This is a genomic window from Candidatus Merdisoma sp. HCP28S3_D10, from assembly GCF_052065835.1.
Taxonomy (GTDB): Bacteria; Bacillota; Clostridia; order Lachnospirales; family Lachnospiraceae; genus Laedolimicola.
This window is the reverse complement of the sequence record NZ_JBQHTG010000004.1, coordinates 57372-115042: the sequence shown is the minus strand read 5'-3', so window position 1 is coordinate 115042 and position 57671 is coordinate 57372. Positions and strand designations below refer to the sequence as shown.

Below are 57671 nucleotides of genomic sequence, written 5' to 3'. Positions count from 1 at the left end.
ACCATCGCGGACAGGCTCCGGGAAAATGAGAACGTGCATGAAGTAATGATTGTGCAGCCGTAAAAAGAAGTGAGGGGTTTGGAAACATGGATTTTAAAAACGCAAACGAATTGTTGATACTTTGCGAAGAACAGAATATGCGTATCTCCGATGTCATGCGGCGAAGAGAGATGGAAGAGGGAGAAGTAAGCGGGGAAGCTGCGGATCTCCGAATGAAAAAGGCTTATCATATCATGCGGGAGTCGGTCCGTGGACCGCTGGACAAGCCGGGACGCTCCATGGGCGGCCTTCTGGGCGGGGAAGCGAAGACGCTCCGGGACTGGCAGCAGGGCGGCGGAAGAAGTCTCTGTGGTCCGGTTCTCGGAAAAGCCATTGCCTATGCCATGGCTGTCCTGGAAACCAACGCTTCCATGGGACTGATCGTGGCGGCGCCTACGGCGGGCTCCTCCGGTATCGTGCCGGGCGTCCTGCTGGCTTTAGAGGAGGAGTTTGGTTTTTCAGAGGAAGCGATGATACAGGCACTCTATAACGCGGGAGCAGTGGGCTACCTGGCTATGCGGAACGCTACGGTGGCAGGCGCTGTGGGCGGCTGTCAGGCCGAGGTGGGCGTGGCCTCCGCCATGGCGGCGTCGGCTGCCACAGAGCTTCTGGGCGGTTCTCCAAAGGCCTGTCTGGATGCTGCGGCTACCGTTCTGATGAATCTGCTGGGACTGGTCTGCGATCCGGTGGGCGGCCTGGTGGAATATCCCTGTCAGAACCGCAACGCCGCAGGCGCAGCCAACGCCCTGACCGCTGCGGAAATGGCTCTGGCAGGCGTGCCCCAGCTGATTCCGCTGGACGAAATGATCGCGGTGATGTACAACGTGGGCAGACGGCTTCCGGCAGAGCTTCGGGAGACGGCCCTCGGTGGCTGCGCTACCGCGCCGTCGGCCTGTGAAGCCTGTGGAAAGTGCGGCTGAGAAATTTGAATTGACCCCTTTACAAATATTTCATTTTCGAGTATAATAGCAGTTGCTGACACAGCATGCTGGAATAGCTCAGTTGGTAGAGCACTTCACTCGTAATGAAGGGGTCGTCGGTTCAAGTCCGATTTCCAGCTGGATACAAAAGAAGCCTTGAGGAACAATTCCTCAGGGCTTTTGTGATCTTTGGAAAGGTTCTGGATGAATCATAAATATAATGTAGTAGCGGGGATACTAGTTTAAAGGAGAAAAGGTAATTTGAAATTATATCACGGAACAAATTACAGTTCAGCCATAAGTATATGCAGAGAAGGGGTTGAACTGTCATGCAGTAAACAATATCTTGATTTTGGACCGGGATTTTATGCAACACCCAGTTATCAGCATGCGGCATTTACCGCCATTCGAAGAACAGATGCAAGAAATAAAAGATATCATTTGTCGGAGGAACCGTATATTGTTCAGTTTCATTACAATCCATTAAAAGAGGAAGGGGTATTGATAAAAAGTTTTCGAAAACCGGATGCAGAGTGGGGAAAATTTATTTTAAATAACAGATTAGAGGAGGAAAGACTGCAAGCATATCATATAACAGAGCATAATCAGGATTCCAGATATGACATTTGCGTGGGAGAAATTGCAGATGGAGCTGTGGTGAATTGCGCTTATCGGGTAAATGTCGGAGAGTGGAAGCCGGAAGATATAAAATATACACAATTCATGAAGGAGAATGGAAGGGCTTATCCTTTACAATATTCGTTTCACACAGAGAAAGGGCTTGCTTGCATATCCGATTTAAACTGTGGTATACTACAAAATAAAGAACGGTATATAAAAATGATAAGACAGGATGTGAGGTAGAATATGAAGAATGTAGAAATTAGTGAATTTAAAAAATTTGTGAGACAGACGCTTATGAAAAAATATCATATGTCGGAGCTTGAGGCACAAAAAGCAGTGCGGGATTCATATTTATCGCTTGCATTGAAAAAAGATAAGAATTATGTAGAACATGATTCAGTAGAAGAGTGGGCAGATTTTGTATACGAGGAGTATCAGAACGGAAACTTACTTCAGATGTGATAAAACAGGGATATCGGACAAAAAAGAACGATATCCCATTCTTTTTATTAAAAGGAAAAATTACTTCAGATCCAACTCCACAGGGCAGTGATCCGAACCGAAAATCTCCGTGTGAATGGAGGCGTTTTCCAACCGGTCCTTCAGCCGTTCGGATACGATAAAATAATCAATGCGCCACCCCGCGTTCTTTTCACGGGCACGGAAGCGGTAGGACCACCAGGAGTAGACGCCCTCGGCGTCCGGATAGAAATACCGGAAGGTATCCACAAAGCCAGAACTTAGGACCGTAGTCATTTTCGCCCGTTCCTCGTCTGTAAATCCGGCATTCTTCCGGTTGGTCTTCGGGTTTTTCAGGTCAATCTCCTGATGGGCCACATTCAGATCCCCGCAGTAGATTACAGGTTTCTTCCTGTCCAGGCTTTGGATATAAGCGAGAAAATCATCTTCCCACTGCATCCGGTAATCCAGACGCTTCAGCCCATCCTGGGAGTTGGGGGTGTAGACGGTCACCAGATAATAGTCCTCAAATTCCAGGGTAATGACCCGGCCTTCGTGGTCATGCTCTTCAACGCCGATTCCGTAGGCGACGCTTAAGGGCTCTTTTCTGGTAAATACAGCCGTACCGCTGTAGCCCTTTTTCTCGGCGTAATTCCAGTACTGATGATAGCCGGGCAGATCGAGCGTAATCTGTCCCTCCTGAAGCTTGGTTTCCTGCAGACAGAAAATGTCGGCATTAAGCTTCTCAAAATCTTCCATAAAATTTTTCCCGACACAGGCCCGAAGCCCGTTCACATTCCAGGAAATCAGTTTCATAGGAGCCTCCTTGCAGAAAAGATTTGATCTTTCCTTGTATTTTACATATAATAATAGTATTATAATAATTCTGCGGAAGAATGTAAAGAAGCGCAGGAAAAGCATTATAAACAAAAGAATAAGGATAGAGGAGAAGAAGTTATATGGAGAAGTTACTGGATCGGATTACCGCAGCGGTATCCGAAGCCTTTGTAAACTGCGGCTATGAGGCCGAGTACGGAAAGGTAACCATTTCCAACCGGCCGGATCTGTGCGAGTATCAGTGTAATGGCGCCATGGCAGGCGCGAAGAAGTATCACTGTGTGCCCATTCAGATTGCCACAAAGGTGGCGGAGAGCCTGAAGGATCAGGAGCTGTTTTCCGAGGTGGACGCGGTGAATCCCGGCTTTCTGAATCTGAAGCTTGGTCCCGCGTATGTGCAGGAATACCTGCAGGCTATGGCAGATGACGAGCGCCTGGGCTGCGACAGAACAGAGAATCCGAAGACCATTATCATTGACTACGGCGGACCCAACGTGGCGAAGCCGTTGCATGTGGGACATCTCCGCTCGGCCATCATCGGTGAGAGCGTGAAGCGTCTGGGACGTTTTGTGGGGCACCATGTGACCGGCGATATCCATCTGGGCGACTGGGGTCTGCAGATGGGACTGATTATCACGGAACTTCGGGAGCGCAAGCCGGACCTGGTATATTTTGATGAAAATTACACAGGTGAGTATCCGACCGAGGCGCCTTTTACCATTTCCGAGCTGGAGGAGATCTATCCGGCAGCCAGCGCCCGGTCCAAGGAGGACGAGGCCTACAAGGAGCAGGCGATGCACGCCACCTATCTGGTGCAGCATGGCCACAGAGGCTATCAGGCTATCCTGCAGCACATCTTAAATGTGTCCGTGACCGACCTGAAGCGCAATTACGCGAACCTGAATGTAGAATTTGATCTGTGGAAGGGCGAGTCCGACGCGCAGCCTTATATCCCGGATATGGTAGAGAAGCTGAAAAAGGAAGGCTTTGCATACGAGAGCGAGGGCGCGCTAGTGGTAGACGTCAAGGAAGACACCGACACCAAGGAGGTTCCGCCCTGTATGATTCTCAAGTCTGACGGAGCGTCCCTGTATACCACCACCGACCTGGCAACTCTGGTGGAGCGCCGGAAGCTCTTTGATCCGGACGAGGTTATCTATGTGGTGGATAAGCGTCAGGAGATGCATTTTATCCAGGTATTCCGTTGTGCCAAGAAGACAGGCCTGGTGAAGCCGGAGACGGATCTGGAATTCTTAGGCTTTGGCACCATGAACGGCAAGGACGGCAAGCCCTTCAAGACCCGTGAGGGCGGCGTGATGCGTCTGGAGTACCTGATTTCCGATATCAACGAAAAGATGTATCAGAAAATCGCGGAGAATCCTGAGATTTCCGAGGAAGAAGCAAGGGAGACGGCCAGAAAAATCGGTCTTTCCGCCATCAAGTACGGCGACCTGTCCAACCAGGCGTCCAAGGACTATGTCTTTGATATCGACCGCTTTACCTCCTTTGAGGGCAATACCGGCCCCTATATCCTGTACACCATCGTGCGGATTAAGTCCATTCTGAACAAGTATCAGGCTCAGGGCGGCGATCTGACAAAGGGACGGATTCCGGCAGCGGAAAATGACAGTCAGAAGACGCTGGAGCTGACTCTGGCCCGTTTCAACGGCGCGCTGGAGAATGCCTTCGACGAGCTGGCGCCCCACAAGGTCTGCGCTTATATCTATGAGCTGGCCAATGCCTTCAACAAGTTCTACCACGAGACGAAGATTCTCGGCGAGGAGAACGAGGAGAAGCGTGCAGATCTGGTAGCTGTGCTGCAGCTAACCAAGCGGGTACTGGAGACCTGTATTGATGTGCTGGGCTTCGAAGCGCCGGAGAGAATGTAAGATAAATATTATGAAAATAAATGGCGGAAAGTCCTAAAAATGCAGGATTTTCCGCCACTCTCATTTTATGTCATGTCCATATGTACGCATTTATGCTAAGATAAAATTAGAAAAACGCAGCAGGAGGATTTCACCATGGAACAGATCAAGACCGGAAAATTCATTGCGGAACTGAGAAAGGAAAAGGGCATGACCCAGGAACAGCTTGGGGAAAGGCTTGGCGTCAATTCCCGCAGTGTTTCCCGCTGGGAAAATGGTCACGGAATGCCGGATATTTCGCCCTTGCTCGAACTGGCAGATGTGCTGGGTGTGACAGTGCAGGAGTTACTGGAGGGAAGCAGACGGGAAAGGAAAAGTGGAAATGTCGGAGTCGTCACCTATGAGGGATTGCATACCGTGGTGCAGTATCTGAATCAGGAGCGGGCAGCCTGGAAGAAACAGATCGATTCCAGCCTGAAATTCAGTCTGTTTTGCGTAGGTGTGGCCACTGTCGGATATGTGGTTATGGAGCTGCTCCGGGCATACAGAGGAATAGATGGCGGCGGCATCATCGATGGAGTTCTGATTCTGATGCTGTGCAGTTTTATCCGTATCCTGCAATGCCAGCGTATGAACAAAGATGAATACGAGTTCACCACTGACCAGCTGGAAAGCCTGATGGAAAATCAGTGCCCGAAAATGCACACGGCTCAAGAGATGCTGTACTTTCTGAAAAGCCGCCAGCAGCCGGAGCCGGACGAAAGTAAGTGCGAGAAGATCCTGAAAGCCATCGAAACGGAATTGAAGCCTGGCGAAGCCGTCGAACTGGTCACTCAGTATGGCGAATACACCCGAAACGCTCTCCCTATGATGTGGCACCCTATCATCGCCTTCACCGACCACCGCATGATCATCGGAGGTGAACGTCAGAAGGGCATGATCCTGGTGGAATATGACACGGAAAGCTACGAAAAAGACGACATCATTTCCAACCGTACTGTATGTGACGGCATTCAATGGGAAATGCTCATCGGCACGAAGCAGGCGGAGCTTCGGTTTAGCTTCAAAAAGAAACGGAAACTGCAGAAAGATAGAGACAAAACCTCGGAAAAATAGAAGAAAACAGGGTTGCAAAAAGTTTTCGAAAAGGGGAAAAATGCCGTAGGTTCCGCAAAAGAACCCGCGGCATTTTTTATTGGCGTAAAAGAAAGAGTGTTTAATCAGCTACCGCCAACTGCTTCACCTGCGCGAACGCTTTATTCACCGCCGGAATCGCCAGCACAATCAACGTAATAGCCGCCTCGCAGCCCAGATAAGAGCCGTTGTAGGCCAGAGAATAAACCGGGGCGCTCATGCCGGATCCTTCCGCGTACATGCCGAAGAAAATCAGGCCGGACAGGAACGCAAAGAGGTAGCGGCCCAGGACGCCTACAATGTAGCCTTTCACAAGGCCATTTTTCTTGTTACAGAAGATACCGGACAAACCCAGTGCGCCGAAGGCCAGGACATAGTCCGTAATCATCTGGGGCAGGCTGATGATATAAGGATCGGAGATGAGCTGTAACAGGCCGTAGGCCACGCCGGTCATAATACCAGTCCGCAGGCCGTACCAGTAACCGATACAGCAGATGAACAGCATGGAAAACAAGGTAACGGATCCACCCATGGGAGCCTCAAAAAGCTTCAGGAAGGACGTGATCATGGCCAAAGCCATGGCAACGGCAGAAAAAACCAGGTGCTTCGTTTTGAATTTCGCCTTGTCTCCGGTGAGATAGCAGGCCAGAATCAGAAGAACCAGCATCAGGGCGACCAGAGCGCCGTAGCCCAGGCCTGTCAGGTTGTAGATGGTACCGCCGTATTCATCCACCAGCTTGGTAGCAAAAAGTGACATAAAAAAACCTCCTTAGGTATGAAAAAAATTTCACAGGAGGGGATACAAAAGATGCTTCCTTACGCCGGTATTAACCGGTTCAAGTAATGAGGGTCAACACAGAAGTGTATTCTCAGCCTTTGGCTCCCCTAGCTTTCGCTATGTGATTAATTTAAATATAGGTCAGACAGAGAAGAAAGTCAAGCGCGGATTTGACAGGGACAAAGAAGGGGCTTATACTTGTAAAATACAAAGCTATAAGGGAGAATACCATGAACCGAGTACCGAACAACAAAAAAGTCATCTTTATCTTAAGCGCTCTCTGCTGCCTTTTGCTGGTGGGCGTAAATCTCTATCAGCAGAAGACCTGGCGGAGTATGGATTTGATCCTCTGCATGGGACAGAGCAATATGAGCGGCGCCGGCGGGGACGCTTCGGAAGCGCCCGGGCTCACCGAAGGGGCGGGTTATGAGTACCGGGCCGTGACCGATCCGGATACCCTGCATGTGCTTTCAGAGCCCTTTGGAGAGAAGGAAAACCGGGGCGCCCTGGACGACACCGAGCTTCTGGAGCGCAAGGGAAGCCTGGTGACCGCCTTTGTAAATGCCTATTATGAGCAGACGAAGGTTCCGGTGGTGGCGGTCTCCGCGTCCCGGGGAAGCTCTTCCCTGAACGGCTGGAATACCAAGGGACTGCGGGAGGAAGCGGCGGATCGCCTTGCCGCGGCGAAGGAGTGCATGAGAAAGGAGAAAATCCACGTGCGCCATACCTATATGCTCTGGTTTCAGGGCGAGGCGGACGCCAACTTAAAGGCCACAAAGGAAGAGTATGAGACGGGCTTGCGCACCCTGGTTTCCTATATGGAGGAGCAGGGCGTAGAGAAATGCTTTGTGATAGAGCTGGGGCCGGATTTGGAGGATCCGGGAAAGCACCGGGAGGTAATGGAGGCACAGCTGGAGAGCTGTGAAAAAAATCAAGATATGGTTCTCGTGTCCGTCCTTCCGGCAGAGCTTCTGGATCCGGAGCTGAGAGACGTATTGGGGATTCATTATGGACAGGAGGCGTTGAACCAGATTGGGGCGGACGCCGGAAAAAATGCGGGAGAGTATGTAAAAGAGCATGGAGCAGAGAAATAGTATCGGAAAGACCTTATGGGACATCGGTTCCCCTTTTTTGCTGTATGTGATATTGAGTATGAGCCTCCAGGACGCCCTGGCGCTCTGCCTGACGCCCTGGCTGGACGAGGCGGAATATCTGACGTGGAGCCTGGCGGCGGTCAACGCGCTGGAGATTCCAATTTTTTACCGGATGTACCGGACGCGGCAGGGAAGCCGGAGCCGGGAAATTCCGGAAAGAAGCTGGATTCCGGCGGTTCTGGGCGCTGTCTTTTTGGGACGGGGCTTCAATCTGCTGCTGGGCCTGACGCCGCTTCCGACCCTGTTTCCGGGATATCAGTCAGCCACAGACAGCCTTTACGGCGGTGGGCTTCCCGCCCTTCTGGCAGCCAGCGTAGTGACGGCGCCGGTCCTGGAGGAGCTGCTGGTTCGAGGGCTCCTATATGGGGAGCTGAAAAAGGCGCTGCAGAACCGGTATGCGGCGATGGTCTGCGCTTCTCTTTTATTCGGAATCCTACACGGCAATCTGGTTCAGGGGATTTTCGCTTTTCTGACCGGACTTTATCTCAACTGGATTTGTGAGGCAGAGGATTCCCTGCTTCCGTCCATACTGGCCCACAGCGCGCTGAATGCTTCCACCATCTGGCTTTCGCAGGCAGAGCCAGAATGGCTTTCAAAGTTCCTTAGTTGGACGCCCGGATATCTGCTCCTGACGGCGGTATGTCTGCTGGCGGGCTTCGCATGCTGGAAAAAAATCCGGATTATGAAATAAAATAAGAGAAAAGATACAGCTTGAATTGTTTGGATAGGCTGTAGTATGAGAGAAAAAAGAGAAAATATAGACACAATTTTAAGAATATAACGGAATTCACAAATAATCTGACAACTATGGAAATATTTTCTCTTTACATCTGAAAAAATTCGTTGTATAGTACGGATAGAGTCAACTAAATTTCATAAGAAAGAGCGAGCAAAGGCGAGTTCAGAGGATCTGGAGGGATAATTTTATGAGCCAACAGAGCAGAGGATTGTATGACCCGCGATTTGAGCATGATAACTGCGGTATCGGCGCGGTGGTCAACATCAAAGGAGTCAAGAGCCACGAAACAGTGGCGAACGCATTAAAAATTGTAGAAAACCTGGAGCACAGAGCCGGCAAAGACGCCGAGGGCAAGACGGGCGACGGAGTAGGAATCTTATTGCAGATATCACATAAGTTTTTCTCCGAAGCAGTCAAACCCCTGGGCGTCTTTTTAGGTGAGGAGAGAGATTATGGAATCGGTATGTTTTTCTTCCCGCAGGACGAGCTGAAGCGCAACCAGGCCCGGAAGATGTTTGAAATCATCGTGGAAAAAGAGGGCATGGATTTTCTGGGTTGGAGAGAGGTGCCTACGGTACCCTCCGTTCTGGGAACTAAGGCGCTGGAGAAAATGCCGTGTATCATGCAGGGCTTCGTAAAGCGCCCCGCAGACGTGAAAAAGGGACTGGATTTTGACCGGAAGCTTTATGTGGCCCGCCGGACCTTTGAGCAGTCCAATGACGATACCTATGTGGTATCCCTTTCCAGCAGAACCATTGTATACAAGGGTATGTTTCTGGTACACCAGCTTCGGTCCTTCTTCAGGGATCTGCAGGATGAGGCCTACGAGTCTGCCATTGCCATCGTACATTCTAGGTTTAGCACCAACACCAACCCCAGCTGGGAGCGGGCACACCCCAACCGGTTCATCGTACACAACGGTGAGATCAACACCATTCAGGGAAATGCGGACAAAATGCTGGCCCGCGAGGAAACCATGGAGTCCAGCCATTTGAAGAAGGATCTGAATAAGGTGCTTCCGGTGGTCAACGCCTCCGGCTCCGATTCGGCCATGCTGGACAATACGCTGGAGTTCCTGGTTATGAGCGGCATGGATCTGCCTCTGGCAGTTATGATTACCATTCCGGAGCCCTGGGATAACAACAAGGCCATGTCCCAGAAGAAACGTGATTTTTACCAGTATTACGCGACCATGATGGAGCCCTGGGACGGCCCGGCGTCCATTCTGTTCAGCGACGGCGATGTGATGGGAGCGGTTCTGGACCGGAACGGCCTTCGTCCTTCCCGGTATTATATTACCACCGACGACAACCTGATTCTTTCTTCTGAGGTGGGCGTTCTGGATATTGATCCCACGAAGATTCTGGTGAAGGAGCGTCTCCACCCGGGCAAAATGCTTCTGGTGGATACCGTACAGGGTCAGGTCATCGACGATGAGCACCTGAAGGAAAAGTACGCGTCCGCGCAGCCCTACGGCGAGTGGCTGGACAGCAACCTGGTACGGCTGAAGGATCTGAAGATCCCCAACGAGCGGGTGCCGGAGTTCTCCGACGATGAGAGAAGAAGACTGCAGAAGTCCTTTGGATACAATTATGAGGAATACCGTACCTCAATCCTCCAGATGGCCCAGAATGGCGCAGAGGGTATCGGAGCCATGGGTATCGATACGCCGCTGGCAGCCCTGTCGGATCAGCATCCGTCCCTGTTTAATTATTTTAAACAGCGGTTTGCCCAGGTAACCAATCCGCCCATCGACGCTATCCGTGAGGAAATTGTCACTTCCACCACCGTATACGTGGGTACAGCCGGAAACGTGCTGGAGGAGACGCCGGATAACTGCCGTCTGCTTCGGATCAACAATCCGATTCTGACCAATACGGATATTCTGAAAATTAAAAATATGAAGGTGGAGGGCTTCAAGGTAGAAGTCATTCCCATTACCTATTATAAGAACACCAGCCTGAAAAAGGCCATGGAGCGGCTGTATGTGGAGGCCGACCGGGCTTACCGGGACGGAGCCAATATTCTGATTATCTCTGACCGGGGCGTAGATGAAAATCATGTGGCGATTCCGTCGCTGCTGGCGGTATCCGGACTGAACCAGCACCTGGTAACCACCAAGAAACGTACCGGCGTGGCGCTGATTCTGGAGAGCGGCGAGCCCAGAGAGGTTCATCATTTTGCCACACTGCTGGGTTACGGCGCTTGTGCCATCAACCCGTATCTGGCCCAGGAGACTATCCGGGAGCTGGTAGCCTCCCATCTGCTGAATAAGGATTATTACGCGGCAGTGGACGATTACAACAGTGCTGTCCTTCACGGCATTGTAAAAATTGCTTCCAAAATGGGAATTTCTACCATTCAGTCCTACCAGGGCTCCAAGATTTTCGAGGCCATCGGTATCGATAAAAAGGTGGTAGACAAGTATTTTACCGATACTGTCAGCCGGGTAGGCGGCATTACCCTGGAGGATATCGAGAAGCAGGCGGACGAGCTGCATTCCGCAGCCTTTGATCCGCTGGGACTGGACGTGGATCTGACGCTGGAGAGCGTGGGACGCCATAAGAGCAGAAGCGGCGGGGAGAAGCACCTTTACAATCCCCAGACCATTCATCTTTTGCAGGAGTCCACAAAGCGCGGCGATTACAAGATGTTCAAGGAGTACACGGAGCTTATCAACGGGGAGAACAACCGGGGCTATCTCCGGAGACTGATGGACTTCAACTATCCGAAGAAGGGCGTGCCCATCGAGGAGGTTGAGAGCGTAGATTCCATCGTGACCCGGTTTAAGACGGGAGCCATGTCCTACGGCTCTATTTCCCAGGAGGCCCATGAATGTCTGGCGATTGCCATGAATACCCTTCATGGAAAATCCAATTCCGGCGAGGGCGGCGAGAGCCTGGAGCGTCTGGAAATCGGACCCGACGGACTCAACAAATGTTCTGCTATCAAGCAGGTAGCTTCCGGCCGTTTTGGCGTGACCTCCCGCTATCTGGTAAGCGCAAAGGAGCTGCAGATCAAGATGGCCCAGGGCGCGAAGCCCGGCGAGGGCGGCCATCTGCCGGGCGGAAAAGTGTATCCGTGGATTGCCAAGACAAGACATTCCACGCCGGGCGTGAGCCTGATTTCTCCGCCGCCCCATCACGATATTTATTCCATCGAGGATTTGGCGCAGCTGATTTATGATTTGAAGAATTCCAACCGTGACGCGCGGATTTCCGTAAAGCTGGTTTCCGAAGCCGGCGTAGGAACCGTCGCGGCCGGCGTAGCCAAGGCGGGAGCCCAGGTTATCCTGATTTCCGGCTATGACGGAGGCACCGGAGCAGCACCCAGAAGCTCTATTCACAACGCGGGACTTCCCTGGGAGCTGGGACTGGCTGAGACCCACCAGACCCTGATTCTGAACGGACTGAGAAGCCGTGTCCGGATTGAGACAGACGGTAAGCTTATGACCGGAGAGGACGTGGCAATCGCCGCTATGCTGGGCGCGGAGGAGTTTGGCTTTGCCACCGCTCCGCTGGTAACCATGGGCTGCGTGATGATGCGTGTGTGCAACCTGGATACCTGTCCGGTGGGCGTAGCGACCCAGAATCCGGAGCTGAGAAAGCGCTTCCGCGGCAAGCCGGAATACGTCATCAACTTCATGCGGTTTATCGCCCAGGATCTGCGGGAATACATGGCGCGCCTCGGCGTCCGCACCGTAGACGAGCTGGTGGGACGCTCCGATCTTCTGAAGGTCAGAGAGGGGCTTAGCGGCCGTCAGGCAGAGATTGATTTAAGCAATATTTTAGATAACCCCTTTGCGGGCAAGGGCCAGAAGGTCATCTTCGATCCGAAGCAGGTATACAACTTCGAGCTGGAGAAAACCCTGGATCAGAGAGTGCTGTTTAAGCAGCTGCTTCCGGCTCTGGAGCATGCTTCCAGACGCAGCATTGAGGTAGAGGTGAAGAATACGGATCGTGCCTTTGGCACCATGTTTGGATCCGAGATTACCAAACGGTATCCGGAGGGCCTGGAGGAGGATACCTTCGTGGTCAAATGTAAAGGCGCGGGCGGACAAAGCTTCGGAGCCTTTATCCCGAAGGGACTGACCCTGGAGTTGGAGGGCGACAGCAACGACTACTTCGGCAAGGGACTGTCCGGCGGCAAGCTGGTGGTTTATCCGCCCAAGGGAGTCCGGTTTCAGCAGGATGAAAATATCATCATCGGAAATGTGGCGCTTTACGGAGCCACCAGCGGCAAGGCCTACATCAACGGCGTGGCAGGAGAGCGCTTCTGCGTCCGGAATTCCGGCGCGGTGGCAGTCGTTGAGGGCGTGGGCGACCACGGCTGCGAGTACATGACCGGCGGCCGGGTGGCCGTGATCGGCAAAACCGGAAAGAATTTTGCCGCAGGCATGAGCGGCGGCGTGGCCTATGTGCTGGACGAGGAACGGGATCTGTATACCAAGCTCAACAAGGATATGGTCCTGATCCAGGAAGTAACAGATAAATACGATGTGCTGGAGCTGAAGGGCATGATCGAGGACCATGTGGCTTACACCAATTCCGTAAAGGGAAAAGAGATTCTGAATCACTTTGGGGAGTATCTGCCGAAGTTTAAGAAGATTATCCCGCGGGATTACCAGAGAATGCTGATGACCATTGTCCAGATGGAGGAAAAGGGCTTAAGCAGCGAGCAGGCACAGATTGAAGCATTTTACGCGAACCAGAAGCGATAAGGAGGGGAGAAACATGGGAAAACCGACAGGATTTATGGAGTATGACCGGGTGGACGCAAAGGCCCAGTCTCCAAAGGAACGAATCAGTCATTTTAATGAATTTCATACCCCTCTTTCCCGGAAGGAGCAGGAAAAACAGGGAGCGCGCTGCATGTCATGCGGCGTCCCCTTCTGCCAGGCGGGTATGATGATCGGCGGTATGGCCTCCGGCTGTCCGCTGCATAATTTGATTCCGGAATGGAACGACCTTCTGTATATGGGTAACTGGGAGCAGGCCTACAAGCGGCTGAAGCGTACCAGCAGCTTTCCGGAATTCACAGGACGGGTGTGCCCGGCTCTCTGCGAGAAGGCCTGCACCTGCAACCTGAACGGGGAACCGGTGGCCACCAAAAGCAACGAGCTGGCTATTATTGAAAATGCGTACAAGGAGGGCTACGCCGTACCGACGCCGCCCGGAAACCGTACCGGCAAAAAAATCGCCATTATCGGAAGCGGTCCTTCGGGACTGGCGGCAGCCGATCAGCTGAATCACAGAGGCCATTCGGTGACGGTGTTTGAGCGCTTTGACCGGGTAGGAGGACTTTTACGCTACGGCATTCCGAATATGAAGCTGGAGAAGCACATCATCGACCGGAAAATTGATATGATGAAGGCTGAGGGCGTGGAATTCGTGGTGAATACAGATGTAGGAAAGGATAAGAAGGCGGCGGAGATTCTGAAGGAGTACGATCGTGTGATTCTGGCCTGCGGAGCCTCCAATCCCCGGGATATCAAGGTGCCGGGCAGAGAGCTGAAGGGAATTTATTTCGCGGTGGATTTCTTAAGAGCTACCACCAAGAGTCTTCTGGATTCTAATTTTGCCGACAAGAAATATATCTCCACCAAGGGCAAGAATGTCATGGTCATCGGAGGCGGCGACACCGGAAACGACTGTGTGGGAACCTCGATTCGTCTGGGCGCGAAATCCGTGATTCAGCTTGAGATGATGCCGAAGGCGCCGGACACCCGGACTCCGAACAACCCCTGGCCCGAATGGCCGAAGATCTGCAAGACCGATTACGGTCAGGAGGAGGCCATCGCCCTGTTTGGCTCTGATCCGCGGATCTATACCACTACGGTGAAGGAGTTTATCGGCGACAAGGCGGGCAATCTGAAAAAGGCTGTCTGCTGTAAGCTGGAAAGCAAAAAGGATGAAAAGACCGGCCGTATGCTGATGGTACCCATTGAGGGCAGCGAATTTACCCTGGACGTGGACGTGGTTCTGATAGCGGCAGGTTTCCTGGGCAGCCAGGATTATGTGACAAAGGCCTTCGGCGTGGAGGTCAATGCCAGAACCAACGTGAATACGGATCCGGGCCAGTATAAGACCAATGTGGATCGGGTATTCACCGCAGGAGATATGCACAGAGGCCAGTCTTTGGTAGTCTGGGCTATCCGGGAGGGCCGGGAGGCCGCCTGCGCGGTGGATCTGGATCTGATGGGATATACCAGTCTGCAGGTACAGTGAAGAAAAATGAAATACAGGATCGTCCGTCCGGGAAAAATATGCTACAATAGAAGGTAGCTTATGGAAAGGGCGGAAGATAAAAGCATGAAAAGAACGCTCAAACGCAGAAGAAGGGGAGCGCTGGCGGCCAGCTGTCTTGCGGGCGTCTGTCTGATGATTTATCCGGAACGCCGGGGAACGACCGGCGTTCCGGCAGGCACGGTGTCCGTGGCGGAGTGTGATCCGATATTCTCGGAAACCGGCTCCTTCTATGAAAATTCGATTCAGGTGAACCTTCGGATCGACGGCGCGGAGGAAATCTATTACACTCTGGACGGCTCCGTGCCCGATACGGATTCCAACCGGTACGAAGCGCCGGTGGAGCTGGAGGCAGGGGAAGATTTGAACGTATACACCCTGCGGGCAGTGGGCTATGCGGAAGGAGAACGACAGGACCAGGTGCATACGCACACGTATTTCCTGGGGAAAAATGTAAACCAGAGACATGCAGATCTGATAGTATCGATCACCGGGGAGCCGGAAGGGCTTTTCGGAGCGGAAGACGGAATTCTGGTGGGCGGCCGGGTAAAAGAAGAATATCTGGCAGCCCATCCGGAGGAACCGGACGCGGCGGCTCCGGCCAATTACTATGACCGGGGTTTTGAGGCAGAGCGAGAGGTGCATGTGGAGCTTCTGGAACCGGACGGCACGGCGCTTGTCTCCCAGGACGCAGGTCTTCGGGTACACGGCGGCGTATCCCGCTCCCAGCCCCAGAAATCCCTGCGCCTGATTGCCAGAAAACGGTACGGCGCGAAGTATTTTGAGGCGCCGCTCTTCGGGGAGGAGGAAAGCTCCTGTTATAAGAAGCTTGTGCTGCGGAACAGCGGAAATGATTATATGCTGGCCTTTGAGCGGAATGAATGCGCTCTGAGCCTGGCGGCGGACGCAGGCTTCCCGGATACGACCCGGTTCCGGACGGCGGCGGTCTACATCAACGGGGCCTATTATGGCTTCGAGTGGCTGTCGGAGGTGTTCGATGATGCGTATTTTGAACGGAAATATGACACCGCAGACAAATTTGGAAGCTGGGAAATTCTGGAAGTCAAGAACCGGCTGCTGTCCGAGGAGGACGAGGAAGAAAAAAGCACAAAACGGGCTATCCGGGACTGGAATGCCATCTATACCCTCTGCACCACACAGGATCTGACAGAGGACAGCGTGTTTTCCATGTTTGCGGAACGGGTAGATGTGGAAAACTTTCTTCTGTATCACGCCATCGAGATTTATCTGGCCAATCCCGACTGGCCCTTTAATAATAACAAGATCTATCGCTGGTATCCGGCGGATGGCAGCTACGGGGAAGAAAGCACCGATGGAAAATGGCGTTTCCTGATGTATGATTTTGACGAGGGACTGGGAAAACGGGATTCCTCAGCGCCTACGGATTTGTCTCTGTCCAAGGCGTTGGGACTTGAGGATTCCGGTCACTGGAAACGTTATAATCCGATTTTTGCCGCTGTGATGAAGCGGGAGGATATGAAGACACGTTTCACGGAAATCATGGAAGAACTGATGGAGGGCGCCCTGTCGCCGGAGCATTTCACCGGGCGGGCAGAGGAGCTGGCAGAGCAGCGTCGGCCGGAGGTTTCGCAGTATCTGCGTTTTCTGGCGGCTGAGGACGCACAGCAGGAGGAGGCGCTTCTTGCGGGCAAGGATGAGGCGGCCCTTTATGAAGAATATTATCGGGAGGTGCTGGAGCAGGAAGAAAAGCTCCGGGAATTTGCGAAGCTCCGCCCGGAGACCATGCGGGCAGAGCTGGAACGGCTGAAGGATTACTGAGTTCAGACTCCGCAAAGGTCGCTTAAGGGATAGAACCGATACCCCATCTTTTCCCAGCGGGTCAGAAGCTCGTCGAGAATCTCACCGTTGGTTTTTGAAGTGTTGTGGAGAAGAACCACAGCGCCCGGGTGAACCCGTGTGAGCAGCTTATCGAAGGCTTGCTCATGGGAGGGCTGCTCCTCCTGTTTCCAGTCCACATAGGCCAGGCTCCAGAAAAAGGTCTGGTAGCCCAGATCCCGGGCCATTTTCAGGTTTTCTTCACTATAAATGCCCTGGGGAGGCCGATAATATCCGGAGATGGAGGAGCCGGTGATATCCTGATAAAGCTCCGCCAGTGAATCCAGTTCTTTTTCGAAGGCTTCCCGGGTACTGATTTTGGACATATCCGGGTGATGATAGGTGTGATTGCCTACCGAATGTCCCTCTGCCAGCATCCGTTTCACCAGATCCGGGCTGGTTTCCAGATAATGCCCCACCACAAAGAATGTGGCCGGGGCATTGTGTTTTTTCAGGGCGTCCAGAATCGCGGACGTATTTCCATTTTCAAAGCCACAGTCAAAGGTCAGATAAATTCTTTTTTCTTCCGTTTCTTCTATATAATAGGCGTTGTATTTCCGGAGAACAGCCGGAGAGACATTTCCGGTGGGCTGTGTTCCCGGCTGGCCGAAGCCCAGACCCCAGCTTGCGGAGGCAGTGGAGGACGCAGGCAGCAGGAAAGCTTCCCGGTCAGAGATCCGCGCGACGCCCTGTCCGCTGAAATAGGAAAGAGTCAGCAGGAGGGCAAGGCCGCAGAGACGGATAGAAAGATGGCGGGAAAGGGAGAAGACAGACTTCACAGATGACTTCCTTTTACAGGTGTTTCCATAATATATGAGAGAAGATGACAGACTATGTGGGTGAATTTCACGGTATTACGGCGAGCAGCTGCTGTAGACCCGTTCGATGTGCATAGCCAGATAACCGATTTCCATTTCATCGAAGTGAAGACCGGTGGATGCGGACAGACGGTCGCAGACCGTGGAAGCCAGCGCGTAGGCTTTTGGGAATCTGACAGACATATAGTCGTTCATGTTGACCTTCAGATCCTCCCCGGTTATTCCCCGGGCTACCATGTATTTGATATGGTTCATCAGACGGTTATAGGAGAGAGAGAGTACGTCGATGTGCTCTCCGGTTTCCTGCTCCAGCATCTGGATACATTCCCGGACTGCCCGGGCGGTCTGCATGGCCATGGAAATCTGTTCGTCCCCAATGGCAGAGTGGATATGGAGGGCCACATAGCCCACCTCGTGATCGTCAAGCTCCAGTCCCAGACGGCTGCGGAACAACTCTTTGATGAGAGAGGCGGCCTTAAATTCACTGTGGAACAGGGAACGGATATCATCAGTCAGGGGATTGCTGATCTGCTCACCGCTGCGAACGCGGGCAGCCGCAAAGGAGAGATGATCGGCCAGAGGCAGCATAACCCGGCGATCGACAGAGCCGAAGCGGGCTTCGGCCTCCTGCATGACAGCGTCGGCAATCTCGATAAACTCCGGATCCACATTCCGGGCCAGCTCTCTGGCGGAGCCCCGTTCCGTATCCTCGGTCAGACGGTAGACGGAGGCGCCTTCCGGTTTCTCAAAGCGTTCGGTAATTTTCTTCCCGAAGCCAAGGCCCTTTCCCAGAAGGACATATTCCTGATTGTCGTCCATGTCGATGGCGATCACGCCGTTGTTATTCAGAACTCTGCTTACCCGATACATATTCCAATCTCCCCCAAAAAGAACTATAAATTATGGTATCAGACATGGAAGAAAAAGTAAAGCTGAAAACGGTAAAAAAAGTCTTGACTTTCAGGTAAAAGTTGTTGTATAGTTGATGTGCATAAAGTGTGTAACTGTTCGGCAGGCATTAACTTAGCATAGATATCACAGGTGTTTTTGTATGTTTATGCAGGGTTGGTGTCTTTTTTTGTGTGGAAAATCCCTTCATAAACGTCAAAAATGAGATCAAATTTCAAGGAGAGAGAAAGATGAAAGACAAAATTTTTGGCGTATTGCAGCGCGTGGGCAGATCCTTTATGCTTCCCATCGCCATCCTTCCGGTAGCAGGTCTGCTGCTGGGTATCGGTAGTTCCTTTACCAATGAAACCACCATTGCCACCTATGGCCTGACCGCCATTCTGGGACATGGTACCATTTTAAATTCCCTTCTTATTATTATGAATCAGGTGGGAAGTGCTGTATTCAACAATCTGCCGCTGATCTTCGCGGTGGGCGTAGCCATCGGTATGGCCCACAAGGAAAAAGAGGTATCCGCCCTTTCCGCGCTGATCGCCTTCTTTGTAATGAATACTGCTATCAACGCCATGCTCCAGGTAAACGGTGAGATTCTGGCTGACGGCAGCATTTCTGCCGATGTACTGGAAGGAACCATCACCTCCGTGTGCGGAATCCAGTCTCTGCAGATGGGCGTGTTCGGCGGCATTCTCGTAGGTCTGGGTGTGGCAGCCCTGCACAACCGATTCCACATGATAGAGCTGCCCAGCGCACTGTCCTTTTTCGGAGGATCCCGCTTCGTTCCGATTATTTCTACCGTAGTATATATGTTTGTGGGTATTGCCATGTATTTCGTATGGCCCGTGGTACAGAGCGGTATTTACGCCCTGGGCGGCCTGGTAACCGGAAGCGGTTATGTGGGAACCCTGATTTTCGGTATCGTAAAGCGTGCGCTCATTCCTTTCGGACTGCATCATGTATTTTATATGCCTTTCTGGCAGACCGCAGTGGGCGGCACCATGGAGGTGGCAGGACAGCTGGTACAGGGCGGACAGAATATCTTCTTTGCCCAGCTTGCGGATTCCGCCAATGTGGCGCATTTCAGCGCGGATGCAACCCGGTATTTCTCCGGTGAATTTATCTTCATGATCTTCGGACTTCCGGGCGCGGCCCTGGCGATGTACCAGTGCGCGAAGCCGGAAAAGAAAAAGCAGGCGGGCGGTCTTCTTCTGTCCGCAGCCCTGGCATGTATGTTTACAGGAATCACAGAGCCCCTGGAGTTCTCCTTCCTGTTCGTAGCTCCGGCCCTGTTCGCGGTACAGGTTATTCTGGCTGGATCTGCTTACATGATTGCCCATATGCTGAACATCGCGGTAGGCCTGACCTTCTCCGGCGGTTTCCTGGATCTGTTCCTGTTCGGAATTCTGCAGGGAAATGAGAAAACCAGCTGGTTGCGGATTCTTCCGGTTGGCGTCATCTATTTTATCCTGTATTATGTGATTTTCACGGTTATGATTAAGAAGTTCAACTTCAAGACTCCGGGCCGCGAGGACGAGGACGAAGAAACCAAACTGTATACAAAAGCAGATGTAAACGCGAAAAACGGAAAAAATGCGTCAGAAGCAGGCGCTTCCTCCGCAGATCCCATGAGTGAGACCATCACCAGAGGACTGGGCGGAAAAGCCAACATCACCGGCGTGGACTGCTGCGCTACCCGTCTCAGACTGACCGTGGCAGATTCCTCCCGGGTAAATGAAGCACTGATCAAGAGCACCGGCTCCCGTGGCATTATCATCAAGGGCCAGGGCGTGCAGATTATCTATGGACCCCAGGTAACCGTTATTAAGGCAAAGCTGGAGACTTATCTGGAGACCGCGCCGGATACCTTTGAGGAGGAGAGCGCGGCTCCCGCACCCTCCACCGAGACCGCGGCAGAAACCACAGCAGAAGCAGCGCCTACAGAGGAAACGGTTGTATCTACCACCATCATTTCCAGCCCCATCACCGGTCTTGCCACAGCTCTGGAACATGTGCCGGACGAAGGCTTCGCAGGGAAAATGATGGGAGACGGCGCGGCTGTAACTCCCGAAGACGCGACCATCTGCGCTCCCGAGGACGGAGAGGTTGTATTCGTATTTGACACCAAACATGCCATCGGCTTCCAGACCGACAGCGGAGTCGCGCTGCTGCTCCACATCGGAATCGACACCGTGAAGCTGAACGGCGAAGGCTTTGAGGTTCTGGTAGAAAACGGCCAGAAGGTGAAAAAGGGCGATCCTCTCATGAAGATCGATATCGACTTCCTGAAAGCCCACGCACCGTCCCTCTGCTCCCCGGTTCTCTGCACAGAGCTTGCACCCAACCAGCGTATCCGGCAGATTGGCGACGGCGAGATCAAAGCAGGCGACGCCCTGTTCGCGGTAGAGACACTGGCGTAACGGATTTATAAGAAAAAGAGAAAAATATCTCCCGGGGGGAACATGGTTCCCCTCCGGGGGATATTTTTGGATCCGGCAGAAAAAATATGGATCTCCCAGTTGAAAAAAAACGATTTTTGTTCTATAGTATTACTAATACGGAATTTTATGCATTAAAGCAGTGCATTGAAGAGGAGATGAAAAAATGAACTTAAACCTGGCAGTTATTTCCGGCGACGGTATCGGACCGGAGGTCGTGCGGGAGGCAAGAAAAGTACTTGACCGTATCGCAGAAAAATATGGACATAAGATTCATTACACAGACTTACTGATGGGAGGGGCGTCCATTGATGTACATGGCGTACCGCTTACGGACGAAACCATCGAAATCGCCAAGAACAGCGACGCCGTCCTGATGGGCTCCATCGGCGGCAACGCAGCTACCTCGCCTTGGTATCAGCTTCCGGCAGACAGACGTCCCGAGGCGGGACTCTTAAAGCTTCGGAAGTCCCTGGGGCTGTTCGCCAACCTGCGACCGGCAATTCTTTACCGGGAGCTTCAGGACGCCTGCCCTCTTCGAAAGGATATCAGCGATAAGGGCTTCGACCTGATGATTATGCGGGAGCTGACCGGAGGACTTTACTTCGGAGCCAGAGAAACCAAGGAAGTGGACGGCGTGCTGACAGCCATAGATACGCTCACTTACAACGAAAAGGAAATCCGCCGTATCGCAAAACGCGCCTTTGACATTGCAGGGAAGAGAAGAAAGAAGGTCTGCAGCGTAGACAAGGCCAACGTGCTGGATTCCTCCAGACTCTGGAGAAAGGTAGTGGAGGAAGTGGCGAAGGAATATCCGGAGATCGAGCTGACACACATGCTGGTAGACAACTGCGCCATGCAGCTGGTGAAGGATCCGGCTCAGTTTGACGTGATTCTGACCGAGAATATGTTCGGTGACATTCTTTCTGATGAAGCCAGCATGGTAACAGGCTCTATCGGAATGCTGGCCAGCGCAAGCCTCAATGATACCCGGTTTGGTCTCTATGAGCCCAGCGGCGGATCCGCGCCGGATATTGCAGGCCAGGATATTGCCAATCCCATTGCCACGATTCTGTCCGCAGCCATGATGCTGCGTTACAGCTTTGATCTGGACCGGGAGGCAGACGCCATAGAGCAGGCGGTGCAGCAGGTGCTGACGGAGGGTTGGCGCACCGGCGATATTATGTCTGAGGGCTGTAAAAGGGTCGGAACCGCAGAGATGGGCGATCTGATTGCAGAGCGTGTATAGAAAAACGACAGAATAGCAGGATAGAAGGAGAACGAATATGAGAAGTGACGCAGTAAAAGAGGGAATGCAGCAGGCGCCTCACCGCAGCCTGTTTAACGCGCTGGGACTGACAGAAGAAGAAATGAAAAAGCCGCTGGTCGGCATCGTCAGCTCCTACAATGAGATTGTACCGGGCCATATGAATCTGGATAAGATCGTAGAGGCCGTAAAGCTTGGCGTAGCCATGGGCGGCGGTACCCCGATTGTATTTCCGGCGATCGCGGTCTGCGACGGTATCGCCATGGGACATGTGGGAATGAAGTATTCCCTGGTTACCCGGGATCTGATTGCGGATTCCACCGAATGTATGGCCATGGCTCATCAGTTCGACGCCCTGGTTATGGTTCCCAACTGTGACAAGAACGTGCCGGGACTTCTGATGGCGGCGGCGCGGATCAATGTGCCGACGATCTTCGTCAGCGGCGGCCCCATGCTGGCAGGCCATGTGCATGGACAGAAGAGAAGTCTTTCCAGTATGTTCGAGGCAGTGGGCTCCTACGCGGCGGGCACTATGACCGAGGAGGACGTAAAGGAATTCGAGGCGAAGGTATGTCCGACCTGCGGTTCCTGCTCCGGTATGTATACCGCCAACAGCATGAACTGCCTGACTGAGGCTCTGGGCATGGGACTTCCGGGCAACGGAACCATTCCGGCTGTTTACTCCGAGCGGATCAAGCTGGCAAAGCATGCCGGCATGCAGGTTATGGAGCTGTGGAAGAAGAATATCCGTCCCCGCGATATTATGACCAAGGAGGCATTCCTGAACGCCCTGACCGTGGATATGGCTCTCGGCTGCTCCACCAACAGTATGCTGCACTTGCCGGCGATCGCCCATGAAGCAGATGTGGATCTGAACATGGAGATTGCCAACGAGATGAGCGCCAGAACGCCGAACCTGTGCCATCTGGCTCCGGCAGGCCCCACCTACATGGAGGATCTGAACGAGGCAGGCGGCGTCTACGCAGTTATGAACGAGTTAAATAAGAAGAACCTGTTGAACACAGATCTGATTACTGTAACCGGTAAGACCGTCGGCGAGAACATTGCAGGCTGTATCAACCGGAATCCGGAGGTCATCCGACCCATTGACAATCCCTACAGCGAGATCGGCGGTATCGCTGTCCTGAAGGGAAATCTGGCTCCGGATACGGGCGTTGTAAAGCGCTCCGCCGTGGTTCCGGAGATGATGGTACATGAAGGACCGGCCCGGGTATTTGACTGCGAGGAGGACGCAATCGCAGCCATCAAGGGCGGCAAAATCGTGGCAGGCGATGTGGTTGTGATCCGTTACGAGGGACCAAAGGGCGGACCGGGTATGAGAGAGATGCTGAATCCCACCTCTGCCATCGCAGGCATGGGACTGGGATCTACTGTAGCCCTGATTACTGACGGCCGTTTCAGCGGAGCCTCCAGAGGAGCTTCCATCGGACATGTATCGCCCGAGGCGGCAGTGGGCGGCCCCATCGCCCTGGTAGAGGAGGGAGATCGGATTCTCATCGATATTCCGCATAATAAGCTGGAGGTTTTGGTTTCCGACGAGGTGCTGGCAGAGCGGAAAGCAAAATGGCAGCCCAGAGAGCCCCGGGTAACCACCGGATATCTGGCGCGCTACGCCAAGATGGTAACCTCCGGAAACAGAGGCGCGATTCTGGAAAAATAATCCGGAGCATAGAAAGAATACGCAGGCAGAATTCCTGTGAAGAAAGAATAGATAAAAGGGGAGAGCAATATGCAGCTTACAGGATCACAGATTTTAGTAGAATGTCTCAAAGAGCAGGGCGTAGATACCGTATTCGGTTACCCGGGAGGAGCCATTTTGAATGTATACGATGAATTATATAAGCACAGTGATGAGATTCGTCATATCCTGACCTCTCATGAGCAGGGAGCGTCCCATGCGGCAGACGGCTATGCCAGAGCCACAGGCAAGGTAGGCGTATGTCTGGCTACCTCAGGTCCGGGTGCCACCAACCTGGTTACGGGTATTGCTACCGCTTATATGGATTCCGTTCCCATGGTAGCCATCACCTGTAATGTAGGCAAGGGAATGCTGGGAAGGGACTCCTTCCAGGAGGTAGATATCTCCGGTATCACCATGCCGATTACTAAGCATAATTTCATCATCAAGGACGTGGAAGCGCTGGCTCCGGCTCTCCGCAGAGCCTTTGATATCGCCAGAAGCGGCCGTCCCGGCCCGGTGCTGGTGGACATCACCAAGAATGCTACGGCAGATAAGACGGAGTATGAGTATCGGAAGCCGCAGCTGCCGGAGCGTGTCACAGAGACAATCCGGGAAGAGGATCTGGAGAAGGCCCTGGAGATGATCCGGGAAGCGGAGCGCCCCTTTATCTTTGTAGGCGGCGGTTCCGTCATCTCCGGCGCTTCGGAGGAAATTAACGAGCTGGCTCATAAGATCCAGGCCCCGGTCTGTGATTCCCTTATGGGAAAAGGCGCGTTTGACGGCACCGATCCGCTGTATACCGGTATGCTGGGTATGCATGGAACCAAAGCGTCCAACTTCGGTGTGGCCCACTGCGATCTGCTGATTACTCTGGGCGCCCGCTTCAGCGACCGCGTGACCGGAGATACCAGCCGGTTCGCGAAGAAAGCAAAGGTTCTGCAGATTGATGTGGATCCGGCGGAGATCAATAAGAACGTACTGGTCAGCGGAAGTGTGATTGGAGACGTAAAGTCCGTTGTGGCAATGCTGAATGAGAGATTGTCGGAAATGAAGCATGAGGCCTGGACCGCAGAGGTAGAGGCTCTGAAGAATCAATATCCGCTGAAGTTTGACGGTGACCGTCTGACAGGACCCTATGTGGTAGAGGAGCTGTACCGGGTTACCAAGGGCGACGCCATCATTACGACAGAGGTGGGCCAGAATCAGATGTGGGCTGCCCAGTATTATAAGTATAAGGAGCCCAGAACTTTCCTGACTTCCGGTGGTTTGGGAACCATGGGCTATGGCCTGGGAGCCAGTATCGGAGCCAAGCTGGGCCGTCCGGACAAGACGGTTGTCAATGTGGCGGGCGACGGCTGCTTCCGCATGAATATGAATGAGATTGCCACAGCGGCCCGTTATAACGTACCGATTATCCAGTTAGTGTTGAATAACCATGTGCTGGGTATGGTGCGCCAGTGGCAGACCTTGTATTACGGACAGCGTTATTCCGCGACGGTGCTGGATGACCAGGTGGATTTTGTAAAGCTGGCAGAGGCTATGGGTGCAGTCGGCATGCGTGTGACAAAGAAAGAAGAAGTCGCTCCGGCTCTGGAAAAGGCCATTTCCCTTGGCCGTCCGGTGGTTCTGGAGTGTGTCATCGACAGTGATGATAAGGTGTTCCCGATGATGTCTCCGGGAGCCCCGCTGGAGGATACCTTCGACGCGGACGATTTAAATCAGAAATAGGGACAAGAGAGAAAATAGAGTGGAGTAGAATGAAAAATGATAGCGGTAATAAAGCGGATACGTTGGTATCTCTGGATCCTGATCGTTCTTGTGTTGGCATACGTGGGAGTTTCCATTTATTTTATGGAGCATTTTTTCCCGGGAACCACATTTAACGGAGCAAACGCAGATCTGTATACGGTAAAGCAGGTAAATGAACTTCTGCTTTCCCAGGGAAATGCCTATACTCTGACGCTGGAGGAGCGGGGCGGCGATACGGTCACCCTGACTCCGAAGAAACTGGGTATGAGCTTTTCGGATAATGAGGAAGTGCGGGTGCTGAAGCGGAAGCAGAACGGTTTTCTGTGGCCCAGGCTGTTCTGGGAAAAGGATTCTTATCAGATTGGTCCGAAGCTTTCCTTCGATGAGGATACCCTTGCGGAAACCATGCTGGAATGTGTGAAGCAGGGTGCTTCCCCGGAAAACGCCTGGGTCGAGATGACAGAAGATGGATACGAGGTCCATAAGGAGGAACAGGGCGCAGAGGTAGACAGCCGGGTTCTGGAAGATCAGATTCGGTCCGCAGCCTCCAATCTGTTGGAAACGCTGGATCTGGAGGAGACAGGCTGCTATGTGAAGCCTGAGATTACCACCGAATCAGAGCAGATAACAGATCTGACCGATGAGCTTGACAAGTGGCTTGGCGCATCCGTCACCTACACCTTCGGAAATCAGAAGGAGATAGTAGATCGATCGGTTATCAGCTGTTTTATTACCATTGACGAGGATTACCAGGCGACCCTTTCCAGGGAAGCCGTCGCTGACTGGGTGGCAGAGCTTGCGAAGGAGCGGGATACCTATAAGCAGGCCCGCAGCTTCCAGAGCACCCTGCGGGGAACCGTTACCGTAAAGGGCGGCAACTACGGCTGGCAGATCGATAAGGCGGCCGAGAGTGAAGCCTTGTTTGCGAGCCTTGAAAAGGGCGAAACTGTCACAAAGGAACCGGCCTATAGTCACGAGGGCAATACCTGGGACGGCCCCAACGGAGATATCGGCAATACCTATATCGAGGTGGATCTGAGCGCCCAGCATATGTGGTGCTACAAAAACGGCGCGCTGGTTGTGGACACAGACGTGGTAACCGGCAATATCAGCCGTGGCTATAATACGCCTGCCATCGTAGCGCAGATTCAGTATAAGACCCGCAATGCGGTGCTGAAGGGCGACAATTACCGGACTCCGGTGAATTACTGGATGCCTTTTTACGGCAATTACGGAATCCATGACGCCTACTGGCGCTCCCAGTTTGGCGGAGAGGTCTATCTGACCAACGGTTCCCACGGCTGTGTCAATACGCCGCTGGCAGCCATGAAGCAGGTGTACGCCAATATGGAAAAGGGTACGCCGGTTGTCCTCTATTAATCAAGAGGATATTCGCAATGGAAGCAGGGGACTTACTTGATTCGGTTAAAAAATGATTGACAAGAGTTTAACAAGGTACTAGAATAAAGAAAATTACATAATATACATAAAACCTGCAAATATTCAGACAAATCGGGAAAGGCTGCAGGAACGTAAGTAAAAAGTGGGAGGAATGAAAAAATGAGTCGTGTGTATAATTTTTCAGCAGGACCGGCTGTTATGCCGGAGGAGGTTTTGCGCGAGGCAGCAGATGAGATGCTGGACTACCGGGGAACAGGAATGTCCGTGATGGAAATGTCACACCGCTCCAAGGCCTTTGAGACCATCATTCAGGAGGCGGAGCAGGACCTGCGCGATCTGATGCAGATTCCGGACAATTATAAGGTGCTGTTCATGCAGGGCGGAGCCCATCTCCAGTTTGCGGCAATTCCCATGAACCTGATGAAAAACAAGGTGGCTGATTATATCATCACCGGACAGTGGGCGAAGAAGGCGTTCAAGGAGGCGCAGATTTACGGAAAGGCCAATGCCATCGCTTCTTCGGAGGACGAAACCTTCTCCTATATTCCGGATTGCTCCGATCTGCCTGTCAGCCCGGACGCGGATTATGTATACATCTGTGAAAATAACACCATCTACGGAACCAAGTTCCATACACTGCCGGATACCAAGGGGAAGACACTGGTATCGGATATCTCCTCCTGCTTCTTGTCAGAGCCGGTGGACGTAAGCAAATACGGCCTGCTCTACGGCGGCGTACAGAAAAACGTGGGCCCCGCGGGAATGGCTATCGTGATTATCCGGGAGGACCTGATCACCGAGGACGTGCTTCCCTATACACCGACTTATATGAAATACAAGATTCACGCGGACGCGGATTCTCTTTACAATACGCCTAACTGCTACTGCATCTATATGTGCGGTAAGGTCTTCAAATGGCTGAAGAAGCAGGGTGGTCTGGAAGCGATGAAGGCCCGCAATGAGGAGAAGGCAAAGGTTCTCTATGATTTCCTGGATTCCAGCAAGCTCTTCAAGGGTACCGTACGCAAGGAGGACCGTTCCATCATGAACGTACCTTTTGTGACCGGAGACAAGGAGCTGGACGCAAAATTCATCAAAGAGGCTACGGAGGCAGGCTTTGTGAACCTGAAGGGACACAGAAGCGTAGGCGGAATGCGGGCAAGCATTTACAACGCCATGCCCCTGGAGGGCGTAAAGGCCCTGGTAGCGTTCATGAAGAAATTTGAGGAGGATAATTAAGCCATGTATCAGTACAAATGCATGAATCAGATCGCTCAGGTGGGTCTGGATCATTTCACAAAGGATTATCAGCAGGTAGAGGATATGAATGAGGCAGACGCGCTGCTGGTGCGGAGCGCAGCCCTTCATGATACAGAATTTCCGGAGAATCTGAAGGCCATTGCCCGCGCCGGGGCCGGAGTCAACAACATTCCCCTGGCCAAATGCGCGGAGCAGGGAATCGTGGTATTCAATACGCCGGGTGCCAATGCCAATGGCGTTAAAGAACTGGTACTGGCAGGTATGCTGCTGGCGGCCAGAGATATCATCGGCGGCGTAAACTGGGTACAGTCGGAGCGTATGAATGAGGAGATCAGCAAGCTTGCGGAAAAGCAGAAAAAGCAGTTTGCCGGTCACGAGATCCAGGGAAAGAAGCTGGGTATCATCGGTCTGGGAGCCATCGGCGTCCAGGTGGCGAACGCAGCGACTCATCTTGGCATGGAAGTGCTGGGTTATGATCCCTATATCTCCGTGGACGCAGCCTGGAATTTGTCCCGCAATATCCGCCATATTACCAATGTGGACGATATTTACAAGGAGTGCGATTATATCACCATTCATGTGCCCTTGATGGACAATACAAAGGGTATGATCAACGCAGAAGCCATCGAGAAGATGAAGGACGGCGTGGTTGTCCTGAACTATGCCCGTGACCTTCTGGTAGACGAGAAGGCGATGGTAGACGCACTGAAGAAGGGCAAGGTAGCCCGTTACATGACAGACTTTCCGAATCCTGTTACCGCAGGCGCAAAGGGAGTCATCGTGACGCCCCATCTGGGAGCGTCCACAGAGGAGGCAGAGGAAAACTGTGCGCGGATGGCGGTAAAGGAGCTTCGTGGCTATCTGGAGTATGGCAATATCCAGCATTCCGTCAACTATCCGGACTGCGATATGGGTATTCCCAGCTATCCGGCCCGTGTGGCAATCTGCCATCGAAATGTAAAAAATATGTTGAGCCAGTTTACAACCATTCTCGGTGAGGCCAACTATAACATTGGCAACATGACCAACAAGAGCCGCGGAGACTATGCGTATTCCATGTTCGATCTGGAGAGCGCCGCAAGTCCGGAACTGATCGAGAAGCTGGAGGCGGTAGATGGCGTACTGAAAGTGCGGGTGATCTGCTGATGGCCAGGATCAGAGCTTTCCGGGGCATTCGTCCCGCAGCCGGGAAGGAAGCGGAGATCGCGGCCCTGCCCTATGATGTATACAACTGGGAGGAGGCCAGAAGGGCCGTACAGGGTCACCCCTTGTCCTTTCTTCGTATCGACCGGGCGGAGACCCAGCTTCCGGAGGATACGGACATCTATGCGCCGGAGGTCTATCAGAAAGCAAAGGAGCTGCTCTGGGGAATGGTACGGGATGGAGATTTTATACAGGACGATACGCCCTGCTATTATCTCTATGAGCTGACCATGAACGGCCGCAGCCAGACAGGGATCGTGGCCTGCGCTTCCATCGACGATTACCGGAACGGCGTGATCAAAAAGCATGAAAATACCCGCCGGGAGAAGGAAGAGGACCGGGTGCGCCATGTGGACGTCTGCGACGCCCAGACCGGACCGATTTTCCTGGCGTACCGGAACCGGGAGGATCTGAAGAAGCAGGTGGCCGGGGTGAAAGCGGAACCGGCTCTGTTTGATTTCGTTTCGGAGGACGGTATCCGTCATCGGGGCTGGAGGATTGCGGACACAGAAAAAATCAGCGCTGTCTATGAGACTTTTTCGCAGATGGACGCCCTGTATATCGCGGACGGACACCATCGGGCGGCATCGGCTGTGCGCGTAGGTGTGAAGCGTCGGGAGGAGCATCCGGGTTATACCGGCGAGGAGGAGTTTAACTACTTCTTATCTGTGATTTTCCCGGACGATGAACTGATGATTATGGATTACAACCGCGTGGTCCGGGATTTGAACGGGCTTACACCGGAAGAATTTTTAGACCGGGTTCAGAAGGTCTTTACGGTGGAAGCGCTGACAGGTGCGGAGCATCCGAAGAAAAAGGGACAGGTGACACTGTTCCTGGAAGAACGATGGTATCTGTTGACTTTGAAGCCGGAGTATGAAAACGATGATCCGGTAGAGGGGCTGGACGTGTCTGTCCTGCAGAAGGAGATTCTGGCACCGGTCCTGGGAATTCAGGATCCGAAGACCGACAGCCGGATAGATTTTGTCGGCGGAATCCGGGGCTTATCTGAACTGGAGAGACGGGTACATACGGATATGAAGGTGGCTTTTGCCATGTATCCTACATCTATCGGGGAGCTTTTTGCCGTGGCAGACGCGGGACGCCTGATGCCTCCCAAGTCCACCTGGTTTGAGCCGAAGCTTCGGAGCGGTCTGTTTATTCATGCGCTGCGCTAATCCTGTTTATGTTGGTCATTTGGCCTGAAATGGGCAATATTCCCAAAAATCGCTTGCAATATCTGGTAAAATGCACTATAATAGGCGCTGTTAATGATTTGGAAGTGCAATAGTCAGAGGAGGATTAGTATGACTGCTAAAAAAGTAACACAGACCACTAAAAAGGCAGAAAACGTGAAGATAAACGCTCCGGCTAAGACAGTAGAGACAGCAAAAGCAGAGACAGCAGTGAAGGCCGAGACAGAAGTAAAAGAGGCACCGAAGGCAGAGACCGTAAAAGCAGAGCCCGCAAAGGCTGAGGCACCGAAGGCAGAGGCTAAGAAGGCTCCCGCAAAGCGCGGCCCGAAGCCGAAGACAGAGGCTAAGAAGGCTGAGAAGAAGGAAGCGGTACAGAACGTATACGTTCAGTTCGCAGGAAAAGAGATCAGCACCACAGCGCTGACTGAGCTGGTTACCGAGAAGTGGGTAGCGCTGGGACACAGAGCTTCCTCTATCAAGAGCCTGGATCTGTATGTAAAGCCGGAAGACAGCGCGGCTTACTATGTAATCAACGGTAAGGAAAGCGGCAAGATCGAGCTGTAATTTTATAACATGATGCCAGGGTCAAAAGGTCTAAGCCCACATGAGCTTGCTCATAGATGGGTGAAAGACCTTAGGACCCGACCCGATATGAGCATAGAAGTGGGATGATAATCCCACGATATGCGAATGTTGGGTAGGATTGTGGGAGTGCGCAGCACGGAGCAATCCGTAGGCATCAAAGTCGGGGGCTTTTGACCCCGACATCATAACATACGAATTTGAAAAGAACCTGTGACAGAGATCGGATTAGATAGCTCCCTGTCACAGGTTTTTTATGTAATAGGAAATTCCTATGGAATCCCCTATTACATAAAAAATATTATCGCACTGCGGCGGCGAGGTAGTATGTCGCTTACGCGACCCGCCGCAGGCGGAGAATCCTGCTTTGCAGGATTCTTTCTTTCACCCTCATGTACGCGCTATAAAGCCAAATGTCCGCTGTAGATAAATTTTTTTACATTTTCTGCTTGTAATTCCGGTTTGAACGTGCTATACTAAGGCCCATATCAGAAACCGCGAACAAATGTCTTTGACAGAGGGACAAAAAGATGGAAAATGTCCATGACAGTTGTAAGAGCGGAAAGAGGAGGAAGAAAGTTATGAAAAAGCGTGCATTATCAGTATTGCTTGCGGCAGCCATGGTCAGCACCCTGCTGGCAGGATGCGGCAAGGGAGGAAGCGACAGCGCTGCAGGAGCAGACGCGTCCGCGACTGGTGGAAATGTGGTAAAGATTGGTGTCTACGAGCCCGCGTCCGGAGACAACGGAGCAGGCGGAAAGCAGGAGACACTGGGTATCCAGTATGCGAACAAGGTTACTCCCACGGTAGAGATTGGGGGAACAGAGTATACGGTACAGCTGGATATCGTAGATAACGAATCCTCCAATGACAAGGGACCCTCCGCGGCAGCTACCCTGGTCAGCGATAAGGTATCTGTTGTGCTTGGTTCCTATGGCTCCGGTGTTTCCATCGCAGCTTCCGATGTATTCAAGGAGGCAGGAATCCCGGCCATCGGCGTTACCTGTACCAACCCGCAGGTTACAGAGGGCAACACCCATTACTTCCGTATCTGCTTCCTGGATCCTTTCCAGGGAACGGTTCACGCGAACTTCGCCAAAGACAAATTTAACGCAAAGAAAGCGTATGTCCTGACCAAGCTTGGCGACGACTATTCCACAGGACTTGGTTACTACTTCACACAGGCCTTTGAGGCGCTGGGCGGAGAAGTTGTGGCAGAGACCTTCCAGGAAGGAAACAGCGACTTTACCTCTTACATTACATCTGCAAAGAAGGCAGGAGCCGACGTATTCTTTGCTCCCAGCTCTACCGAGGCAGCAGCCCTGATTATCGAGCAGGCAGCCGCACAGGGACTGGGAATGCCGATTCTTTCCACAGATACCTGGGATTCCAACGTGATCCTGAATGCCGCAAAGGGCAAGGACCTGGAGATTTATGTAACCACCTTCTATCAGGAGGGCGCAAATCCGGAGTTCGATGCAGGCATCAAGGAGTGGATCAACAGCGACAACACAGCGAAGGCAAATAATGGCGGCGACGATACCGTATCCGGTCTGACTGTTATGGGCTATGACGCATACTACACCGCGCTGGAGGCTCTGAAGGTAGCGGGAAGCACAGACCCGGCAGCTGTAAACGAGGCGCTTTGGAATGTGGATTATACCGGCGTAACCGGACACATCACCTTCAATGAGACAGGTGACGCGAACCGTGACACCGCTTACATCAAGCAGGCCAACACCGAGACAGGCGCGTGGGAGTTCGTGGCAGAGCAGAGCGTAAGCAAATAAGTTACAGAAAGAAAAAAGCTTAGAATGCCTGGTGGCGGGAGCGTTTTCCTTCGCTCCCGCCATACATGTGTTTTGAACCTGATTTTTTGGAGGTTATGTATGGAATGGATCAACCAGAACCTGCCGTACCTGATGGCAGGTATTTCCGTAGGCGGACAGTATGCGCTGATTGCTATCGGCTATACCATGGTTTACGGAATTTTACGACTGATTAACTTTGCACATGGCGATATTTTCATGGTGGCGGGCCTGATCATGGTATACGCCATGACGGTGATACCTATTTACGTGGCGATCCCGCTGATGATTGTCTTGACGGTGCTTCTGGGCTTCCTGGTGGAGCGTGTGGCTTACAAGCCTCTTCGGAGCGCGCCCCGTATGTCGATCATGATATCCGCCATCGGCGTGTCTTATCTGCTGCAGAACCTGGCGCTTTACGTGACCGGAGGTCTGTCCCAGCAGTATCCGGCCATTCCCTGGCTCAGCGATACCATCTCCGTGTTCGGAGCAACCACCAAGCGTGTTACCGTCATCACTCCGGTTCTGACCATTGTGCTGGTTCTGGCGCTGGTGGCGCTGATTAAGTATACGAAGATCGGTATGGCCATGCGCGCGGCCTCCCGTGATTTTGAAATCTCCCAGCTTATGGGAATTAAGATCAATTCCGTCATCAGCATGACCTTTATCATCGGAAGCTTTCTGGCGGCCATCGGAAGTATGCTGTTCTTTACCAATTACACAGGCGTAACCCCGACGGCAGGCGCTATGCCGGGCCTGAAGGCCTTTGTCGCGGCAGTATTCGGCGGTATCGGTTCCATTCCCGGCGCGGTGATCGGAGCGTTTATCATCGGTATCTGTGAAAATATCATTAAGGGTCTGGGCTGGACCACCTTCTCGGACGCGTTTACCTTTGCCCTTTTGATTGTCATTCTCATTGCCAAGCCCACGGGCCTGTTCGGTGAGAAGGTTATTGATAAGGTATAAGGAGGCGTTCAATCATGAAAAAACAGACAAAGGTCATGTGGAACGTCGGTCTGATTGGAGGACTTCTCCTTCTGCTTTTTGTGCTGGAGCAGCTTCTGCCGTCCGGTTCCATGTTATTTACCGTATTGAAAAAGGGCGCGATTTACGCGCTGGTGGCAGTGTCCATGAACCTGCTGAACGGCTTTACCGGCCTGTTTTCCTTAGGCCAGGCAGGCTTTATGCTGCTGGGAGCCTATACCTACGGCATTCTTACCATTCCGACAGAAATGAGAGCCAGCGTCTATCAGTATTTTGACGGCGGCATTGTGCAGTTTGCGATTCCGGTTCCCTTAGCTCTGATTGCGGGCGGCGTCGTGGCAGGCATTTTCGCGTACCTGATCGGTCTTCCGGTGCTTCGCCTGAAAAGCGACTATCTGGCCATCGCGACCCTGGGCTTCGCGGAGATTATCCGTGCGGTGTTCCAGTGGGATAAGCTTGGCCCGCTGACCAACGGCTCCAACCTGCTTCGTAATTTTCCGGCCTTCAAGTCGGTTCTGTATCCCTTTATCGTGTCTGGCATCTGCATCGCGCTGATTGTATTGCTGATCAATTCCACCTATGGCCGGGCCTTCAAGGCTATTCGTGACGATGAGATCGCGGCGGAGGCCATGGGAATCAATCTGGCCCATCACAAACGGCTGGCCTTCGTGATCAGCTCCTTTTTCGCCGGAATCTCCGGAGGACTGCTGGCTATGTACCAGACTACCATTCAGGCTTCCATGTTCAAGTCAGCCATGACCTATGAGATTCTGCTGATTGTGGTAATCGGCGGTATCGGATCCGTGACAGGAAGCTGTATCAGCTCCTTCCTGTTCATTGCCTGCTCCGAGTGGTGGCTGCGGTTCCTGGACAATGACAATCTGTATATCGGAAGCTTTCATGTGCCTCTCTTACGCGCCGGTTTCCGTAAGGTTGTTTTCGCGGTCATTATTATGTGCGTAGTGCTGTTCTACCGGAAGGGTATTATGGGAGATAAGGAGTTTTCGATTGAAGGAATCGCGAATTTCTTCCGCAGATTAGGCAGAAAAAAGAAAGGTACGGAAGGAGGCGCTTCCAGATGAATACAGAAAATGTTCTGAAAGTAGAAAATGTCACCATGCAGTTTGGCGGCGTCATTGCGGTAGACAATATGAACCTGGAGGTCAACAGAGGAGAGATTGTATCCCTCATCGGCCCCAACGGAGCCGGTAAGACTACAGCCTTCAACGTGATCACAGGCGTGTATGCCCCCAGCAACGGCGCTATCTATTATAAAGGAAATAAAATCGTACAGAATCACCCGCAGGGGAAAATGAAGAAGCTGTACCGGGGAGAAAATCCGGTCATGTATGAGGGACAGCATGTGCTGGCGCCCACGCCGGATAAGATTACCCGTCTGGGAATTGCCAGAACCTTCCAGAATATCCGTCTGTTTAAGAGCCAGACCGTATTTGATAATATTCTGATTGCCAAGCATATGCTGCGGACCAGCAATATTTTTACCGCTACTTTCCATTTAAATGGAAAGGAAGAGGCCAGGATGCGGGAGGAGACCGAGCGGCTTCTGGAAATCGTGGGACTGACCGACGTAAGAGATGAGCTGGCAACCTCTTTGCCCTACGGCAAGCAGCGCCATCTGGAGATCGCCCGGGCCCTGGCTACCAAACCGGAGCTTCTTTTGCTGGATGAGCCGGCGGCAGGCATGAATCCCCAGGAAACCCTGGAGCTGACGGAGTTTATTGATGAGATCCGCAAAAAATTCAACCTGACTGTCTTTATGATTGAGCATCATATGGATCTGGTTATGGAGATTTCCGACCGTATCTATGTGCTGGATTTCGGAAAGCCCATTGCGGAGGGTACGCCGGAGGAGATCCGGAACAATCCGAAGGTAATCGAAGCATATCTGGGAGGTGCGGACGATGAGTAATATTCTGGAAGTAAAGGATTTGAATGTATCCTACGGCGGAATCAAGGCCGTAAAGGATATCAGCTTTGCGGTACCCAAAGGGGAGGTTGTCACCCTGATTGGAGCCAACGGAGCCGGAAAAAGCTCCACCCTCCGTTCCATCGTGGGACTGGTGAAGCCGGAGAGCGGAAGCATTCTTTTAAAGGGCGAGGAGCTGACAGGCATACCTACCGAGCAGATTGTGACCAAGGGTATCACCCTGGTACCGGAGGGACGCCGGGTATTCCCGGATATGACTGTGGCAGAGAACCTGAAAATCGGCGCGTATATGCGTAAGGATTCCCTGGATGAGGATATGAACTGGGTCTATGATCTGTTCCCGCGGCTGAAGGAGCGTTCCTGGCAGCTGGCCGGAACCCTGTCCGGAGGCGAGCAGCAGATGCTGGCCATCGGCCGGGCGCTCATGTCCAGGCCGGAGATTATCATGATGGACGAGCCTTCCCTGGGATTGGCACCCATCGTTGTCCGGGGCGTCTTTGATATCATCCGTGAAATCAATAAGCAGGGCGTAACGATTCTTCTGGTAGAGCAGAATGCCAATATGGCCCTGAAGGCGGCGAACTTAGGATACGTTATGGAGACAGGCCGCATTACCTTAAGCGGAACCGGAGTGGAGCTTCTGGAAAATGAAGCAGTGAAGGCGGCGTATCTGGGAAAAGCGAAGAAATCATAAGAAAATCCATTTACATTTTTGGAAAAACCATGTATACTAAACGTCGGTGCAGTGCGTCGTGCTGCGCTGACGTTATTATTATTTTAGTTATTAACCTAATGGAGGGATACAAGCTATGGTAAAAGCAATCGTAGGCGCCAACTGGGGTGACGAGGGAAAGGGCAAGATCACAGACATGCTTGCTCAGAAGTCTGACATCATCGTCCGTTTTCAGGGCGGTGCAAACGCAGGCCACACAATCGTAAACAATTATGGAAAGTTCGCGCTGCACAGCCTGCCGTCTGGTGTGTTTTACAATCACACCACCAGCATCATCGGAAATGGAGTAGCACTGAATATTCCGGTTCTGTTCAACGAGATTCAGAGTATTGTGGAGAAGGGAGTACCCGCTCCGAAGATTCTCGTATCCGATCGCGCGCAGATTGTGATGTCTTATCATATCCTGTTTGACCAGTGCGAGGAGGAACGTCTGGGAGGAAAAGCCTTCGGTTCCACCAAGTCCGGTATCGCGCCCTTTTATTCTGATAAATATGCGAAGATTGGCTTCCAGGTCAGCGAGCTGTTCGCGGACGAAAAGTATCTTCGCGATAAGATCGCCAATGTATGCGTGAAGAAGAATGTGGTTCTGGAGAACCTATATCATAAGCCGGCTCTCGATGAGGATAAGCTCTATGAGGAACTGATGGAGTATAAGAAGATGGTAGAGCCCTACGTATGTGACGTGTCCAAGTATCTGTGGGACGCTATCCATGAGGGCAAGAACATCCTGCTGGAGGGTCAGCTTGGATCTATGAAGGATCCGGATCACGGCATTTACCCGATGGTTACCTCTTCCTCTACCCTGGCAGCTTACGGTGCCATCGGCGCAGGTATTCCGCCTTATGAGATTAAGGAGATCATCGTAGTCAGCAAGGCATACTCCAGTGCCGTAGGCGCAGGCGCGTTCGTCAGCGAGATCTTCGGAGAAGAGGCAGACGAGCTGAGACGCAGAGGCGGCGACGGCGGAGAGTTCGGCGCAACCACAGGCCGTCCCAGAAGAATGGGCTGGTATGACTGTGTAGCTTCCAAGTATGGCTGCCGGATCCAGGGCGCTACCGGCGTGGCGTTTACCGTTACAGATGTTCTGGGCTACCTGGATGAAATTCCGGTTTGCGTAGGCTATGAGATCGACGGAAAGGTTACCACAGATTTCCCGACAACTTATCTGCTGGAGAAGGCAAAGCCTGTATACGAGGTACTGCCGGGCTGGAAATGCGATATCCGCGGCATCAAGAAGTACGAGGATCTGCCGGAAAACTGCCGCAAGTATGTGGAGTTCATCGAGAAGCATATCGAGTGTCCGATTACCATGGTTTCCAACGGACCGGGACGTGACGATATCATTTTCCGCAATAAATAAGGTACGTTATGATTGATACAGTTATTTTCGATATTGGTAAAGTCCTGATGGATTACAGCTGGGATCAGTATCTGCATGGAATCGTGCCGGATGAGATCCCGTACAGAACGCTGGAGGAAGCAGTGTTTCTGAGCCCCTGTTGGGAAGAGCATGACAAGGGCCTGATGACAGAGGAAGAGGAACTGTGGGATTTTATATCCAACGCGCCGGATTATGAGCCGGAGATTCGTGCTGTCTATGAGAATCTGGGACGGTGTACCTGGAGCTTTCCCTATGCGAATGCATGGATTGGGGAACTGAAGGCCCGGGGTCTGAAGGTATATGCCCTGTCGAACTGGCAGAAGCGGATCTTTGAGCAGAATGAGGAGACCATGATGGGATTTTTAGGACAGATGGATGGATATCATCTTTCCTATCGGACCCATAAGAACAAGCCGGATCCGGAAGCGTTCAGCGGTCTGCTTGAGCACTATGGAATCGTTCCGGAAAATGCGGTTTTCATAGACGACAATGCGGAGAATGTGGAAGCGGCAAACAGACTGGGAATCCATGGAATCCGTTTTGCGTCCTATGAACAGGCGCGGGAAGAATTAAATAAAATGCTGTAAGACAAAGACCCTGCGCATTAATTGCGCAGGGTCTGTTACGTCCGGATACTTATTTTTTCAGATACCGGGCCAGCATAATGCAGGCATAGATGAAGACCGGAATAAAAATAGTACATACGATGGAAGCCTTCAGCCAGTTCTTTCCCTCGGTGGGGTCGATGAAGGCGAAGACCAGGGTCAGAAGATACATACCCACCAGCAGCACCACGCCGATGAGGGCCAGAATTCGTTTACATTTATTGTCTTTCATAGCAGTTTTTCTTATAGAAGAATCCTTTCTGTCTTAGTTCCGGGATCCTGGTTTTCAGTTTCCCTCTCTTTTATTTATCACAAAAAAGAAAAAAGCGCAAATACTTTGTATAAAAGAATGGGACAGGGATATACTAACATCAGACAAAAGAGAAACGAATTACTTATATCCTCCCCTTTAGCAGATCACCCCGAAGCGCCAAAAACGCTTCGGGGTGATTTCGTCTGCAGACCGGAAAAGGAAAGGGCAGATTTGGGCCGGAACATAGCCCGGAATACAAAATACAGCTTGATTTTTAATATCTGTCCTGCTATATTTAAAAAATAGAAATGTTTTAAGCAAAGGATGGAGATTAAATTATGGCATTACTGAAACAGTGGCGCGATATGGCCTACGATGAGAAAGCAAATAAGGGTGACATCCAGAGATTCTGGGCGAACTATTTCAATATTGAGAAGGGCATCTACGAGCAGCTTCTTACAGATCCGGATACTGAGGTAAAAGGTACGGTCAAGGAACTGGCAGAGAAGTACGGACAGGACGTGATGACTATGACAGGCTTCCTGGATGGCATCAACGACAGTCTGGTAGAGCCGAACCCCATCGAGGAGATGGAGGAGGATACGGTGGTATCCCTGAGGTTTGATAAAGAGAAGCTTTACAAGAACATGGTAGACGCAAAGGCAGACTGGCTCTATGAGCTGCCCCAGTGGAAAGAGATCTTTTCTGAGGAGAAGCTGCATGAGCTGTATCTGGAGCAGAAAAAGTCCAATACCATCGTAAAGGGACCGAAGATCGGCCGTAACGATCCCTGCCCCTGTGGAAGCGGAAAGAAGTACAAAAAGTGCTGCGGAAAGAACGCGTAAAGGCGCGGGAGGAGAATGATTATGAAAATTACACTGAAGGACGGCTCCGTAAAGGAGTACGCAGAAAGCAAATCCGTATATGAGATTGCCCAGGACTTAAGCGAAGGACTGGCGCGTATGACCGTGGCAGGCGAGCTGAACGGCGAGGTTGTAGACTTAAGAACAGTCATTGACAAGGACTGCCAGCTGAATATTCTGACCCTGAAGGACGAGAAGGCCCTGCCGGTTCTGCGCCATACTGCAAGCCATGTGATGGCCCAGGCAGTAAAGCGCCTGTACCCCACGGTAAAGCTGGCTATCGGACCCTCCGTAGCAGACGGCTTTTACTACGATATGGACTTTGAGACTCCGCTGACTTCCGACGATTTTGATAAGATTGAAGCCGAGATGAAGAAGATCATCAAGGACAATCTGGAGATCGTACGCTTTACCAAGCCCCGCGAGGAAGCTATCGCATTTATGAAGGAAAAGGGAGAGCCCTACAAGGTAGAGCTGATCGAGGACCTTCCGGAGGATGCGGAAATCAGCTTCTACCAGCAGGGTGAGTTCGTGGATCTGTGCGCAGGACCGCACCTTAAGAGTACCAAAGACGTAGGCAAGGCTTTCAAGATCATGAGCCTGGCAGGCGCGTACTGGAGAGGCGACGAGCACAACAAGATGCTGACCCGTCTTTACGCTACCGCATTTCCGAAAAAGGAAGAGCTGGAAGCATACATCACCATGATGGAGGAAGCAAAGAAGCGTGACCACAGAAAGCTTGGCAAGGAGCTGGGTCTCTTTATGATGCACGAAGCAGGACCGGGCTTTCCGTTCTTCCTGCCGAAGGGAATGACGCTTAAGAATACCCTGATTGACTACTGGAGAGAGATCCACAAGAAGGCAGGCTACGTAGAGGTATCTACCCCGATTATCCTGAACAGAAGCCTGTGGGAGACCTCCGGACACTGGGATCACTATAAGAATAACATGTACACTACCGTCATCGACGGCGAGGACTACGCGATCAAACCGATGAACTGTCCGGGCGGCGTTCTGGTTTATGCGGCAGAGCCCCGTTCCTACCGTGACCTGCCCCTGCGTGTGGGCGAGCTGGGTCTGGTACACCGTCATGAGAAATCCGGCCAGCTTCACGGTCTCATGCGTGTGCGCTGCTTTACACAGGACGACGCACATATCTTCATGACGCCGGAGCAGATTAAGGACGAGATCAAGGGTGTAGTGGCTCTGATCAACGATACCTATTCCATGTTTGGATTCAAATATCATGTGGAGCTGTCCACACGTCCCGAGGATTCCATGGGAAGCGACGAGGACTGGGAGGTAGCTACCGCAGGTCTTCGCGACGCTCTGGACGAGCTGGGTATGCCTTATGTGGTAAATGAGGGCGACGGCGCATTCTACGGTCCGAAGATTGACTTCCATCTGGTAGACTGCATTGGCCGTACCTGGCAGTGCGGAACCATTCAGCTGGACTTCCAGCTGCCCCAGCGTTTTGAACTGGAGTACGTGGGAGCAGACGGCGAGAAGCACCGCCCGATCATGATCCATCGCGTGGTATTCGGTTCCATCGAGCGTTTCATCGGTATCCTGATCGAGCATTTTGCAGGCGCGTTCCCCACCTGGCTGGCTCCGGTTCAGGTACGTGTGCTGCCGATTTCCGACAAGTATATGGATTACGCAGAGCAGGTAAAGATGTCTCTGGATGAGGCCGGTATCCGCACCGAGCTTGATAAGCGCGCGGAGAAGATTGGCTACAAGATCCGTGAGGCACAGACCGCGAAGATTCCGTATATGCTGGTTGTAGGCCAGAAGGAAGAGGAAGACGGCACTGTTTCCGTCAGAAGCCGCGAGGCAGGCGATCAGGGAGCAAAGGCGCTGGACGCATTCATTGCAGACGTAACAAAAGAGATCGAGACAAAGGGCAGATAAGCCACGAAAACAGATTCCCCAGCCGGAGGGTACACTTCCGGCTGGGTTTTTTAAAGGAGTTACCGATGATACAGGATATCGCACCGCATTGTTATCATAACGAATACCGTCCTACAGAGCCGGACGGGAATAGCTATCTTATGTATTTTGAGAAGCATAACGCTCTGGCAGACTGGGAGGGAGAGAATATTGAATTTCCCAGATTCCGGGACTTTCCAGAGGTAAAACAGGAACTTTCGGAAAACATTATTTATCTGTTTACCATTGATGAACAGCGATTTTATCTGGCAAAGGAGCTGGAGTTGCCGGAGCGCAGGAACTTCCGTCTGGAAAGCAGCCGCAGATTCCGGGACGCCCGTCCCCAGTGGCTGTCCTTTGCGGGAATCACCGGCTATCAGCTGTGGCACTGGTATGATACCCGGAAGTTTTGCGGACACTGCGGCTGTCCTATGGTGCACGACACAAAGGAACGTATGATGCGCTGTCCGGATTGCGGCCAGATGGAATATCCGAAGATTTCCCCGGCAGTAATTGTGGGAGTTCTCCACAAGGATAAGCTTCTGATGTCCAAATACGCAGGACGGGACAGTATTACCTATTACGCTCTGATTGCAGGCTTTACGGAGATTGGAGAGACCATCGAGGAGACCATCCGGCGGGAGGTCATGGAGGAAGTGGGCCTGAAGGTGAAAAATATTCGTTATTATAAGAGCCAGCCCTGGTCCTTCTCTGAGACGGTGCTCATGGGCTTTTTTGTAGATCTGGACGGAGACGATGAAACCATTACCCTGGATACAGAGGAGCTGGCCACAGCGGAATGGTTTACCCGCGAGAAAGCCAAGCCCCAGCCCCTGAATATCAGTCTGACCAGCGAAATGATCTGGCAGTTTAAAAATGGAAAGGTCTGAAAACCCCTGTATTTATGCAAGTTTTGTCGTTTTTTTAAATAAAATGAAAAATTTGAAAAAAAGTTGAAAAAAGTGCTTGACTTTTTCTGCGTATAAGGTTATACTAAGCAAGTCGGTTGGGACAGCAAGTCAAAACCGAGAACGAAATGGGATCTTAGCTCAGCTGGGAGAGCATCTGCCTTACAAGCAGAGGGTCATAGGTTCGAGCCCTATAGGTCCCATTTATGGCGAGGTAGCTCAGTTGGCTAGAGCATGCGGTTCATACCCGCAGTGTCGGGGGTTCAAATCCCTTCCTCGCTACTAAGATTCAAGCTCAAAGGCATTTGCCTTTGGGCTTTTTGTTTGCTTTTGAAAATTGTTTTGGAGCATAGATATACGGAAACTTTGATTGAGAGAAAAGATGGAAACGGGGTGAACGATATGGAACAGGTACAGCACGAGATACCGCCGCTTTTTAATGAACATTCCAAAATATTGATTCTGGGCAGCTTTCCGTCGGTGAAATCAAGAGAAGGCCATTTCTTTTACAACCACCCCCAGAATCGCTTCTGGCGGGTACTGTCGGCCGAGATGGGGCAGGAAACGCCGCAGAGCATACCGGAGAAGCGGGAGTTCCTCCTGCAAAATGGCATTGCCCTCTGGGACGTGATTGCCAGCTGTGAGATTGAAGGATCCAGCGACAGCAGCATTCGAAATGTGGTGCCCAATGATATCCGGCCCATTCTGGAGGCGGCGGATATCCGGCAGATCTATGTGAACGGCGGTACGGCGGAGAAGCTTTACAAGAAATATATTTTTTCGGTGACCGGACGGGCAGCGGTGCGCTTACCCTCCACCAGCCCGGCCAACGCGGCCTGCTCACTGGAAAAACTGATCGAACAGTGGAAAGTGATTGGGCTATACTTATCTTAATTTTTGCGATATAATGAGCGCAGGAAAATGAAAAAATAACAGGGAAGAGTTCCCTGAAGAAAGAGGTATAACATGCGGGTAGGAATGGGATATGACGTACACAGACTGGTGGAGGAGCGAAAGCTGATCTTAGGCGGCGTGGAGATTCCCTATGAAAAGGGGCTTCTCGGTCACTCCGACGCAGACGTATTGCTGCATGCGATTATGGACGCGCTTCTGGGAGCGGCGGCGCTGGGCGATATTGGAAAGCATTTCCCGGATACGGATCCGGCTTATAAGGGAATCTCCAGCATCCGGCTTCTGGAGCATGTGGGAAGGCTTCTGGAGGAGCATAATTATGTGGTGGGGAATATCGACGCCACCATCATTGCCCAGCGGCCGAAAATGGCCCCCCATATTCCGAAGATGCGCGCCAATGTGGCGAAGGCACTCGGAATCGAAGAGAGTCAGATTAACATTAAGGCGACCACTGAGGAGGGGCTGGGCTTTACCGGCACCGGCGAGGGTATTTCCTCCCAGGCTATCTGCGCACTGATTCCGGTGGCAAATTACGCCTACGAGGACGTCATGCAGCCCCAGAGAGAGTGCCCGGGCTGCGGCGGCTGTCAGAAATAAAAGAGTAACAGAGAAAAATATCTAATAACAGGCGTACAGACGAGGTACAAGGCATGGAAAGTAAAAAACGGGAAGTAAGATACCTGAGTGATCAGGAGCGAAGCCGCTCCCGGGTTCTCTATGAGGAGGTATTTGTGGAGGACGCGGACGGTTTTTCAGAGCTTTATTACCAAATCAAAGCCCGGGATAATCAGATCCTGGTGGCGGAGGAGGACGGCGCGATCGTGTCCATGCTGCACCGGAATCCCTATACTTTTCAGTTCCGCGGTACAAAGATCCGGGCGGACTATATCGTGGCGGTGGCCACAAAGGCCGCATATCGCCATCAGGGATGGATGCGGAGGCTGCTTACGAAGGCTCTTGGGGACATGTACGCGGACGGGCTGCCCTTTACCTTTCTGATGCCGGCAGACGAGGCCATTTACACGCCCTTCGACTTCCGGCTGATGGGAAATGACGACGAGGAGAGTCTGGCAGATCTGACCCCGGATGAGTTGGCGGAGGACTACGATCTGTTTGTGGAAAAGGACGAAGCATATCAGAAGCGTCACATCGACTGGCCGGAATGGGAGAGTACGCCTATGATGGTCCGGCTGGTGGACATGGCGCGGTTTGTGGCTTCGATTGGCGCAGAGAAGCCCCAGAGCTTGGTGCTTTGTGTTGTGGATCCGATTCTGCCGGAAAATGACGGCGTATTCTGCTGGAGCTTTACGGAGGAGGGCAGCAGCCTTACCCGCAGCGACGCAGAGCCGGAGCTTGTCATTTCGATTGCGGATCTGGGCAGCTTTCTCTTTGGTATGCTGGGAGCAGAGGAGCTTCCGGGTATCAGGGAGGCGGAAGTCCGGAAGCTCATGCAGGTGCGCGTGGTGAACGGCGTCTATCTGAATGAGCTGGTGTAAGAAGGCCTCGAAGAAAAACAGGAATATTTCCTGAAATTATTTGCAAAGGCTTGACAAACGGGCATTTTTTGCATATTCTATAAAAGGATAAGAAAAAGGCAGGGAACGGAAAAGTAATCCGCATCCGAAGCGTCAGAGAAAAGCTGTCATTGGCTGCGAGCAGCTTTCGCGGGAGGAACGGACGAAGTGCATCCGGGAGCTGATCCGGTGAACAAAGGGCGGGAAGCCGTTGCAAGCCGGGTACGGGAGAACCGCACGTTACGCGGAAAAAGGGAAAAGGCAGAGAGCCTTTTAAAAAGAGTGGAACCGCGGATTCTTTCGTCTCTTAACAGGAGATGTCAGAATCCTTTTTTATATAATAGGGAATTCCATTCCATATTTCAAAAAAATCTGTTATGATCAAAGGGGAATATCATGGGAATCATGAAATATATCAACGAAGAAATCCAGGTGATCCGGGAACGGGATCCGGCCATCAAGACATCGGCAGAGGTGCTTCTGTATCCCTGCTTCTGGGCGATCCTGAATTACCGGGTGGCGCATAAGCTTTATCAGAACGGACATTATTTCTGGGCCAGATGGATTTCCCAGCGTTCCAGAAGAAAGACGGGGATTGAGATTCACCCGGGAGCTACAATCGGGAAAGGACTGTTTATCGACCATGGCTCAGGCGTGATCATCGGAGAAACCACCATTATCGGAGATAATGTAACCCTCTACCAGGGTGTTACCCTAGGCGGAACCGGCAAGGAGAAGGGCAAGCGGCACCCGACCCTGGAGGACAACGTCATGGTCAGTGCGGGAGCAAAAATTCTGGGCTCCTTTACCATCGGGGAGAATTCCAAGATCGGAGCCGGATCGGTGGTGCTGAAGGAGGTGCCGCCCAACTGCACGGTAGTAGGCGTGCCGGGACGCATTGTAAAGCAGGACAACGTAAAGGTACCCAGAAGCGATATGGATCAGGTCAACCTGCCCGATCCGGTTATGGAGGAGCTGATGGCACTGCGTAAGGAAAACGCGGATCTGAACCGGCAGTTGTCTGAGCTGGAAGAGAAAGAGAGACAAAAGGCGGCGAAAAAAGCCGAGAAGAAAAAAGAAAAAGAGGAAAAAAAGAAGGAGAAAAAACATGAAGCTGTATAATACAATGACGAAAAGCAAGGAAGAATTTGTTCCCCTGGAGGAGGGCAAGGTAAAAATGTATGTATGCGGCCCTACCGTATATAATTTTATCCATATCGGCAACGCCCGTCCGATGATCGTATTCGACACGGTGCGCCGTTATCTGGAGTACAAGGGCTATGAAGTAAATTATGTATCCAACTTCACAGATGTGGACGACAAGATTATCAAGAAGGCTATCGAGGAGGGCGTGCCCGCAAACGAGATTTCCGAGCGTTATATCGCGGAATGCAAAAAGGATATGGCTGACATGAACGTAAAGCCGGCCACCACGCATCCTCTGGCTACCCGGGAGATTCCGGGCATGATTGAGATGATTCAGGATCTGATTGACAAGGGCTATGCCTACGCGGTGAACGGAACCGTATATTTCCGCACCAGAAAGTTTGCTCCCTACGGAAAGCTGTCCCACAAGAACCTGGACGATCTCAGGAGCGGCAACCGTTCCCTTCTGGTATCCGGTGAGAATGAAAAAGAGGATCCGCTGGATTTCGTACTTTGGAAGCCAAAAAAGGAAGGAGAGCCCGCATGGGAGTCACCCTGGGGCGAGGGACGTCCGGGCTGGCACATCGAGTGCTCTGTCATGTCCAAAAAATATCTGGGCGAGCAGATTGATATCCACGCAGGCGGCGAGGATCTGATTTTCCCGCACCATGAAAATGAGATAGCCCAGAGCGAGGCCTGCAACGGAAAGGAGTTCGCCCACTACTGGCTGCACAACGCTTTCCTGAACATTGACAACCGGAAAATGTCCAAGTCCCTGGGCAACTTCTTTACCGTAAGAGAGATTACCGAGAAATACGATCCGCAGGTGCTCCGTTTCTTCATGCTGAGCGCCCACTACAGAAGTCCCTTAAACTTCAGCGCCGATCTGATGCAGTCCTCCAAGACCAGCCTGGATCGAATCCTGACTGCGGCGGACAACCTGAAGCATCTGATTGCCAACGCCAAGGACGACAGCATGACCGAGAGCGAGACCGCCCACTATGACGCGTCCGAGGAGTATGTAAAGAAATTTGACGAAGCCATGGACGACGACTTCAATACGGCGGACGCCATTGCGGCCATCTTTGAGTTGGTAAAATACCTGAATACCCACACAAGCGCAGAGAACAGCAAGTCTTATCTGCAGAAATGCCTGGACCGTCTGAAGACCCTGTGCGATATTCTGGGTCTGGTAGTGGACAAGAAGGAAGAGCTTCTGGATGCCGATATCGAGACGCTGATTGCAGAGCGTCAGCAGGCAAGAAAAGAGAAGAACTTTGCCCGGGCCGACGAGATTCGCGCAGAGCTTCTTAGCAAAGGCATTGTTCTGGAGGATACACGAGAGGGCGTTAAATGGAAAAGAGCATAATGGATCTGATGAGCGCCCTGAAGGAGAACTGGGAGCTTCCGGATGTGGACGTCCGGACCTATTCACCTCTGGTGCTGGCCTATATCGGGGACGCCGTTTATGAGCTGGTAATCCGTTCCCTTCTGGTGGGAAGGGGCAACGCCCAGGCTAATCGGCTTCACAAGGAAGCCAGTACTCTGGTGAACGCGGGAGCCCAGTCGGCTTCTCTGGAGCGTATTAAGGAGGAACTGACGGAGGAGGAAATGCAGGTCTTTAAGCGGGGCCGCAACGCCAATTCCGCCACTATGGCGAAGCACGCTACCATGTCGGATTACCGCCGGGCCACAGGCTTTGAAGCGCTGATGGGCTATCTCTATCTCACAGGCCGTATGGAGCGGATTCTGGAGCTTGTGAAGAAAGGACTGGAATAAATGAATTACGAAGAACTGACCATAGAAGGAAGAAATGCGGTGCTTGAGGCATTTCGTTCCGGCAAGACCATCGATAAGCTGTTCGTGCAGGATGGCTGTCAGGACGGAAGTATCAATACCATCAAGCGGGAAGCGAGAAAGCACGATACCATCGTGAATTTTGTGACCAAGGAGCGCCTGGATCAAATGTCCTCCACCGGCCATCACCAGGGCGTCATTGCCCAGGCCGCGGCCTACGATTACAGTACGGTGGACGAAATGTTGGCTGCTGCCCGGGAGAAGGGGGAGGCTCCCTTCCTGATTCTTCTGGACGATATCGAGGATCCCCATAACCTGGGAGCTATTATCCGTACAGCCAACCTGGCAGGCGCACATGGGGTCATTATTCCCAAGCGCCGGGCAGCAGGCCTGACGGCAGTGGTGGCCAGAGCCTCAGCGGGAGCTATCAACTACACACCTGTAGCGAAAGTTACCAACCTGACCAATACCATCAAGGAGTTAAAGGAGCAGGGTCTGTGGTTTGTCTGCGCCGATATGGGCGGCGAGACCATGTACGACCTGAACCTGACCGGCCCCATCGGCCTGGTTATCGGAAATGAGGGAGAGGGCGTCAGCCGTCTGGTGCGGGAGTCCTGCGACTTCATTGCTTCCGTCCCCATGAAAGGAAATATTGATTCCCTGAACGCCTCTGTGGCAACGGGAGTGCTGGCCTACGAGATTGTACGGCAGAGAATGAAGAAATAATATATGATAAAGAATGAGACACAGTCAGATGAAGAGCTGATAGAACGGATTCGTGTCGGTGAGCCGGAATGTATGGATCTTCTGATAGAGCGCTATAAGGGGCAGGTGCGGCGGGAAGCAAGGACTCTGTACCTCATAGGTGGCGACAGCGACGATCTGATTCAGGAGGGAATGTTGGGATTGTTTAAGGCGATCCGGGATTACCGGCCGGAAAAAGAGACGGCCTTCGGGGCCTTTGCGAAGCTGTGCATCTCCCGCCAGATCTACACAGCGATTCAGGCGGCCTCCCGGCAGAAGCATACGCCTCTGAACAGCTATGTGGAGCTGACGGAGGGACTGGACGCTGCAGGAGAGGGACCCCGGGGAAAAAGCCCGGAGGAACTATTGATTGATCAGGAGTCCGCGGAGAATCTGCAGGTACGGATCGAGGCGCTTTTAAGTCCTATGGAGAATACCATATTGGAACGGTATCTGAGCGGGGAAAATTACATTCAGATTGCTGAAAAAATGGGAAAAACTCCCAAATCCATAGACAATGCTCTCCAGCGGATTCGTCGAAAACTAAAGAAATGCATTCTGAACTAAAGAAGGAGGGGGTTTTTTGGCAGGATATTTCGGAAGTATCAAACCCTATTTTCTGATAGGATTGCTTGTATATGTGATTTATCGGGGCTTGCTCCGGCTGCTGTACCGCGGTGGCCGGATGCGGGTGCCGGTGGCTCATGAAGCCGGAATGGCAGTGCTGGCCTGGTGGCTTCTGACCCTGTTTTCCGCGTCTGTGAGCCCGGCTCTGGGATTTTCCCTGAAGCCCTCATTTTCGGGAATGAATCTGATTCCTGTGGTGGGAACGGTGCGCATGGTGAAGGAGAGCGGCGTGGGCGCTCTATTTGGGGCGTTCCTGAAATATATCCCTATAGGCTTCCTGGTGCCGTTTTTATTCCGGCGGAGCCGGAATCCGGGCAAGGTGCTGTCCCTGTGCGGAAGCGCAGCGCTTTTTATCGAGGTATTTCAGCTGTTTATGCCCGCTATGCCCGTGCGTCTGGACGACATTCTGTGGGCGCTGTTTGGCAGCTTCCTGGGCTATTTCCTGTTTGGGCTGCTGTGTATGAATATTGCGGGAATCGAGCGAATGGCTACGGTAAAGCGTTCCCGGGGCCATCAGGTGACGGCGCCGGTGCGTCTGGAGCTGGAGCTTTTATTCCTGTTGATGTTACTTCCGGTCATGGTACAGGGCACCCGGCTGGAGATTGCCCATGTGAAGGAGGTACGTATGCAGGAGGAAGATCAGGCCAGAAAGGCCGCTGAGGCGCAGAAGGCAGCGGAAGAGGCTGAGGCAAAGCGCCTGGCAGAGGAAGCGGCAAAGCAGCTTCAGGTGGCAGAGACCATGCCAGAGCTTTCCCTGGAAGCGGGATCTGCGATTCTGTTTTCGGTAGACGAGGATCTGATTCTCTATGAAAAGAGCGGAACCGATCAGGCTGTACCGGCCAGCACCACCAAGCTGATGACGGCCCTGACGGTGTTAAATTACTGCGATCCGGCGGAAAAAATGACGGCGGGCGAAGAGATTACCCGTATCAGTGACAAGGCGTCCAACGCCAATCTGAAGGTGGGAACCATCGGAACGGTGGAAACCTTCCTGGGGGCCATGCTGGTTCCATCCGGCAACGACGCGGCCTATGCGCTGGCAGCCTATACCGGACGGAAGATTCTCGGCAATGACGAAGCGTCCGTGGACGATGCCCTGAAGGCCTTTCTGGATGCGGAAAAGGATCTGGGAACCGAGCTGAATCTGGAGAATTCCAGCTTTCTGACTCCGGACGGAGATCAGGCTGACGGTCAGTACAGCTGCGCCAGGGATATGGTCCGCATAGCCAGGGCCTGTCTGAAAAATGACACGATTAAGAAGCTCTGCGGAGCCAGCTCTTACCGTGCTCTTTTCGACAACCTGGATCTGACCTACAAAAATACCAATGAGCTGATTCAGCCCTCCGGCAGTCAGTATTATGAAAATGCCATCGGTATGAAGACAGGCAGCTTCAATGACGTGAAATGCCTGGTGGCTGCCGCGGAGATCGAGGGAAGAACCTATATTGCGGTACTGATGCAGGACGGGGATCCGGGACGTTATCAGGATGCAAAGACCTTGTTTGACTATGTGGCGGGAGCTTCCGAAGAGGAATAGAACACAAAAAAAACATAGAAATACCACAGTTGCGACATAAAAGCACCACAATTACATCACAGATATAAGATATAATGACCTCGTCAAATGAAAGGAAGAAAAAACCTGATTTGAGGAGGTCTTTTATATGAGAAGCATAAAAAAAGGAAGTAAATTTGTAGCGACGGCCCTGGCCTTTGGCGTGCTGGCAAGCACAGCCTTTCAGGGCAGCAATTATCTGTATCATAAGGCAAATGGGGGAGCAGTGACCGCGGCGGATAAGGCAGAGCTGAACGTGGCCAGCGCAGTCAGCAACTCCTCGGATTCCGGAAGCTCCGGTACATCTAAGGGCAGTGTGTCCGCTATCGCGGAGGCGGCCATGCCCTCCCTGGTGGCAATTACCAATAAGAGCGTTCAGGAGATGCAGAGCTTGTTCGGCCAGCCCCAGGCTTATGAGAGCGAGAGTAGCGGTTCCGGCATTATCATCGGTAAGACGGATACAGAACTTCTGATGGTTACCAATAACCATGTGGTCAGCGGTGCTCAGGAGCTGAGCGTAGGTTTCGCAGATGAAAGTGTGGCAAAGGCCACAGTGAAGGGAACAGACGCGGATCATGATATCGCGGTCATTGCCGTAAACCTGAAGGATCTGTCGGAGGATACGCTTTCCGCTATTAAGATCATTGAGATTGGAAAATCCTCGGATCTGCAGGTGGGACAGCAGGTAGTAGCCATCGGCAACGCGCTGGGCTATGGACAGTCCGTGACAACAGGCATTGTAAGCGCCCTGAACCGTGAGGTTACCATCGAAAATACAACCAATACGCTGATTCAGACAGATGCGGCTATTAACCCGGGTAACAGCGGCGGCGCGCTTCTGAATCTGTCCGGACAGTTAGTTGGAATTAACTCCGCGAAATATTCGGAAACCAGTGTAGAGGGTATGGGCTATGCGATTCCGGTGGACGATGTGGTGGATATTATTGAGAACCTGATGAACCGTCAGGTACGAACCGAGAAGGCGGCTGAAGGCGAGCAGGGCTTTCTGGGTATCAGCGGCCAGGACGTGACCAGTGAAGTGGCACAGGCCTATGATATGCCCAAGGGCGTCTACATCACAGCGGTAGAGGCCGGCAGCGCGGCAGAGCAGGCTGGTCTTCAGAAGGGCGATATCATCACCAAATTCGACGGAACCAGCGTATCTGCTCTGGCGGATTTGAAGGAGCAGATCTCCTATTACAAATACGGCGAGCAGGTGGAGATCACCTACAGCAGCCAGGAGAATGGTCAGTATGCAGAAAAAACGGTGACGGTCACACTGGGACAGAATAAAGCAGCAGACCATGCGGGCAAATAAAACATAAAAAAAGAATCCTGTTAAACAGGATTCTTTTTTTAAGCTGCTGACGGGAATCGGACCCGTGACCTCCGCACTACCAATGCGACGCTCTACCGACTGAGCCACAGCAGCGTTTGTATCTCTTGCGCAACGCGCTAGATTATAGTATCATCACTTGGGAAAAATGTCAAGCATTATAACAAAATTTTTTAAAAAATTTTTTAAGGGCATTTTATAGCGATTTTTTGGGCATTTTGACGAAAAAGGACTTTCCAGATATCAACAGAGCGTGGTATAATCGAACCAATGAAATGACGGAGGTACAGGAATATGATTTCTCATCAGGTGATACAGTCGAGTCTGGAAGAGCTGCGGGGGATAACACGAATCGATCTCTGCGTGCTGGAGACGGACGGAAGCCAGGTTGCGTCCACCTTTGACGCGTCAGCCATTACCCAGGAGATGGCAAAAAGCTTTGCCCAGTCTCCGGCGGAAGGACAGAATCTTCAGGGCTGCCATTTCTTTAAAGTATACGATGAGAGTGTCCTGGCCTATATCCTGCTGGCCAGAGGCAGCGGAGACGACGCCTATATGATTGGCAAGGTGGCAGTCAGCGAATTACAGAACCTGATTGTGGCTTACAAGGAGCGGTTTGACCGCAATAACTTTATTCAGAACCTTCTGCTGGATAACCTGCTTCTGGTGGATATCTACAGCCAGGCAAAGAAGCTGCATATCCAGACAGAGGCTACGCGCGTGGTATATCTCATTGAAACCAGAGATGAAAAGGATGTCATGACGCTGGAGGCGGTACGGAGCGTATTTGCGCCCAGATCCCAGGATATTATTACCGCCGTGGATCAGAAGAATATCGTCGTGGTGAAGTCTATCGGCGAAGAGGATACCTACGAGACCCTGGATGAGGTGGCCGTCATGCTGGCGAAGATGCTGAACACCGACGAAGATACCTCCCGGATCCGGGTAGCCTACGGAACCATGGTCAGCCAGATCCGCGATTTGTCCAAGTCCTACAAGGAAGCCAAGATGGCGCTGGAGGTAGGTAAGATTTTCTATCCGGAGTCCATGGTGAACGCTTATCATACCCTGGGCATCGGCCGGCTGATTTATCAGCTTCCCCAGCCGCTGTGCGAGATGTTTATGCGGGAGGTGTTCCAGGAGAATACGCCGGACACCTTCGATGAGGAAACCCTATCTACCATAGAGAAATTCTTTGAAAATAACCTGAATGTGTCTGAGACGGCCCGTCAGCTCTTTGTACACCGCAATACGCTGGTGTACCGGCTGGAGAAGCTGCAGAAGACCACAGGCCTTGATATCCGGGTATTTGAGGACGCGCTGACCTTCAAGATTGCGTTGATGGTGGCAAGCTATAAAAAGTATTTGGAACAGGAAAATCTGTAAAAAAATGGGGAAGTAAAAAACTCGATTGAGTTTTTTTACTTCCCCATTTTTTATTGGGTATCCTTTTTCTTTTTTTCATGTTTATCCGGCTTCGGAAGCTGATCCACCAGCTTTTCAATCACCGTTTTTTTCATATACACGTCAAAGCTCAGCAGACAGATGAAGGAGAAGAGCTGGAGAAATTCCTTATCCTCCTCCGGCGCGTCAGAAAAGACCTGCTCGGAGGTACGGTAGCCCTGAATCAGATCCTCCTTCAACGCTTCGATCTGTCCTTTTTCCAGACAGAAGACCTCGTTGTAGATGTGTTCCAGCTGCAATGCATGGTCTGTGTGGAAATACTTTTCTGTCAGCGGCGTCAGAAGGCTCTGGATATCACTGATAGAAAGGATATTTTTAAAATAGTAAATGAAAATCAGGAGCAGCATATGCTCTCTGGAATACTTCTTTTTCTCCGGCGGAGGAAGCAGACGGTTCTTGGCATAGTTGTTGATCATAGTCTTGGTCAGAATCTTGTCTTCCTCGTATCGTTTGGAGCTTTTCAGCTGGCTGTCCATAAATGTGGTCACCTGATCCATGTAGAGATCGATGCCGGGGACGTCCTCCGGATGGATGTAATCAATCCGATCCAGACTTTCCAGAATGCTCTCCAGAAGATTTTGGCTGTCTATTGTCATAGGTATCACCTCGAATTTTATTATATAGTATTCAAAACTATATGACAAGGGGTAAATATTTAAACTTTTGTTAAGAAGAACGAAAAAGCATGACAGCAGACGGATTTTGTAATATAATAATAAACATTAAGGGGCAGACAGCTTTCACGCTCTGCAGAAGGAGGACAAAATGGCAAACATTTTAAAAAGATTCGGGGATATCATGTCGGCAAACATCAATGCGCTTCTGGATAAAGCGGAAGATCCGGAGAAGATGATTGATCAGTATCTGCGTGAGGTGGAAAGCGATCTGGGTAAGGTAAAGGCCGAGACGGCGGCAGTGATGGCGGCTGAGACCAAGGCGAAAAGAGAGCTGGACGAGTGTGGGGCAGAGGTTGAAAAAATGCAGAAGTATGCGGAAAAGGCCCTTCTTGCAGGCAATGAGAACGACGCCCGTCAGTTCCTGGAAAAGAAGGCGGATCTGGTGAAGAAGCAGGAAAGCCTTCAGAAGTCTTATGAGGCGGCGGCAGCCAATGCAGCTCAGATGAAAGAGATGCATGACAAGCTGGTGAAGGATCTGGAGAACCTGCAGTCCAAACGGGACGCTATCAAGACAAAGGTGGCTGTAGCTAAGACCCAGGAGAAGCTGAATAAGATTGGCTCCAGCGTGGCAGGAGCAGGCGACGCGATGGCTGCCTTTGACAGAATGGAAGCGAAGGCAGATAAGATGCTGGACGAGGCGAATGCATTGTCTGAATTGAATAAGCAGGAGGGCGGCATTGACGATCTGACCAAAAAGTATGACAGCGCGGAAAGCACATCCGATGTGGATGACGAACTGGCGGCTCTGAAAGCGAAGATGGGATTATAAAACCGGTAGAAACCATGGATAACAAAATCTATTATTGTGAAAACTGTGGCGGCGTGATGGAATTTGACTCCGCCTCTCAGAGTCTCAAGTGTCCGAATTGCGGAGCGGAGACAAAGATAAAAAATGAAAAGAGTAAGATTGTGGAGCACAGTCTGACCCGTCATGCCATGAAAACGATCAGGGTTGCAGAGAAGAAGAGCCAGACTATGATTTGCAAGGGCTGCGGAGCGAAAATCGAGGTAGCAGCCAACAGCACGACCACCTGCTGTCCTTACTGCGGATCCAGCTACGTGCTGGCAGATAAGCAGGAGGATGCCATTGTCCCGGACGGCGTATTGCCCTTCCAGATTGACAGGAACCGGGTGGGAGAGCTGTTCCGGAAATGGCTGAAAGGCCGCTGGCTGGCTCCGGGGGAACTGAAACATCTGTATCAGCAGGAGAAGCTGCAGGGGATCTATCTGCCCTACTGGACCTTTGATGCGAAGGCGGACGCCCATTATACGGCCCAGGGAGGACGAAGACGTACTGTGACGAAGAAGGGCTCCGATGGAAAGACGGTGCAGGAGACCGTGGTGGACTGGTTTCCTACATCAGGCAGCATCCGGCATTTCTTCAATGATGTTTTGATTGCGGCGTCGAAGAGCCTGAAGCAGAATCTGCTGGATCGGGTGGGAAGCTACGGCCTGAATCAGGTAGCGTCCTACGCGCCGGAATATTTTTCAGGGTATAACGCAGAGGTCTATACGGTGGATTTGGACGACGCCCACGGGGACGCCAGACGGTATATGGAATATAACCTGGAAGAAATGGCCCGGCAGGACGTGCTGCGCCGTTATGATGAGGTGCGGGCGGTTAGTGTACGCGCAAATTACAGCGATGAGACCTACAAGCATGTGCTGCTTCCGGTTTACGCGACGGCATACAGCTATAAAGGGAAAAAATACCACGTTCTGATCAATGGTCAGAGTGGCAGGGTGGAGGGAGATTATCCCAAGAGCCCGGCAAAGATTATCGCGATCATTCTGGGTATTCTGGCGGTTCTGTTCCTGGTATTCCTGTTCAGCACAGGCAGCGACGCGGCATACACAGCGGAAGCGGCAGAGATACAGCAGTATCTGGCTCTGGAGATAGCTTCCGGGCAGAACATCAGTATTCAGAAAGAAAATGAGGAGGCAGTACCATGGGAATATTTGGCGGACAGTTTGCCAATGTAGTAGAGTGGCAGGAATACCGGGACGATATGTTGTTCTGGAAATGGAGCAATAACGAGATTAAAAAGGGCAGCCGTCTGGTGATCCGCCCGGGACAGGATGCGATCTTCCTGTATAACGGCAAGGTAGAGGGGATCTTCCGGGACGAGGGAAGCTACGATATCGAATCGGCGATTATTCCCTTCCTGTCCACCTTAAAGGGCTTTAAGTTCGGTTTTAACAGCGGCCTGCGGGCAGAAGTGTTGTTCACCAATACGAAAGAAATCCTGGTAAAATGGGGCACCAAGAGTCCTGTCATGATTCCGGCTCCGGGACTTCCGGGCGGTATGCCTGTCCGGGCCTTCGGAACCTTCACCTGCAAGGTGGCAGATTATGACGCCCTGATTGAAAAGGTGGCAGGTATTAAGCAGCAGTATTCGGTGGAGGACGTAAGAGAACGGATTGTCGGTATGCTGGATCAGCTTCTGATGAAATGGATTTCCCGGGAGGGAAAGGATCTGTTCAATCTCCAGGTCAACGGGGACGCCATCGGACGTGGTATCCAGGAGGATCTGGATATGGAGATGAGTAAAATCGGAATCAGCATTGCCAGCTTTGCCATTTCCAGCTTTAACTATCCGGAGGAAATCCAGAAGATGGCGGAGAAGGCGGCAGCCCAGAGTATGATCGGCGACGTGGGACGCTTCCAGCAGATCGCCATGGGCGAGGCCATGGCCAGGGGCAATGGAGGCGGAACGGCGTCCGATATGGCAGGAATGGCTATGGGAATGGCTATGGGACAGCAAATGGCGTCACAGATGGCGCAGAATGTAAACAGCGCGCAAAACTTCAATCCGGGCGCGTCAGGCGGTGCAGCTCCGAACTTCTGCCCCAAGTGCGGAACCAAGACAAACGGAGCGAATTTCTGCCCCAACTGCGGACAGAAGCTGGTATAAAAAAGAGATTCTGAGGGAGACAAAAGAGTTATGAGCAGCTATGATCTTTTGAATCCGGAACAGAGGGAAGCGGTGCTTCATACAGAAGGACCGCTTCTGATTTTGGCGGGAGCCGGTTCCGGAAAAACCCGTGTGCTGACACATCGGGTAGCTTATCTGATAGAACAGGGCACAGCGCCCTGGAATATTCTGGCAATCACGTTTACCAATAAGGCGGCAGGCGAGATGCGGGAGCGCGTGGATAAGCTGGTGGGCCTGGGCAGCGACAGCATCTGGGTCAGCACCTTCCATTCCACCTGTGTGCGGATTCTGCGGCGTTATATAGACCGATTGGGCTTTGACACCGCATTTTCCATCTATGATACAGACGATCAGAAGTCGGTGATGAAAGAGGTCTGC

General features: G+C 52.1%; 51 protein-coding genes, 4 tRNA genes, 1 riboswitch and 1 other annotated feature (2 of these 57 cut by a window edge). Of the genes, 48 read left to right on the top strand and 7 right to left on the bottom strand.

The window, feature by feature from the left end; translation table 11 throughout:
- From sdaAB to ACTNCH_RS10870, 5 genes are all read left to right on the top strand, one after another.
- Positions 1-63, top strand: the 3' portion of a protein-coding gene (gene sdaAB, locus ACTNCH_RS10890) for an L-serine ammonia-lyase, iron-sulfur-dependent subunit beta (RefSeq protein WP_441018175.1). 606 nt of this gene lie to the left of the window's left edge; the window shows 63 of its 669 coding nt (coding positions 607-669); the start codon falls outside the window, past its left edge; its stop codon occupies positions 61-63.
- A gap of 23 nt (positions 64-86) precedes the next feature.
- Positions 87-959, top strand: coding sequence for an L-serine ammonia-lyase, iron-sulfur-dependent, subunit alpha (gene sdaAA / locus ACTNCH_RS10885; protein ID WP_441018177.1), 873 nt, complete (start codon positions 87-89; stop codon positions 957-959).
- Between the two features lie 67 nt (positions 960-1026).
- A tRNA-Thr gene (locus tag ACTNCH_RS10880) sits at positions 1027-1099 on the top strand.
- 121 nt (positions 1100-1220) lie between these two features.
- Positions 1221-1823 carry a DUF3990 domain-containing protein gene (locus tag ACTNCH_RS10875; protein WP_441018179.1) on the top strand — a complete coding sequence of 201 codons (603 nt, stop codon included), beginning with the start codon at positions 1221-1223 and terminating at the stop codon, positions 1821-1823.
- 3 nt (positions 1824-1826) lie between these two features.
- On the top strand, positions 1827-2045 hold the full coding sequence (locus ACTNCH_RS10870) for a hypothetical protein (RefSeq protein WP_441018181.1): 219 nt from the start codon (positions 1827-1829) through the stop codon (positions 2043-2045).
- A 60-nt stretch (positions 2046-2105) separates the two neighbouring features.
- On the opposite strand, the gene ACTNCH_RS10865 is transcribed toward ACTNCH_RS10870, so the two are convergent.
- Positions 2106-2858 carry an exodeoxyribonuclease III gene (locus ACTNCH_RS10865; protein ID WP_441018183.1) on the bottom strand — a complete coding sequence of 251 codons (753 nt, stop codon included), beginning with the start codon at positions 2856-2858 and terminating at the stop codon, positions 2106-2108.
- A 143-nt stretch (positions 2859-3001) separates the two neighbouring features.
- Between ACTNCH_RS10865 and argS the strand changes: the two genes are divergently transcribed.
- Together argS and ACTNCH_RS10855 are read left to right on the top strand one after the other, a co-directional pair.
- Positions 3002-4768 carry an arginine--tRNA ligase gene (argS, locus tag ACTNCH_RS10860; RefSeq protein WP_441018185.1) on the top strand — a complete coding sequence of 589 codons (1767 nt, stop codon included), beginning with the start codon at positions 3002-3004 and terminating at the stop codon, positions 4766-4768.
- A gap of 135 nt (positions 4769-4903) precedes the next feature.
- Positions 4904-5863 carry a helix-turn-helix domain-containing protein gene (locus ACTNCH_RS10855; protein WP_441018187.1) on the top strand — a complete coding sequence of 320 codons (960 nt, stop codon included), beginning with the start codon at positions 4904-4906 and terminating at the stop codon, positions 5861-5863.
- 100 nt (positions 5864-5963) lie between these two features.
- On the opposite strand, the gene thiT is transcribed toward ACTNCH_RS10855, so the two are convergent.
- On the bottom strand, positions 5964-6638 hold the full coding sequence (thiT, locus tag ACTNCH_RS10850; protein ID WP_441018189.1) for an energy-coupled thiamine transporter ThiT: 675 nt from the start codon (positions 6636-6638) through the stop codon (positions 5964-5966).
- 39 nt (positions 6639-6677) lie between these two features.
- Positions 6678-6778: riboswitch (TPP riboswitch) on the bottom strand.
- A gap of 111 nt (positions 6779-6889) precedes the next feature.
- Here thiT and ACTNCH_RS10845 point away from each other — a divergent pair.
- The 5 genes from ACTNCH_RS10845 (at position 6890) to ACTNCH_RS10825 (ending at position 16597) form a co-directional block, all read left to right on the top strand.
- Positions 6890-7753, top strand: a complete 864-nt coding sequence (locus ACTNCH_RS10845) for a sialate O-acetylesterase (RefSeq protein ID WP_441018191.1) — start codon at positions 6890-6892, stop codon at positions 7751-7753.
- Positions 7737-8504: a lysostaphin resistance A-like protein gene (locus ACTNCH_RS10840; RefSeq protein ID WP_441018193.1), complete on the top strand. Its 768-nt coding sequence runs from the start codon at positions 7737-7739 to the stop codon at positions 8502-8504. Before ACTNCH_RS10845 ends, ACTNCH_RS10840 begins: the two co-directional genes overlap by 17 nt.
- A gap of 235 nt (positions 8505-8739) precedes the next feature.
- A complete protein-coding gene (gltB, locus tag ACTNCH_RS10835) occupies positions 8740-13272 on the top strand; it encodes a glutamate synthase large subunit (protein WP_441018195.1) in 4533 nt (1510 codons plus the stop codon).
- A 13-nt stretch (positions 13273-13285) separates the two neighbouring features.
- Positions 13286-14779 carry a glutamate synthase subunit beta gene (locus ACTNCH_RS10830; RefSeq protein WP_441018197.1) on the top strand — a complete coding sequence of 498 codons (1494 nt, stop codon included), beginning with the start codon at positions 13286-13288 and terminating at the stop codon, positions 14777-14779.
- 84 nt (positions 14780-14863) lie between these two features.
- A complete protein-coding gene (locus ACTNCH_RS10825) occupies positions 14864-16597 on the top strand; it encodes a CotH kinase family protein (protein ID WP_441018199.1) in 1734 nt (577 codons plus the stop codon).
- A gap of 2 nt (positions 16598-16599) precedes the next feature.
- Here ACTNCH_RS10825 and ACTNCH_RS10820 read toward each other — a convergent pair whose 3' ends face one another.
- Positions 16600-17433 (bottom strand): polysaccharide deacetylase family protein, encoded by an 834-nt coding sequence (locus tag ACTNCH_RS10820; protein ID WP_441018201.1) that lies wholly within the window; start codon positions 17431-17433, stop codon positions 16600-16602.
- A gap of 75 nt (positions 17434-17508) precedes the next feature.
- Complete coding sequence (locus ACTNCH_RS10815) at positions 17509-18342, bottom strand: PRD domain-containing protein (protein WP_441018203.1); 834 nt, start codon at positions 18340-18342, stop codon at positions 17509-17511.
- A 269-nt stretch (positions 18343-18611) separates the two neighbouring features.
- Between ACTNCH_RS10815 and ACTNCH_RS10810 the strand changes: the two genes are divergently transcribed.
- From ACTNCH_RS10810 to ACTNCH_RS10735, 16 genes are all read left to right on the top strand, one after another.
- Entirely contained in the window at positions 18612-20795 is a 2184-nt protein-coding gene (locus ACTNCH_RS10810) for a glucose PTS transporter subunit IIA (protein WP_441018205.1), read from the top strand.
- Positions 20796-20979: 184 nt separating this feature from the next.
- Positions 20980-22062 carry a 3-isopropylmalate dehydrogenase gene (leuB, locus tag ACTNCH_RS10805; protein WP_441018207.1) on the top strand — a complete coding sequence of 361 codons (1083 nt, stop codon included), beginning with the start codon at positions 20980-20982 and terminating at the stop codon, positions 22060-22062.
- Positions 22063-22099: 37 nt separating this feature from the next.
- The gene (gene ilvD / locus ACTNCH_RS10800; RefSeq protein WP_441018209.1) at positions 22100-23761 is read left to right on the top strand and encodes a dihydroxy-acid dehydratase; all 1662 of its coding nucleotides are present in this window, start codon (positions 22100-22102) and stop codon (positions 23759-23761) included.
- Positions 23762-23830: 69 nt separating this feature from the next.
- Positions 23831-25510: a biosynthetic-type acetolactate synthase large subunit gene (gene ilvB / locus ACTNCH_RS10795; protein WP_441018211.1), complete on the top strand. Its 1680-nt coding sequence runs from the start codon at positions 23831-23833 to the stop codon at positions 25508-25510.
- A gap of 36 nt (positions 25511-25546) precedes the next feature.
- Positions 25547-26911 carry a L,D-transpeptidase family protein gene (locus ACTNCH_RS10790; protein WP_441018213.1) on the top strand — a complete coding sequence of 455 codons (1365 nt, stop codon included), beginning with the start codon at positions 25547-25549 and terminating at the stop codon, positions 26909-26911.
- 180 nt (positions 26912-27091) lie between these two features.
- Positions 27092-28171 carry a 3-phosphoserine/phosphohydroxythreonine transaminase gene (serC, locus tag ACTNCH_RS10785; RefSeq protein WP_441018215.1) on the top strand — a complete coding sequence of 360 codons (1080 nt, stop codon included), beginning with the start codon at positions 27092-27094 and terminating at the stop codon, positions 28169-28171.
- Between the two features lie 3 nt (positions 28172-28174).
- Complete coding sequence (locus ACTNCH_RS10780; RefSeq protein WP_441018217.1) at positions 28175-29338, top strand: phosphoglycerate dehydrogenase; 1164 nt, start codon at positions 28175-28177, stop codon at positions 29336-29338.
- Positions 29338-30573: a DUF1015 domain-containing protein gene (locus tag ACTNCH_RS10775; RefSeq protein ID WP_441018219.1), complete on the top strand. Its 1236-nt coding sequence runs from the start codon at positions 29338-29340 to the stop codon at positions 30571-30573. Before ACTNCH_RS10780 ends, ACTNCH_RS10775 begins: the two co-directional genes overlap by 1 nt.
- A 129-nt stretch (positions 30574-30702) precedes the next feature.
- A complete protein-coding gene (locus tag ACTNCH_RS10770; protein ID WP_441018221.1) occupies positions 30703-31155 on the top strand; it encodes a DUF6465 family protein in 453 nt (150 codons plus the stop codon).
- Between the two features lie 599 nt (positions 31156-31754).
- Positions 31755-32963 (top strand): ABC transporter substrate-binding protein, encoded by a 1209-nt coding sequence (locus tag ACTNCH_RS10765; RefSeq protein WP_441018223.1) that lies wholly within the window; start codon positions 31755-31757, stop codon positions 32961-32963.
- 99 nt (positions 32964-33062) lie between these two features.
- Complete coding sequence (locus tag ACTNCH_RS10760) at positions 33063-33947, top strand: branched-chain amino acid ABC transporter permease (protein WP_441018225.1); 885 nt, start codon at positions 33063-33065, stop codon at positions 33945-33947.
- Between the two features lie 14 nt (positions 33948-33961).
- Positions 33962-35047, top strand: coding sequence for a branched-chain amino acid ABC transporter permease (locus ACTNCH_RS10755; RefSeq protein ID WP_441018227.1), 1086 nt, complete (start codon positions 33962-33964; stop codon positions 35045-35047).
- Complete coding sequence (locus tag ACTNCH_RS10750; RefSeq protein WP_441018229.1) at positions 35044-35895, top strand: ABC transporter ATP-binding protein; 852 nt, start codon at positions 35044-35046, stop codon at positions 35893-35895. The genes ACTNCH_RS10755 and ACTNCH_RS10750 overlap by 4 nt, the downstream gene beginning before the upstream one ends.
- 1 nt (position 35896) lies before the next feature.
- Positions 35897-36607, top strand: a complete 711-nt coding sequence (locus ACTNCH_RS10745) for an ABC transporter ATP-binding protein (RefSeq protein WP_441018372.1) — start codon at positions 35897-35899, stop codon at positions 36605-36607.
- Positions 36608-36722: 115 nt separating this feature from the next.
- A complete protein-coding gene (locus ACTNCH_RS10740; protein WP_441018231.1) occupies positions 36723-38006 on the top strand; it encodes an adenylosuccinate synthase in 1284 nt (427 codons plus the stop codon).
- A gap of 8 nt (positions 38007-38014) precedes the next feature.
- Positions 38015-38614, top strand: a complete 600-nt coding sequence (locus tag ACTNCH_RS10735; protein ID WP_441018233.1) for an HAD family hydrolase — start codon at positions 38015-38017, stop codon at positions 38612-38614.
- Positions 38615-38663: 49 nt separating this feature from the next.
- On the opposite strand, the gene ACTNCH_RS10730 is transcribed toward ACTNCH_RS10735, so the two are convergent.
- Positions 38664-38864, bottom strand: coding sequence for a hypothetical protein (locus tag ACTNCH_RS10730; RefSeq protein ID WP_441018235.1), 201 nt, complete (start codon positions 38862-38864; stop codon positions 38664-38666).
- A gap of 359 nt (positions 38865-39223) precedes the next feature.
- Between ACTNCH_RS10730 and ACTNCH_RS10725 the strand changes: the two genes are divergently transcribed.
- The 15 genes from ACTNCH_RS10725 (at position 39224) to ACTNCH_RS10655 (ending at position 52198) form a co-directional block, all read left to right on the top strand.
- Positions 39224-39730, top strand: a complete 507-nt coding sequence (locus ACTNCH_RS10725) for an SEC-C metal-binding domain-containing protein (RefSeq protein ID WP_441018237.1) — start codon at positions 39224-39226, stop codon at positions 39728-39730.
- Positions 39731-39751: 21 nt separating this feature from the next.
- Positions 39752-41659, top strand: coding sequence for a threonine--tRNA ligase (gene thrS, locus ACTNCH_RS10720; RefSeq protein WP_441018239.1), 1908 nt, complete (start codon positions 39752-39754; stop codon positions 41657-41659).
- A 65-nt stretch (positions 41660-41724) separates the two neighbouring features.
- Positions 41725-42567, top strand: coding sequence for an NAD(+) diphosphatase (gene nudC / locus ACTNCH_RS10715; RefSeq protein WP_441018241.1), 843 nt, complete (start codon positions 41725-41727; stop codon positions 42565-42567).
- A 148-nt stretch (positions 42568-42715) separates the two neighbouring features.
- Positions 42716-42788: transfer RNA gene (locus ACTNCH_RS10710), tRNA-Val, on the top strand.
- 5 nt (positions 42789-42793) lie between these two features.
- Positions 42794-42867, top strand: a tRNA-Met gene (locus ACTNCH_RS10705).
- Between the two features lie 120 nt (positions 42868-42987).
- Positions 42988-43479: a DNA-deoxyinosine glycosylase gene (locus tag ACTNCH_RS10700; RefSeq protein WP_441018243.1), complete on the top strand. Its 492-nt coding sequence runs from the start codon at positions 42988-42990 to the stop codon at positions 43477-43479.
- Between the two features lie 72 nt (positions 43480-43551).
- The gene (gene ispF / locus ACTNCH_RS10695; protein WP_441018245.1) at positions 43552-44094 is read left to right on the top strand and encodes a 2-C-methyl-D-erythritol 2,4-cyclodiphosphate synthase; all 543 of its coding nucleotides are present in this window, start codon (positions 43552-43554) and stop codon (positions 44092-44094) included.
- A gap of 53 nt (positions 44095-44147) precedes the next feature.
- Positions 44148-44993: a GNAT family N-acetyltransferase gene (locus tag ACTNCH_RS10690; RefSeq protein WP_441018247.1), complete on the top strand. Its 846-nt coding sequence runs from the start codon at positions 44148-44150 to the stop codon at positions 44991-44993.
- Between the two features lie 92 nt (positions 44994-45085).
- Positions 45086-45322 (top strand) — a binding site (T-box leader).
- An 85-nt stretch (positions 45323-45407) separates the two neighbouring features.
- Positions 45408-46133, top strand: a complete 726-nt coding sequence (gene epsC / locus ACTNCH_RS10685) for a serine O-acetyltransferase EpsC (RefSeq protein WP_441018249.1) — start codon at positions 45408-45410, stop codon at positions 46131-46133.
- Positions 46120-47526 (top strand): cysteine--tRNA ligase, encoded by a 1407-nt coding sequence (gene cysS / locus ACTNCH_RS10680; protein WP_441018251.1) that lies wholly within the window; start codon positions 46120-46122, stop codon positions 47524-47526. Before epsC ends, cysS begins: the two co-directional genes overlap by 14 nt.
- Positions 47511-47936 (top strand): Mini-ribonuclease 3, encoded by a 426-nt coding sequence (locus tag ACTNCH_RS10675; RefSeq protein WP_441018253.1) that lies wholly within the window; start codon positions 47511-47513, stop codon positions 47934-47936. The genes cysS and ACTNCH_RS10675 overlap by 16 nt, the downstream gene beginning before the upstream one ends.
- Positions 47937-48680 (top strand): 23S rRNA (guanosine(2251)-2'-O)-methyltransferase RlmB, encoded by a 744-nt coding sequence (rlmB, locus tag ACTNCH_RS10670; RefSeq protein WP_441018255.1) that lies wholly within the window; start codon positions 47937-47939, stop codon positions 48678-48680. It begins immediately after the preceding gene.
- A gap of 3 nt (positions 48681-48683) precedes the next feature.
- Positions 48684-49265, top strand: coding sequence for a sigma-70 family RNA polymerase sigma factor (locus tag ACTNCH_RS10665; protein ID WP_441018257.1), 582 nt, complete (start codon positions 48684-48686; stop codon positions 49263-49265).
- Between the two features lie 16 nt (positions 49266-49281).
- Positions 49282-50862, top strand: a complete 1581-nt coding sequence (locus ACTNCH_RS10660) for a VanZ family protein (RefSeq protein ID WP_441018259.1) — start codon at positions 49282-49284, stop codon at positions 50860-50862.
- A 127-nt stretch (positions 50863-50989) separates the two neighbouring features.
- Entirely contained in the window at positions 50990-52198 is a 1209-nt protein-coding gene (locus ACTNCH_RS10655; RefSeq protein WP_441018261.1) for a S1C family serine protease, read from the top strand.
- A 41-nt stretch (positions 52199-52239) separates the two neighbouring features.
- On the opposite strand, the gene ACTNCH_RS10650 is transcribed toward ACTNCH_RS10655, so the two are convergent.
- Positions 52240-52312, bottom strand: a tRNA-Thr gene (locus ACTNCH_RS10650).
- Positions 52313-52510: 198 nt separating this feature from the next.
- Between ACTNCH_RS10650 and ACTNCH_RS10645 the strand changes: the two genes are divergently transcribed.
- Positions 52511-53602, top strand: coding sequence for a PucR family transcriptional regulator (locus ACTNCH_RS10645; protein ID WP_441018263.1), 1092 nt, complete (start codon positions 52511-52513; stop codon positions 53600-53602).
- 50 nt (positions 53603-53652) lie between these two features.
- On the opposite strand, the gene ACTNCH_RS10640 is transcribed toward ACTNCH_RS10645, so the two are convergent.
- On the bottom strand, positions 53653-54276 hold the full coding sequence (locus tag ACTNCH_RS10640) for a DUF1836 domain-containing protein (protein ID WP_441018265.1): 624 nt from the start codon (positions 54274-54276) through the stop codon (positions 53653-53655).
- Positions 54277-54445: 169 nt separating this feature from the next.
- On the opposite strand from ACTNCH_RS10640, the gene ACTNCH_RS10635 reads away from it, so the two are divergent.
- The 4 genes in view from ACTNCH_RS10635 to pcrA are tightly spaced (at most 30 nt apart) and all read left to right on the top strand, a layout consistent with a single transcriptional unit that may run on beyond the window.
- Positions 54446-55126, top strand: coding sequence for a PspA/IM30 family protein (locus tag ACTNCH_RS10635; protein ID WP_441018267.1), 681 nt, complete (start codon positions 54446-54448; stop codon positions 55124-55126).
- A 14-nt stretch (positions 55127-55140) separates the two neighbouring features.
- Positions 55141-56340 carry a hypothetical protein gene (locus tag ACTNCH_RS10630; protein ID WP_441018269.1) on the top strand — a complete coding sequence of 400 codons (1200 nt, stop codon included), beginning with the start codon at positions 55141-55143 and terminating at the stop codon, positions 56338-56340.
- Positions 56307-57272, top strand: coding sequence for an SPFH domain-containing protein (locus ACTNCH_RS10625; RefSeq protein ID WP_441018271.1), 966 nt, complete (start codon positions 56307-56309; stop codon positions 57270-57272). Before ACTNCH_RS10630 ends, ACTNCH_RS10625 begins: the two co-directional genes overlap by 34 nt.
- Positions 57273-57302: 30 nt before the next feature.
- A protein-coding gene (pcrA, locus tag ACTNCH_RS10620; protein WP_441018273.1) for a DNA helicase PcrA crosses the window boundary here: on the top strand, positions 57303-57671 show its 5' portion. It continues 1863 nt past the right edge of the window; 369 of the gene's 2232 nt are visible here — the first part of the coding sequence; it begins with the start codon at positions 57303-57305; the stop codon falls past the right edge of the window.

Excerpts from the sequence above, each read along its gene's own strand:
- sdaAA (WP_441018177.1), top strand. The coding sequence starts at position 87 with ATGGATTTTAAAAACGCAAACGAATTGTTGATACTTTGCGAAGAACAG.
- ACTNCH_RS10870 (WP_441018181.1), top strand. The coding sequence starts at position 1,827 with ATGAAGAATGTAGAAATTAGTGAATTTAAAAAATTTGTGAGACAGACG.
- ACTNCH_RS10865 (WP_441018183.1), bottom strand. The coding sequence starts at position 2,858 with ATGAAACTGATTTCCTGGAATGTGAACGGGCTTCGGGCCTGTGTCGGG.
- argS (WP_441018185.1), top strand. The coding sequence starts at position 3,002 with ATGGAGAAGTTACTGGATCGGATTACCGCAGCGGTATCCGAAGCCTTT.
- ACTNCH_RS10855 (WP_441018187.1), top strand. The coding sequence starts at position 4,904 with ATGGAACAGATCAAGACCGGAAAATTCATTGCGGAACTGAGAAAGGAA.
- thiT (WP_441018189.1), bottom strand. The coding sequence starts at position 6,638 with ATGTCACTTTTTGCTACCAAGCTGGTGGATGAATACGGCGGTACCATC.
- ACTNCH_RS10845 (WP_441018191.1), top strand. The coding sequence starts at position 6,890 with ATGAACCGAGTACCGAACAACAAAAAAGTCATCTTTATCTTAAGCGCT.
- ACTNCH_RS10840 (WP_441018193.1), top strand. The coding sequence starts at position 7,737 with ATGGAGCAGAGAAATAGTATCGGAAAGACCTTATGGGACATCGGTTCC.
- gltB (WP_441018195.1), top strand. The coding sequence starts at position 8,740 with ATGAGCCAACAGAGCAGAGGATTGTATGACCCGCGATTTGAGCATGAT.
- ACTNCH_RS10830 (WP_441018197.1), top strand. The coding sequence starts at position 13,286 with ATGGGAAAACCGACAGGATTTATGGAGTATGACCGGGTGGACGCAAAG.
- ACTNCH_RS10825 (WP_441018199.1), top strand. The coding sequence starts at position 14,864 with ATGAAAAGAACGCTCAAACGCAGAAGAAGGGGAGCGCTGGCGGCCAGC.
- ACTNCH_RS10815 (WP_441018203.1), bottom strand. The coding sequence starts at position 18,342 with ATGTATCGGGTAAGCAGAGTTCTGAATAACAACGGCGTGATCGCCATC.
- ACTNCH_RS10810 (WP_441018205.1), top strand. The coding sequence starts at position 18,612 with ATGAAAGACAAAATTTTTGGCGTATTGCAGCGCGTGGGCAGATCCTTT.
- leuB (WP_441018207.1), top strand. The coding sequence starts at position 20,980 with ATGAACTTAAACCTGGCAGTTATTTCCGGCGACGGTATCGGACCGGAG.
- ilvD (WP_441018209.1), top strand. The coding sequence starts at position 22,100 with ATGAGAAGTGACGCAGTAAAAGAGGGAATGCAGCAGGCGCCTCACCGC.
- ilvB (WP_441018211.1), top strand. The coding sequence starts at position 23,831 with ATGCAGCTTACAGGATCACAGATTTTAGTAGAATGTCTCAAAGAGCAG.
- ACTNCH_RS10790 (WP_441018213.1), top strand. The coding sequence starts at position 25,547 with ATGATAGCGGTAATAAAGCGGATACGTTGGTATCTCTGGATCCTGATC.
- serC (WP_441018215.1), top strand. The coding sequence starts at position 27,092 with ATGAGTCGTGTGTATAATTTTTCAGCAGGACCGGCTGTTATGCCGGAG.
- ACTNCH_RS10780 (WP_441018217.1), top strand. The coding sequence starts at position 28,175 with ATGTATCAGTACAAATGCATGAATCAGATCGCTCAGGTGGGTCTGGAT.
- ACTNCH_RS10775 (WP_441018219.1), top strand. The coding sequence starts at position 29,338 with ATGGCCAGGATCAGAGCTTTCCGGGGCATTCGTCCCGCAGCCGGGAAG.
- ACTNCH_RS10770 (WP_441018221.1), top strand. The coding sequence starts at position 30,703 with ATGACTGCTAAAAAAGTAACACAGACCACTAAAAAGGCAGAAAACGTG.
- ACTNCH_RS10765 (WP_441018223.1), top strand. The coding sequence starts at position 31,755 with ATGAAAAAGCGTGCATTATCAGTATTGCTTGCGGCAGCCATGGTCAGC.
- ACTNCH_RS10760 (WP_441018225.1), top strand. The coding sequence starts at position 33,063 with ATGGAATGGATCAACCAGAACCTGCCGTACCTGATGGCAGGTATTTCC.
- ACTNCH_RS10755 (WP_441018227.1), top strand. The coding sequence starts at position 33,962 with ATGAAAAAACAGACAAAGGTCATGTGGAACGTCGGTCTGATTGGAGGA.
- ACTNCH_RS10750 (WP_441018229.1), top strand. The coding sequence starts at position 35,044 with ATGAATACAGAAAATGTTCTGAAAGTAGAAAATGTCACCATGCAGTTT.
- ACTNCH_RS10740 (WP_441018231.1), top strand. The coding sequence starts at position 36,723 with ATGGTAAAAGCAATCGTAGGCGCCAACTGGGGTGACGAGGGAAAGGGC.
- ACTNCH_RS10735 (WP_441018233.1), top strand. The coding sequence starts at position 38,015 with ATGATTGATACAGTTATTTTCGATATTGGTAAAGTCCTGATGGATTAC.
- ACTNCH_RS10730 (WP_441018235.1), bottom strand. The coding sequence starts at position 38,864 with ATGAAAGACAATAAATGTAAACGAATTCTGGCCCTCATCGGCGTGGTG.
- ACTNCH_RS10725 (WP_441018237.1), top strand. The coding sequence starts at position 39,224 with ATGGCATTACTGAAACAGTGGCGCGATATGGCCTACGATGAGAAAGCA.
- thrS (WP_441018239.1), top strand. The coding sequence starts at position 39,752 with ATGAAAATTACACTGAAGGACGGCTCCGTAAAGGAGTACGCAGAAAGC.
- nudC (WP_441018241.1), top strand. The coding sequence starts at position 41,725 with ATGATACAGGATATCGCACCGCATTGTTATCATAACGAATACCGTCCT.
- ACTNCH_RS10700 (WP_441018243.1), top strand. The coding sequence starts at position 42,988 with ATGGAACAGGTACAGCACGAGATACCGCCGCTTTTTAATGAACATTCC.
- ispF (WP_441018245.1), top strand. The coding sequence starts at position 43,552 with ATGCGGGTAGGAATGGGATATGACGTACACAGACTGGTGGAGGAGCGA.
- ACTNCH_RS10690 (WP_441018247.1), top strand. The coding sequence starts at position 44,148 with ATGGAAAGTAAAAAACGGGAAGTAAGATACCTGAGTGATCAGGAGCGA.
- epsC (WP_441018249.1), top strand. The coding sequence starts at position 45,408 with ATGGGAATCATGAAATATATCAACGAAGAAATCCAGGTGATCCGGGAA.
- cysS (WP_441018251.1), top strand. The coding sequence starts at position 46,120 with ATGAAGCTGTATAATACAATGACGAAAAGCAAGGAAGAATTTGTTCCC.
- ACTNCH_RS10675 (WP_441018253.1), top strand. The coding sequence starts at position 47,511 with ATGGAAAAGAGCATAATGGATCTGATGAGCGCCCTGAAGGAGAACTGG.
- rlmB (WP_441018255.1), top strand. The coding sequence starts at position 47,937 with ATGAATTACGAAGAACTGACCATAGAAGGAAGAAATGCGGTGCTTGAG.
- ACTNCH_RS10665 (WP_441018257.1), top strand. The coding sequence starts at position 48,684 with ATGATAAAGAATGAGACACAGTCAGATGAAGAGCTGATAGAACGGATT.
- ACTNCH_RS10655 (WP_441018261.1), top strand. The coding sequence starts at position 50,990 with ATGAGAAGCATAAAAAAAGGAAGTAAATTTGTAGCGACGGCCCTGGCC.
- ACTNCH_RS10645 (WP_441018263.1), top strand. The coding sequence starts at position 52,511 with ATGATTTCTCATCAGGTGATACAGTCGAGTCTGGAAGAGCTGCGGGGG.
- ACTNCH_RS10640 (WP_441018265.1), bottom strand. The coding sequence starts at position 54,276 with ATGACAATAGACAGCCAAAATCTTCTGGAGAGCATTCTGGAAAGTCTG.
- ACTNCH_RS10635 (WP_441018267.1), top strand. The coding sequence starts at position 54,446 with ATGGCAAACATTTTAAAAAGATTCGGGGATATCATGTCGGCAAACATC.
- ACTNCH_RS10630 (WP_441018269.1), top strand. The coding sequence starts at position 55,141 with ATGGATAACAAAATCTATTATTGTGAAAACTGTGGCGGCGTGATGGAA.
- ACTNCH_RS10625 (WP_441018271.1), top strand. The coding sequence starts at position 56,307 with ATGGGAATATTTGGCGGACAGTTTGCCAATGTAGTAGAGTGGCAGGAA.